General features: G+C 46.9%; 58 protein-coding genes (1 of these 58 running past the window's edge). 37 read left to right on the top strand and 21 right to left on the bottom strand.

Annotated elements, in window-relative coordinates; genetic code table 11:
• The 3 genes in view from recO to acpS are tightly spaced (each overlapping or abutting the next) and all read left to right on the top strand, a layout consistent with a single transcriptional unit that may run on beyond the window.
• A protein-coding gene (gene recO / locus CLC91_RS04130; protein WP_095498063.1) for a DNA repair protein RecO crosses the window boundary here: on the top strand, positions 1-408 show its 3' portion. Its footprint begins 294 nt before the window's first position; 408 of the gene's 702 nt are visible here — the last part of the coding sequence; its start codon lies beyond the left edge, outside the window; it ends in the stop codon at positions 406-408.
• On the top strand, positions 401-1,153 hold the full coding sequence (gene pdxJ, locus CLC91_RS04125; protein WP_095500049.1) for a pyridoxine 5'-phosphate synthase: 753 nt from the start codon (positions 401-403) through the stop codon (positions 1,151-1,153). The genes recO and pdxJ overlap by 8 nt, the downstream gene beginning before the upstream one ends.
• A complete protein-coding gene (acpS, locus tag CLC91_RS04120; RefSeq protein ID WP_095498065.1) occupies positions 1,153-1,533 on the top strand; it encodes a holo-ACP synthase in 381 nt (126 codons plus the stop codon). The genes pdxJ and acpS overlap by 1 nt, the downstream gene beginning before the upstream one ends.
• On the opposite strand, the gene CLC91_RS04115 is transcribed toward acpS, so the two are convergent.
• The 4 genes from CLC91_RS04115 to CLC91_RS04100 form a co-directional block, all read right to left on the bottom strand.
• Positions 1,500-2,378 carry a hypothetical protein gene (locus CLC91_RS04115; protein ID WP_095500048.1) on the bottom strand — a complete coding sequence of 293 codons (879 nt, stop codon included), beginning with the start codon at positions 2,376-2,378 and terminating at the stop codon, positions 1,500-1,502. The genes acpS and CLC91_RS04115 overlap by 34 nt on opposite strands.
• A gap of 3 nt (positions 2,379-2,381) precedes the next feature.
• On the bottom strand, positions 2,382-2,768 hold the full coding sequence (locus CLC91_RS04110) for a DUF2721 domain-containing protein (RefSeq protein WP_095498067.1): 387 nt from the start codon (positions 2,766-2,768) through the stop codon (positions 2,382-2,384).
• 11 nt (positions 2,769-2,779) lie between these two features.
• Positions 2,780-4,036, bottom strand: a complete 1,257-nt coding sequence (locus CLC91_RS04105; RefSeq protein ID WP_095498068.1) for an HlyC/CorC family transporter — start codon at positions 4,034-4,036, stop codon at positions 2,780-2,782.
• 91 nt (positions 4,037-4,127) lie between these two features.
• On the bottom strand, positions 4,128-4,916 hold the full coding sequence (locus tag CLC91_RS04100; protein ID WP_095498069.1) for a cytochrome C assembly family protein: 789 nt from the start codon (positions 4,914-4,916) through the stop codon (positions 4,128-4,130).
• 278 nt (positions 4,917-5,194) lie between these two features.
• On the opposite strand from CLC91_RS04100, the gene ffh reads away from it, so the two are divergent.
• The 9 genes from ffh (at position 5,195) to CLC91_RS04055 (ending at position 11,917) form a co-directional block, all read left to right on the top strand.
• Positions 5,195-6,568, top strand: a complete 1,374-nt coding sequence (gene ffh / locus CLC91_RS04095; protein WP_095500047.1) for a signal recognition particle protein — start codon at positions 5,195-5,197, stop codon at positions 6,566-6,568.
• A 160-nt stretch (positions 6,569-6,728) separates the two neighbouring features.
• A complete protein-coding gene (gene rpsP / locus CLC91_RS04090) occupies positions 6,729-6,977 on the top strand; it encodes a 30S ribosomal protein S16 (protein WP_095498071.1) in 249 nt (82 codons plus the stop codon).
• 21 nt (positions 6,978-6,998) lie between these two features.
• The gene (rimM, locus tag CLC91_RS04085; RefSeq protein WP_095498072.1) at positions 6,999-7,526 is read left to right on the top strand and encodes a ribosome maturation factor RimM; all 528 of its coding nucleotides are present in this window, start codon (positions 6,999-7,001) and stop codon (positions 7,524-7,526) included.
• Between the two features lie 15 nt (positions 7,527-7,541).
• Positions 7,542-8,300 (top strand): tRNA (guanosine(37)-N1)-methyltransferase TrmD, encoded by a 759-nt coding sequence (gene trmD / locus CLC91_RS04080; RefSeq protein WP_095500046.1) that lies wholly within the window; start codon positions 7,542-7,544, stop codon positions 8,298-8,300.
• An 18-nt stretch (positions 8,301-8,318) separates the two neighbouring features.
• Positions 8,319-8,666 carry a 50S ribosomal protein L19 gene (rplS, locus tag CLC91_RS04075; RefSeq protein WP_095498074.1) on the top strand — a complete coding sequence of 116 codons (348 nt, stop codon included), beginning with the start codon at positions 8,319-8,321 and terminating at the stop codon, positions 8,664-8,666.
• 264 nt (positions 8,667-8,930) lie between these two features.
• A complete protein-coding gene (locus CLC91_RS04070) occupies positions 8,931-10,004 on the top strand; it encodes a 3-deoxy-7-phosphoheptulonate synthase (RefSeq protein WP_095498075.1) in 1,074 nt (357 codons plus the stop codon).
• A 2-nt stretch (positions 10,005-10,006) separates the two neighbouring features.
• Positions 10,007-11,143 carry a bifunctional chorismate mutase/prephenate dehydrogenase gene (tyrA, locus tag CLC91_RS04065; RefSeq protein WP_095498076.1) on the top strand — a complete coding sequence of 379 codons (1,137 nt, stop codon included), beginning with the start codon at positions 10,007-10,009 and terminating at the stop codon, positions 11,141-11,143.
• A 69-nt stretch (positions 11,144-11,212) separates the two neighbouring features.
• On the top strand, positions 11,213-11,548 hold the full coding sequence (locus tag CLC91_RS04060; RefSeq protein WP_095498077.1) for a hypothetical protein: 336 nt from the start codon (positions 11,213-11,215) through the stop codon (positions 11,546-11,548).
• Between the two features lie 9 nt (positions 11,549-11,557).
• Entirely contained in the window at positions 11,558-11,917 is a 360-nt protein-coding gene (locus CLC91_RS04055; protein WP_095500045.1) for a VOC family protein, read from the top strand.
• A 50-nt stretch (positions 11,918-11,967) separates the two neighbouring features.
• Here the strand turns inward: CLC91_RS04055 and CLC91_RS04050 are convergent, their stop codons facing one another.
• The 3 genes from CLC91_RS04050 to hpf all read right to left on the bottom strand — a co-directional run bounded on the left by CLC91_RS04050 (position 11,968) and on the right by hpf (position 15,217).
• Positions 11,968-12,567, bottom strand: a complete 600-nt coding sequence (locus CLC91_RS04050) for a PhnA domain-containing protein (RefSeq protein ID WP_095498079.1) — start codon at positions 12,565-12,567, stop codon at positions 11,968-11,970.
• A gap of 83 nt (positions 12,568-12,650) precedes the next feature.
• Positions 12,651-14,594, bottom strand: a complete 1,944-nt coding sequence (gene pheA / locus CLC91_RS04045) for a prephenate dehydratase (RefSeq protein WP_095498080.1) — start codon at positions 14,592-14,594, stop codon at positions 12,651-12,653.
• A gap of 281 nt (positions 14,595-14,875) precedes the next feature.
• Positions 14,876-15,217, bottom strand: coding sequence for a ribosome hibernation-promoting factor, HPF/YfiA family (hpf, locus tag CLC91_RS04040; RefSeq protein ID WP_095498081.1), 342 nt, complete (start codon positions 15,215-15,217; stop codon positions 14,876-14,878).
• Positions 15,218-15,426: 209 nt separating this feature from the next.
• On the opposite strand from hpf, the gene CLC91_RS04035 reads away from it, so the two are divergent.
• Positions 15,427-16,131, top strand: a complete 705-nt coding sequence (locus CLC91_RS04035) for a cytochrome b/b6 domain-containing protein (RefSeq protein WP_095498082.1) — start codon at positions 15,427-15,429, stop codon at positions 16,129-16,131.
• Between the two features lie 52 nt (positions 16,132-16,183).
• Here the strand turns inward: CLC91_RS04035 and CLC91_RS04030 are convergent, their stop codons facing one another.
• The 3 genes from CLC91_RS04030 to aceK form a co-directional block, all read right to left on the bottom strand.
• Complete coding sequence (locus CLC91_RS04030; RefSeq protein ID WP_095498083.1) at positions 16,184-16,636, bottom strand: c-type cytochrome; 453 nt, start codon at positions 16,634-16,636, stop codon at positions 16,184-16,186.
• 185 nt (positions 16,637-16,821) lie between these two features.
• Positions 16,822-17,400, bottom strand: a complete 579-nt coding sequence (locus tag CLC91_RS04025) for an FKBP-type peptidyl-prolyl cis-trans isomerase (protein WP_095498147.1) — start codon at positions 17,398-17,400, stop codon at positions 16,822-16,824.
• A 70-nt stretch (positions 17,401-17,470) separates the two neighbouring features.
• Positions 17,471-19,168, bottom strand: coding sequence for a bifunctional isocitrate dehydrogenase kinase/phosphatase (gene aceK, locus CLC91_RS04020; protein ID WP_095498084.1), 1,698 nt, complete (start codon positions 19,166-19,168; stop codon positions 17,471-17,473).
• 345 nt (positions 19,169-19,513) lie between these two features.
• On the opposite strand from aceK, the gene thrA reads away from it, so the two are divergent.
• Genes thrA through thrC form a run of 3 tightly spaced genes read left to right on the top strand, consistent with a single transcriptional unit; the run spans position 19,514 to position 24,227 of the window.
• Positions 19,514-21,976 (top strand): bifunctional aspartate kinase/homoserine dehydrogenase I, encoded by a 2,463-nt coding sequence (thrA, locus tag CLC91_RS04015; RefSeq protein ID WP_095498085.1) that lies wholly within the window; start codon positions 19,514-19,516, stop codon positions 21,974-21,976.
• Positions 21,973-22,941 (top strand): homoserine kinase, encoded by a 969-nt coding sequence (thrB, locus tag CLC91_RS04010; protein ID WP_095498086.1) that lies wholly within the window; start codon positions 21,973-21,975, stop codon positions 22,939-22,941. Before thrA ends, thrB begins: the two co-directional genes overlap by 4 nt.
• The gene (thrC, locus tag CLC91_RS04005) at positions 22,941-24,227 is read left to right on the top strand and encodes a threonine synthase (RefSeq protein WP_095500044.1); all 1,287 of its coding nucleotides are present in this window, start codon (positions 22,941-22,943) and stop codon (positions 24,225-24,227) included. The genes thrB and thrC overlap by 1 nt, the downstream gene beginning before the upstream one ends.
• Here the strand turns inward: thrC and ung are convergent.
• Positions 24,224-24,955, bottom strand: a complete 732-nt coding sequence (gene ung / locus CLC91_RS04000) for a uracil-DNA glycosylase (protein WP_095498088.1) — start codon at positions 24,953-24,955, stop codon at positions 24,224-24,226. The two genes, thrC and ung, sit on opposite strands and share 4 nt — an antisense overlap.
• Positions 24,956-25,085: 130 nt before the next feature.
• Here ung and CLC91_RS03995 point away from each other — a divergent pair, with 130 nt between their 5' ends.
• Positions 25,086-25,649: a hemerythrin domain-containing protein gene (locus CLC91_RS03995; protein WP_095498089.1), complete on the top strand. Its 564-nt coding sequence runs from the start codon at positions 25,086-25,088 to the stop codon at positions 25,647-25,649.
• Positions 25,650-25,731: 82 nt separating this feature from the next.
• Here CLC91_RS03995 and CLC91_RS03990 read toward each other — a convergent pair whose 3' ends face one another.
• The 3 genes from CLC91_RS03990 to tal form a co-directional block, all read right to left on the bottom strand.
• Complete coding sequence (locus tag CLC91_RS03990) at positions 25,732-25,917, bottom strand: DUF3545 family protein (protein ID WP_095498090.1); 186 nt, start codon at positions 25,915-25,917, stop codon at positions 25,732-25,734.
• A 191-nt stretch (positions 25,918-26,108) separates the two neighbouring features.
• Positions 26,109-27,761 carry a glucose-6-phosphate isomerase gene (gene pgi / locus CLC91_RS03985; protein WP_095500043.1) on the bottom strand — a complete coding sequence of 551 codons (1,653 nt, stop codon included), beginning with the start codon at positions 27,759-27,761 and terminating at the stop codon, positions 26,109-26,111.
• A gap of 12 nt (positions 27,762-27,773) precedes the next feature.
• On the bottom strand, positions 27,774-28,727 hold the full coding sequence (tal, locus tag CLC91_RS03980) for a transaldolase (protein WP_095500042.1): 954 nt from the start codon (positions 28,725-28,727) through the stop codon (positions 27,774-27,776).
• Positions 28,728-29,137: 410 nt separating this feature from the next.
• Between tal and CLC91_RS03975 the strand changes: the two genes are divergently transcribed.
• Together CLC91_RS03975 and yaaA are read left to right on the top strand one after the other, a co-directional pair.
• A complete protein-coding gene (locus CLC91_RS03975) occupies positions 29,138-30,580 on the top strand; it encodes an alanine/glycine:cation symporter family protein (RefSeq protein WP_095498093.1) in 1,443 nt (480 codons plus the stop codon).
• A 102-nt stretch (positions 30,581-30,682) separates the two neighbouring features.
• Positions 30,683-31,453, top strand: a complete 771-nt coding sequence (gene yaaA, locus CLC91_RS03970) for a peroxide stress protein YaaA (RefSeq protein WP_095500041.1) — start codon at positions 30,683-30,685, stop codon at positions 31,451-31,453.
• Positions 31,454-31,512: 59 nt separating this feature from the next.
• Here yaaA and CLC91_RS03965 read toward each other — a convergent pair whose 3' ends face one another.
• On the bottom strand, positions 31,513-32,916 hold the full coding sequence (locus tag CLC91_RS03965) for a M28 family peptidase (protein WP_095500040.1): 1,404 nt from the start codon (positions 32,914-32,916) through the stop codon (positions 31,513-31,515).
• A gap of 133 nt (positions 32,917-33,049) precedes the next feature.
• Here CLC91_RS03965 and CLC91_RS03960 point away from each other — a divergent pair, with 133 nt between their 5' ends.
• A complete protein-coding gene (locus CLC91_RS03960) occupies positions 33,050-33,343 on the top strand; it encodes an ArsR/SmtB family transcription factor (RefSeq protein WP_095498096.1) in 294 nt (97 codons plus the stop codon).
• A gap of 120 nt (positions 33,344-33,463) precedes the next feature.
• Here the strand turns inward: CLC91_RS03960 and rpsT are convergent, their stop codons facing one another.
• On the bottom strand, positions 33,464-33,724 hold the full coding sequence (gene rpsT / locus CLC91_RS03955) for a 30S ribosomal protein S20 (protein ID WP_095498097.1): 261 nt from the start codon (positions 33,722-33,724) through the stop codon (positions 33,464-33,466).
• Between the two features lie 249 nt (positions 33,725-33,973).
• Between rpsT and murJ the strand changes: the two genes are divergently transcribed.
• The 12 genes from murJ (at position 33,974) to CLC91_RS03895 (ending at position 47,870) form a co-directional block, all read left to right on the top strand.
• Positions 33,974-35,524 (top strand): murein biosynthesis integral membrane protein MurJ, encoded by a 1,551-nt coding sequence (murJ, locus tag CLC91_RS03950; RefSeq protein WP_095498098.1) that lies wholly within the window; start codon positions 33,974-33,976, stop codon positions 35,522-35,524.
• Between the two features lie 86 nt (positions 35,525-35,610).
• Entirely contained in the window at positions 35,611-36,546 is a 936-nt protein-coding gene (gene ribF / locus CLC91_RS03945) for a bifunctional riboflavin kinase/FAD synthetase (protein ID WP_095498099.1), read from the top strand.
• Between the two features lie 30 nt (positions 36,547-36,576).
• Positions 36,577-39,405 carry an isoleucine--tRNA ligase gene (gene ileS, locus CLC91_RS03940; RefSeq protein WP_095498100.1) on the top strand — a complete coding sequence of 943 codons (2,829 nt, stop codon included), beginning with the start codon at positions 36,577-36,579 and terminating at the stop codon, positions 39,403-39,405.
• 9 nt (positions 39,406-39,414) lie between these two features.
• Positions 39,415-39,945: a signal peptidase II gene (lspA, locus tag CLC91_RS03935; RefSeq protein WP_095498101.1), complete on the top strand. Its 531-nt coding sequence runs from the start codon at positions 39,415-39,417 to the stop codon at positions 39,943-39,945.
• Positions 39,946-39,949: 4 nt separating this feature from the next.
• Positions 39,950-40,363, top strand: coding sequence for an FKBP-type peptidyl-prolyl cis-trans isomerase (gene fkpB, locus CLC91_RS03930; protein ID WP_095498102.1), 414 nt, complete (start codon positions 39,950-39,952; stop codon positions 40,361-40,363).
• Complete coding sequence (gene ispH, locus CLC91_RS03925; protein ID WP_095498103.1) at positions 40,363-41,307, top strand: 4-hydroxy-3-methylbut-2-enyl diphosphate reductase; 945 nt, start codon at positions 40,363-40,365, stop codon at positions 41,305-41,307. The genes fkpB and ispH overlap by 1 nt, the downstream gene beginning before the upstream one ends.
• Before the next feature lie 255 nt (positions 41,308-41,562).
• On the top strand, positions 41,563-42,123 hold the full coding sequence (gene pilV, locus CLC91_RS03920) for a type IV pilus modification protein PilV (RefSeq protein ID WP_095498104.1): 561 nt from the start codon (positions 41,563-41,565) through the stop codon (positions 42,121-42,123).
• Positions 42,124-42,132: 9 nt separating this feature from the next.
• Complete coding sequence (locus tag CLC91_RS03915) at positions 42,133-43,110, top strand: PilW family protein (protein WP_095500039.1); 978 nt, start codon at positions 42,133-42,135, stop codon at positions 43,108-43,110.
• 9 nt (positions 43,111-43,119) lie between these two features.
• Entirely contained in the window at positions 43,120-43,587 is a 468-nt protein-coding gene (locus CLC91_RS03910) for a pilus assembly PilX family protein (protein WP_125828480.1), read from the top strand.
• Complete coding sequence (locus CLC91_RS03905) at positions 43,587-47,150, top strand: pilus assembly protein (protein ID WP_095500038.1); 3,564 nt, start codon at positions 43,587-43,589, stop codon at positions 47,148-47,150. Before CLC91_RS03910 ends, CLC91_RS03905 begins: the two co-directional genes overlap by 1 nt.
• Before the next feature lie 4 nt (positions 47,151-47,154).
• Positions 47,155-47,538, top strand: coding sequence for a type IV pilin protein (locus CLC91_RS03900; RefSeq protein ID WP_095498107.1), 384 nt, complete (start codon positions 47,155-47,157; stop codon positions 47,536-47,538).
• A complete protein-coding gene (locus tag CLC91_RS03895) occupies positions 47,538-47,870 on the top strand; it encodes a TapY2 family type IVa secretion system protein (RefSeq protein ID WP_095498108.1) in 333 nt (110 codons plus the stop codon). Before CLC91_RS03900 ends, CLC91_RS03895 begins: the two co-directional genes overlap by 1 nt.
• Positions 47,871-47,889: 19 nt before the next feature.
• Here CLC91_RS03895 and CLC91_RS03890 read toward each other — a convergent pair whose 3' ends face one another.
• Positions 47,890-48,390, bottom strand: a complete 501-nt coding sequence (locus tag CLC91_RS03890; RefSeq protein WP_095498109.1) for a GspH/FimT family pseudopilin — start codon at positions 48,388-48,390, stop codon at positions 47,890-47,892.
• 108 nt (positions 48,391-48,498) lie between these two features.
• Entirely contained in the window at positions 48,499-48,987 is a 489-nt protein-coding gene (locus tag CLC91_RS03885) for a GspH/FimT family pseudopilin (protein ID WP_158220709.1), read from the bottom strand.
• 85 nt (positions 48,988-49,072) lie between these two features.
• On the opposite strand from CLC91_RS03885, the gene glnB reads away from it, so the two are divergent.
• On the top strand, positions 49,073-49,411 hold the full coding sequence (glnB, locus tag CLC91_RS03880; protein ID WP_095498111.1) for a nitrogen regulatory protein P-II: 339 nt from the start codon (positions 49,073-49,075) through the stop codon (positions 49,409-49,411).
• A 7-nt stretch (positions 49,412-49,418) separates the two neighbouring features.
• Here the strand turns inward: glnB and CLC91_RS03875 are convergent, their stop codons facing one another.
• Complete coding sequence (locus tag CLC91_RS03875) at positions 49,419-49,820, bottom strand: hypothetical protein (protein ID WP_095498112.1); 402 nt, start codon at positions 49,818-49,820, stop codon at positions 49,419-49,421.
• Between the two features lie 234 nt (positions 49,821-50,054).
• A complete protein-coding gene (locus CLC91_RS03870) occupies positions 50,055-50,801 on the bottom strand; it encodes an outer membrane protein assembly factor BamD (RefSeq protein ID WP_095498113.1) in 747 nt (248 codons plus the stop codon).
• 123 nt (positions 50,802-50,924) lie between these two features.
• Here CLC91_RS03870 and rluD point away from each other — a divergent pair, with 123 nt between their 5' ends.
• The 3 genes from rluD to clpB all read left to right on the top strand — a co-directional run bounded on the left by rluD (position 50,925) and on the right by clpB (position 55,307).
• Positions 50,925-51,896, top strand: a complete 972-nt coding sequence (rluD, locus tag CLC91_RS03865) for a 23S rRNA pseudouridine(1911/1915/1917) synthase RluD (protein WP_095498114.1) — start codon at positions 50,925-50,927, stop codon at positions 51,894-51,896.
• Positions 51,897-51,900: 4 nt separating this feature from the next.
• On the top strand, positions 51,901-52,632 hold the full coding sequence (pgeF, locus tag CLC91_RS03860; protein WP_095498115.1) for a peptidoglycan editing factor PgeF: 732 nt from the start codon (positions 51,901-51,903) through the stop codon (positions 52,630-52,632).
• A 104-nt stretch (positions 52,633-52,736) separates the two neighbouring features.
• Positions 52,737-55,307 carry an ATP-dependent chaperone ClpB gene (clpB, locus tag CLC91_RS03855; protein ID WP_095498116.1) on the top strand — a complete coding sequence of 857 codons (2,571 nt, stop codon included), beginning with the start codon at positions 52,737-52,739 and terminating at the stop codon, positions 55,305-55,307.
• Positions 55,308-55,365: 58 nt separating this feature from the next.
• Here clpB and CLC91_RS03850 read toward each other — a convergent pair whose 3' ends face one another.
• Positions 55,366-55,821: a DUF4124 domain-containing protein gene (locus CLC91_RS03850; RefSeq protein ID WP_095498117.1), complete on the bottom strand. Its 456-nt coding sequence runs from the start codon at positions 55,819-55,821 to the stop codon at positions 55,366-55,368.
• Positions 55,822-55,913: 92 nt separating this feature from the next.
• On the opposite strand from CLC91_RS03850, the gene pssA reads away from it, so the two are divergent.
• Positions 55,914-56,729 carry a CDP-diacylglycerol--serine O-phosphatidyltransferase gene (pssA, locus tag CLC91_RS03845; protein ID WP_095498118.1) on the top strand — a complete coding sequence of 272 codons (816 nt, stop codon included), beginning with the start codon at positions 55,914-55,916 and terminating at the stop codon, positions 56,727-56,729.
• Positions 56,730-57,071 lie beyond the last annotated feature (342 nt).

Below are 57,071 nucleotides of genomic sequence, written 5' to 3'. Positions count from 1 at the left end.
GCCGAACAGGATCCGAATCTGCATCTATTCGAACGTTATCATCAATCGTTACTGCAATTAGCGAAAGGTTTGCCTTTAGAGCCGGTGCTGCGATATTTTGAATGGACGTTGCTGGATAACCTTGGTGCTGCGCCGAGCTTAACTGACGATATTCACGGCGAGCCACTAACCGACAATTGTTGGTACCAATTGATACCACAACAAGGATTTTCGCCCTGTCAGGTGCATGAGCCGGGTGCTAATTATAATGGTGGAACACTGAAAGCCTTAGGTAATCAATATTTAGCGGATGAACATTGGCCGCAAGCAAAAATATTATTAAGACAATTGTTAACTCCCTTGTTAGGGGATAAGCCGCTGACCAGTCGACAACTGTTTCAGCAACGAAAAGGAGAACCCCATGACTGAACTATTGCTAGGCGTCAACATTGACCACATTGCCACCTTGCGCCAAGCAAGAGGCACCGATTATCCAGACCCAGTTCATGCCGCAGCCGTAGCCGAGCATGCGGGCGCTGATGGGATTACGGTTCACCTAAGGGAAGATCGACGCCACATTGTTGACCGCGATGTGTACATTTTGGCGCAAACCGTAAAGACCCGCATGAATCTAGAAATGGCGGTCACTGAAGAAATGATTAACATCGCCTTAGATGTGAAGCCGGCTTATGTGTGCTTGGTTCCAGAAAAGCGGGAAGAACTCACCACAGAAGGCGGTTTAGACGTAGTTGGGCAGCAGCAAAAAATTGCTGACGCGGTGGCGCGTTTATCACAAGCGGGCATTAAGGTTTCCCTGTTTATCGATGCTGATCAGGCCCAAATAGATGCCACGGTTGCCACCAAAGCACCGTATATTGAAATACACACAGGGCATTATGCCGATGCGACCGGAGAAGCCGATAAAGAAGCCGAACTTGGGCGCATTAAAGCCATGGCTAAGTATGCCGCTGCTCAAGGTTTGGTGGTCAATGCAGGACACGGTTTGCATTATCACAATATTCTACCCATTGCCGCTATTCCCGAATTTTATGAATTGAATATTGGCCACGCCATCATCGCGCGCGCTGCCATCGACGGCTTGGATAAAGCGGTTGCTGATATGAAAACGCTAATGCGCCAAGCGCGTCAGTGTACGACCGGCAGTTGTTGCTAATGGCAATTGTTGGCATCGGCACTGACATTGTCGATATTGAACGGTTTCAAGGAAAAACTGGCAACAGCCTAGAGCGCCTAATAGCGCGTGTCCTAACGCCTACCGAGATACAGATATTCCAGCAAAGCGCTCAGCCAGAGCGCTATTTAGCGAAACGCTTTGCCGCCAAAGAAGCAGTAGCAAAGGCGCTGGGAACCGGTATTGGTCGAGGTGTATCGTTTCAGCACATTGAGATAAGCAACAACCAAGTAGGGGCACCTTTGTGCCACTTAAGCGATGGTGCACTTGAGCGTTTGCACGCTATAGGTGGGCGTCAGATTCACCTGAGTATTAGCGATGAAAAACGTTACGCCAGCGCTTTTGCGGTGGCGGAATCTTGAGACCTAATCGACGGCGATAGCGACATTACAAGGGTCTTGGAAGGAGCCATTGTTCGCTCTAGATGAGTAAGCCAGCGTTGAAAGGCGAGCGTTTGCGGGTAATTGGTGTCAATGCTTAAAAGCGAATGCTGAGGCTCTGGGCTTAAGTGGACCGTTAGGTAGTGTGGGCCATTGAGCGCGTTTAAGCTAAAGCCGTGAGGTGTGAATAAGTGTTCATCCACAAGCCAATCCTTTAGAAAGTCATCGCTATACAGCAGCCGCTTGATTTCATTCACTTGCCGCGATGGCTCTCTTAAACGTTCACATAATGAGCTAGATAATTCCTTTAACTGCACTTCTCTATGCGGCGTTAGGCTAATAGAGGCCTGCTCAAAGGCATGCCACTGCCAACAACTGTGCTCAGCCGCGATGGTGGTTTGTTGCTGCCCTTTAGCCAACAGAGCTAATTGAGCATTCAATTGCGAGCAATCATGCTCAAACTTAGACGGGTTTGCATGGTTAACGGCGTCTTTGTGGCGTTGAAACCAGATGGCCTCAATGGGGGCTGTGGTCAGTGCGGCAATCAGATAGGTTGCTGCGTCGATAAGGCGAGTATCACCGCAGGTAATCAAAACCAGTTCAGAGTCGCTAATAACTAAGCTGGATTCTGAGAGCAGAAAAGCGGTTTGTTGCGCCCCTTTGGTCACAGATAAAATACTGGCTTTGCAATGACTTAAGGCAAGTTGCCAAAACGACAGTGGCAAATCTCGCAAGTTTTGCCTTTTCTGGTTTTGACTCTGAGTGCCAAAGCGTATCACCAGCTTCTTTGGCGCAGTGTTAAACACCACATTAGCTTTCGTTTTCACGACTTAGCCTTCGTCTTCACGATCCGCAAGCACAATATCTAAAGCTTTAGTGGATATCATGACTTCCCAAAGCGAAATTAACAAAGAAATCATTAAGCATAAAACGGAAGCGATAAAAATGCCGGCTCCTATGTCCGGGTGCTCAATGAAAATGAACATCATTGATACGGTACATAGAATAAAAGCAATAACTCCCATCGCTTGCATGTATTTTATTAAATTCAGTCGCTTACGTAGATTAGGTATTTGCTTGACCTGTAAGTCGGGGCGATTGCCACGGTCCGAGTGAATGTCGCGAATGAGCTTCGCTATGACGAAAAATCGGTTAGTAAAGGCGAGCATTATCAGTGCAATGGCACTGAATAATATTGCTGGAGTACCTAGTGTCATATGGGATCCCATTAGCTTGTTGCTTCAACCCGAACGGTTTTAATCATATTGTCTTTAACTTCAACAATTTCCATAGGATAGTCGCCAATTTTCAACCCGATTTTTTCACCGGGTATGTCCTCAAGGTATTCAATAATAAGGCCGTTTAGGGTTTTCGGACCATCGGTAGGCAATTGCCAATTCATTTCTTTATTGAGCTCTCGAACGTTAATCCCGCCTTCAATCAAAAAGCTACCATCTTGCTGAGGCTTGATTTCTTCGGAGGGCGTGGGGGCTACCGAGGTGGTAAAGTCACCTACGATTTCCTCTAGGATGTCTTCGAGGGTCACTAGGCCTTGAATATCTCCGTACTCATCAACCACTAATCCACAACGTTCTTTGTTTCTCTGAAACTTCAGCAGTTGCACGTTTAGCGGTGTGCCTTCTGGAATATAATAGGCTTCTTTAGAACTTCTCAGCAAAGTGGCTTTGCTAAACTGCTGTTTGGTAAGCAAGCGCATCACATCACGCACGTGTAAAAAACCTACTACATCGTCGATGTTGTCCCTATACAGCACTACCCGCGTATGAGGGCTGTGAGTGAGCATTTTAGTGATGGATTTAAGATCGTCATTGACGTTAATGGAGTACACCTCAGAGCGAGGTACCATGACGTCTTCAACAGTCACTTTTTCTAAATCGAGAATTGAAAGCAACATTTCGCGGTGGCGTCTGGGAATCATGGCCCCGGTTTCGTGAACCACAGTTCGAAGCTCTTCTTGGCTGAGTTCGTCTTTGTCTTGGTCTAAACGCAAGCCGAGCAAACGTAAAAAACCATTGGTTATCCAATTTACAATTTTGACTAATGGGCTGAGGATCCACAGCAATATGCGTAGCAGGTAACTGGAAGGAAAGGCGATTTTTTCAGGGTATAAGGCGGAAACTGTTTTTGGCGTCACTTCGGCAAATACCAATACCAGCATGGTTAATACACCGGTGGCAATGGCGATCCCGGCATCACCGTATAAGCGCAAGCCGATGATGGTTGCGATGGCCGAAGCGAGAATATTAACCAGGTTATTGCCGATCAGTATCAGTCCAATAAGTCTATCTGGACGCTCCAGCAGTTTGCTGGCCCGCTGTGCGCCTTTATGGCCTTCTTTGCTGAGATGGCGTAATCGGTAGCGGTTCAGTGCCATCATGGCGGTTTCTGAACCGGAGAAGTAAGCTGATATGATCAGTAACGCGATCAAAATGATGACCAGCGTTGAGGTGGCTATTTCTTCCAAAAAACGTGCGCGCTCCCTGTACGGCGATAAATAACCCCACGCTCACCTCGATAGGCCGGTGGGGTGATAACTTGTTCAATAGATGAACAGATTAACTCAGAATGAACTCTTTTACGATACGCGCGCCAAAATAGGCAACACTGAGTAGCAACGCGCCGGTCCAAGTATACAGAACGGCGGTTCGGATGCGGACGCCTTGGCGGTAGTGTTGTATTAGAAGATGGGCGTAAACCAACCAAGCCAGCATCGACAGGATGCTCTTATGGCCTTTACCTTCTGCAAACATATCTTCTAGGAAGATAAAGCCGGTAGCTAGGCTCAAGCTGAGCAAGATGATGCCCGCCATGACCAAGTGATACAGTTGCTTTTCAACGGTCAGTAGTGGTGGCAAACCAGGACTCAGCGCAAGCTTACGCGATTTAAGGCGGTTTTGGATGGCATTGAGCTGAACCGCATACAGGGCTGCAATCATTAACACGCTGTAGGCGAGTAAGCTCAGTACAATGTGAGAAGTTAATTCAGGCTCATTATCAAAGTGAGTGGTATAGGTATCTGGAATAAACATCATTGCAGCGATGCTTAAAATCGACAGTGCAAAGACCACAGGTACCATTACGATGACTTTCACACGAGACATCACCACAACAAAACTGAGCGAAATAATTAGGCTGACCAGTGATATCACGTTAATGATGCTGAAATTTTGCCCTTCTACGGCAAACATCATGTTATTGATTAAATAGGCGTGCGCAGCAACCGCAACGGCAGCTATGGCCGCTACGGCTTTTCGGTTAGGGCCTTTTTCATGGGTTAAGCGGCTGCCTACCAAGACAAGGGCAATGGCGTAAAGTACGATAGCGGCAACGGAAACTGGAATCATTTAGTTAACCTATAAAACGTTTTCTTGGATGGCCACTGCTGCCATCGATGAGATAATTCTTGCTAGCATATCACGATCTTTGCTTTGTTAGTGAGTGACCTAAGTGGCAAAACGCAGCAATAACGACCACAATTATTTGTAGGGCCGTGCCGATTTGTGACACAGTGGCCGCTACTTATTATGGTGAGATTAACGCAACCAGCAATGGATACTAGCGAGCTTGCTTTGCTGTGCGTATAATGCCGGCTCTCCTTGGACATTAGGACCTTCGAAAAACAATGTTTGAAAATTTATCTGACCGCCTTTCTCGCACCCTGAAAAATGTCAGTGGTCGCGGCCGATTAACCGAAGATAACATTAAAGATACCCTGCGCGAAGTGCGCATGGCATTGCTTGAGGCTGACGTGGCGTTGCCAGTTGTCAGAGACTTTGTTAAGAAGGTTAAAGAACGCGCCCTGGGGCAAGAAGTCGCTAAAAGCCTAAGTCCAGGGCAAGCATTTATTAAGATCGTTCAAAGCGAACTTGAAGCGGCCATGGGTGAGCAGAACGAAGCCTTAGACTTAGCCGCTCAACCGCCAGCAGTTGTTATGATGGCTGGTTTGCAGGGTGCCGGTAAAACCACCAGTGTGGCGAAACTGGCTAAGCTGTTAAGCGAGCGTCATAAGAAGAAAGTCATGGTGGTGAGTGCCGACGTCTATCGCCCAGCGGCAATTAAGCAATTGCAGACTTTAGCAGACGATGTCGGTGCCATTTTCCATCCGTCCGATGTGTCTGAAAAGCCGGTTGATATTGTCAACGGCGCTATCGATGCGGCCAAAACTCAATTTGCCGATGTGCTGCTGGTGGATACTGCGGGTCGATTGGCTGTTGATGAAGCCATGATGGCTGAAATTAAAGCGCTGCATGCGGCGGTTAATCCGGTTGAAACCTTATTCGTAGTGGATGCAATGACGGGGCAAGATGCGGCGAACACCGCGAAAGCTTTCAACGAAGCATTACTATTAACGGGTGTGGTGTTAACCAAGATTGACGGTGATGCTCGCGGCGGTGCTGCGCTGTCAATTCGTCACATTACCGGTAAACCGATTAAGTTTTTAGGGGTCGGTGAGAAGACTGATGCCCTAGAGCCATTCCACCCAGACCGAGTGGCGTCGCGCATCTTAGGTATGGGCGATGTGCTATCGCTTATTGAAGAAGTTGAGCGCAAGGTAGACAAAGACAAAGCCATGAAAATGGCTAAGAAAGTTCAGAAAGGCAAAGGCTTTGACCTTGAAGACTTTCGCGATCAATTGGCGCAAATGCGCGATATGGGCGGCATGATGAGCATGATCGAAAAACTGCCCGGAGTCGGACAATTGCCGCCGGATGCGTTGCAACAAGTTCAAGATGGCAAAATGACCAACCAAATGGAAGCCATTATCAATTCCATGACGCCGGCGGAACGAGCTCGCCCCGATATCATTAAAGGGTCACGTAAGCGTCGTATTGCGGCAGGCTCTGGCACGCAATTGCAAGACGTTAACCGCTTACTCAAGCAGTTTAATCAGATGCAAAAGATGATGAAGAAGATGTCTGGTAAAGGTGGCATGCAGAAAATGATGCGCGGCATGAAAGGAATGATGCCTCCAGGTATGCGCTTTCCTGGACGTTAGAAACGACTCAAAAATTTGACACCGTAAGCAGTTTGCTGCGGTTAATAGTTGCAATTATGGCCAATTCAGGTAAAATTTTGCGGCTTTCTTTCTGGGACCTTAGCGAACACGGGTCCCAGTTTTATTTTGCTTTTAGCAAACCATTAGAGGAAATAAACGTATGGTAACCATTCGTTTAGCACGTGGCGGTTCTAAGAAACGTCCATTTTATCATGTAGTTGTGGCTGATAGCCGCAATGCTCGTAACGGTCGTTTTATTGAGCGCGTGGGTTTCTTTAACCCTGTTGCTCGTGGTCAAGAAGAAGCTTTACGCCTTGATCTCGATCGTATCGCGCACTGGGTAGAAACTGGCGCTGGTACGTCAGATCGCGTTGCCCAACTGATCAAGCAAGCTCAAAAAGCTGCTTAATCGATAAGGTAGGGTTATTTTATGGCAGACCAAGAAATGGTCGTTCTAGGCAAACTTGGCTCCGTTTACGGGGTAAAAGGCTGGCTTAGAGTCAATAGCTTTACCGACGTAGCCGAAGGCATCTTTGATTACGACCCGTGGTACTTAAAAGTTCGTGGGAAGTGGCAGCAAATTGAAATCGCTCAATGGCGATCTCATGCGAAAGGTCCGGTAGCGCTGTTAAGCACTGTGGACGATCGCGAAGCTGCTCAACAACTGGTGAATTGCGAAATTGGCGTAAAAGCCGAACAGCTCGAAGAGCTGCCAGAAGACGAGTTCTACTGGCGCGATATCATAGGTTGTGAAGTAATCAACACCAAGGGTTATCACATGGGAGCGGTGGATGACATCCTGGAAACGGGGTCAAACGACGTTCTTAAAGTGAAAGCCAATAAAAAAGATGCCTTTGGCCAAAAAGAAAGATTAATACCATTTGTCACTGACCAGTTCATCATTAATGTGAACTTAGAAAGTCGACAAATAACCGTGGATTGGGAACCGGACTTTTAGTCTGAGGGGTTTACTATGTGGTTAGGGGTTATCACCCTGTTTCCAGATATGTTTAAAGCCATATCAGACTTTGGAGTAACCGGTCGAGCCATAAAAAGCGGGATACTAGAGTTGCATACGTGGAATCCTCGTGATTTCGCCCATGATAAGCACAGCACTGTGGACGATAGGCCTTATGGCGGCGGACCGGGAATGCTTATGATGGTGCAACCCTTAACGGATGCCATCAACGCAGCTAAAGCCGCTGCAGGTGAAGGTGCGAAGGTAATTTATTTGTCACCACAGGGACGCCAGCTCACTCAAACTGGTGTGTCTGAATTGGCAGAGAACGACAAGCTGATACTGGTCTGTGGTCGCTACGAGGGTATCGACGAACGGGTTATCCAGACACTTGTGGATGAAGAGTGGTCTATAGGCGATTACGTACTATCTGGCGGTGAGTTGCCAGCGATGACTCTTATTGACGCGGTTTCGCGTTTAATTCCAGGCGTGTTAGGTAAGCAGGCATCAGCCGAACAAGATTCGTTTAGCGACGGCTTGCTCGATTGTCCACATTACACTCGACCAGAGCTTTTAGAAGGCAGACAAGTACCCGAAGTGCTTTTAAGTGGCAACCACGAACATATACGTCGCTGGCGGTTAAAGCAGTCCTTAGGTAGGACATGGTTAAGACGGCCAGAACTGTTTAACAACCTAGCTCTGACTGACGAGCAAACGACGCTGTTTGCCGAATTCGTAGCAGAAGCGAACGAACTGGACAAATCGGACAGTTAACCTAGATTGGAGTTTATAATGAGCAATATCATCAAACAGCTCGAACAAGAGCAAATGAAGCAGGACCTACCAAAATTTGGTCCTGGTGATACCGTTGTAGTTCAAGTACGTGTTACTGAAGGTAACAAAACTCGTCTACAGGCTTTCGAAGGCGTTGTAATCGCGGTTAAGAACCGTGGTTTACACTCTGCATTCACTGTACGTAAGATTTCTAATGGCGAAGGTGTTGAGCGCTGCTTCCAGACTCACAGCCCACTTGTTGAAAAAATCGACGTTAAACGTCGTGGTCGTGTACGTCGTGCCAAACTTTACTACTTGCGTAGTCGTTCTGGTAAGTCTGCACGTATCCGTGAGAAGCTTAACTAAGCAACGCTCACCGATCAAAACAAGCATGTGTTCGCAGCAAAACCCGCCCTTTGGCGGGTTTTTGCTTTTTGGCTTCCCGCATAGGGGACGTACCCCTATTTTTTGTTTGCTCTCTTTTCAATGAGTTGCGGGGGTAGGGTACGTCCCCTATGATTTTTGAATTTAATTCACGGTTTTGTAAAACCTTCTTGAATCCTTTTTGTAGCCTAGGCATGCTGTGCTGACGTCTATTTTGGGCGCAGCTGAAAATAAGTGGTGATTACAATGCAGCAAGACAAAATTAATAATGTCCATATTTCTTCTGAGCAGGTCTTAGTTACGCCAACTGAGCTGGCTCAAAAACTGCCATTGTCGGACAACGCTTATCGATATATACGCTCTGCTCGAAAAACGGTGTCAGACATAGTGCATAAGCGCGACAACCGAGTGTTAGCCGTTGTCGGCCCTTGTTCTATTCATGATATTGAATCGGCTAAAGAATATGCGCTCAAGCTCAAAAAATTGCACGACGAACTCAACGACCAACTGTTCATTTTAATGCGCGTCTATTTTGAAAAGCCCCGCACAACGGTTGGTTGGAAAGGGCTAATAAACGATCCGCACATGGATAACTCTTTTGATGTTGAGCAAGGCTTACATACCGCCCGGGAGCTGCTAATTTGGTTGGCCGAGCTTGAACTGCCGGTGGCAACCGAAGCGTTAGACCCCATCAGCCCGCAATATTTATCGGAGTTAATTTCCTGGTCGGCCATTGGTGCTCGTACCACAGAGTCTCAAACCCACCGAGAAATGGCATCCGGGTTATCCATGCCGGTTGGTTTTAAAAACGGAACCGACGGTAAGCTTGGGGTTGCAATTAATGCCCTTAAGTCCGCTGCGAGCCAGCACCGCTTTATGGGAATCAATCCTTCAGGACAGGTCGCATTGCTGCAAACACAAGGCAATCCCGATGGGCATGTGATTTTACGCGGTGGCAGCCAACCTAATTACGATTCAGTGAACATTGCTCAGGCAGAACGTTTGCTTCATGACGCCGGCCTCACTGCTCGCCTAGTCGTGGATTGCAGTCATGGTAACTCCAATAAAGATCATCGTTTACAGCCGTTAGTGACAAAGAATGTGATGGCCCAAATTGTCGAAGGAAATCGCTCGATTATAGGCATCATGCTCGAAAGTCATTTGAAAGAAGGCAATCAATCAACAAACCTTGCTAAGCACGAGCTAGAATATGGGGTGTCTGTGACCGACGCTTGCATTGATTGGGACACCACAGAAACGCTCTTAAGAGAGTCAGCCGAAACGGTCGCTCCTGTGCTTGCAACGCGTTTTGAGGATTGATTATGCAAGAAAAAAGTACCCAAGATCTGGAACGCTTACGAGATCAAATTGACGACGTTGATCAGTCACTCATTAGTTTGCTGCGAAGACGTATGGACCTCGTCGCTCAAGTCGGCGCGGTTAAGCATAAGGCGGGTGTGCCGATATACGCGCCACAAAGAGAAGCGAGCATGCTGGCTAAACGTCGTAACGAAGCTCAAGAAGTTGGCATATCGCCGCAGCTTGTTGAAGATATATTGCGCCGCCTGATGCGCGAATCTTATTTGAACGAAAAAGACGTGGGCTTTAAGCAAATCAAGACAGACCTGCGCCCCATCGTTATTGTCGGAGGGCACGGTCAGCTTGGTGGTTTGTTCCATCAGATGCTGACGTTATCTGGCTATGAGGTTCGGATTTTAGATAAACACGATTGGGATCAGGCTGAAGCCATTTGCGACAATGCCAGCATGGTTATCGTGAGTGTGCCAATCAGTGTTACCGAGTCGGTTATTAGCCGCTTACCAACGTTAGCTGACGATTGCATTCTCGCGGATCTTACGTCAGTTAAAAGTAAGCCCGTAGCGGCGATGTTGGCTGCTCATAAAGGCCCGGTTGTTGGGTTGCATCCTATGTTTGGTCCTGATGTGGGCTCGTTAGCAAAGCAGTTAGTTGTGGTTTGCCACGGTCGCGATTCTGACGCTTATCAATGGCTGTTGGAGCAAATAAAAATCTGGGGTGCACGATTAGCCGAGGCCGATGCTCATCAGCACGATGAAGCCATGCAGCTGGTACAGGCCATGCGTCACTTTTCGTCGTTTGTTTACGGCTATAACCTGTATAAAGAAAATGCAGATTTGGACGTGCTACTGCAGTTCTCGTCGCCCATCTACCGGCTTGAACTGGCGATGGTCGGGCGCCTGTTTGCTCAGGATGCCGAACTGTATACTGACATTATTTTTGCTCAAGAGCATAGCCACGATGCCATTGCGGATTATTTGAAGCGCTATCAAGAAGCCTTAAAAATACTGCAAGCTGGTGATCGCGACCAGTTTATTGCGACGTTTAATGAGGTGGGGAAATGGTTTGGTGATTTTGCCGGTCAATTCCAAAGAGAGAGTCGAAATATGCTCAAATCGGCCAACGATTCACGGCAAATTTAACCCAGTGTTTAACGATTCTCATTTTCAAGCTATGCTTATGACTAACTGCATGGGCGAGAGAGGTGATTTTTGAATACCACGAATATCCGAAGTTCTACAACGGAAGATGGTACCTTGGCGCATTTACTGTACGCCTTGTTTCTCGCGTTCCCGCTCTACGGTTTACCGGCTGCATTAGGGTTTGTCATCAACCTAACCCAATCCACGACCCAAGACGGTTCTTTGGTGGCCAATCACGTTCGTTGGCAACGTCAGTCGGCCTGCATAGCCCTTCTAGGTTATGGGGTAAGCATCGCTGTGGCACCGGCTTGGCTTAGCATGTCAATTGTGTGTATTACCGCCAGCTGGTTTGCCTATCGTATTGTCAAAGGTTGGTTACGCCTGACCGATGGCTGCATGGTTTAATGAGTCATTATGAAAGCACCCATTAATTATATTGAATTGCCCGCCAACGACCTTGTTAAAATCAAGCGTTTCTTCAGTGACGTATTTGAATGGCAATTTAGCGATTATGGGGAGCAATACACAGCGTTTTCCAGCGCCAGTGCAGGACTTGATGGCGGCTTTTATTTGGCCCCCCTGTCATCGTCTACTGAAGCCGGTGCCGCATTAGTGGTGTTGTTTAGCGATGCGCTTGAAGCTTGCCTTGAGCAGGTGGTGGAGCACGGTGGCCGTGTTGTCAAACCCATTTTTGAATTTCCGGGCGGTAGGCGTTTTCACTTTTGCGACCCTTGCGGTAACGAATGGGCGGTATGGAGTTTGCCTGAAGCATAAAAAAAGCATCCGACAGGATGCTTTTATAGTTTGCAGCAATTGAGTCGCTATTATTGTCGCTCGGCCAAGGTAGAGCGCTTAACGTAATCGGAGATGATTACAATGCGAGTTCCATTAACTCGGCCTTCGATGTGCAATGGGTTACTGGTTAACGAGATATTGCGCACTGGCGTGCCTCGTTTGGCCGTGAAGTTGGCCCCTTTAACCACTAAATCTTTCATAAGGTGGACCGTATCGCCCTCAGACAGGCGAGCACCATTACAGTCTAACGTTGGCTCGGTATCGTCGTCTTCCGGCTCTTCATAACCCGCTTCAGCCCACGCTTGAGTATCTGGCTCGAGATAGAGCATATCCAGTAAATCTTGCGCCCAGGTTTCGCCTTTTTCAGTGAGCACCTTAAGTTGACGCCAAGCCACCACTTGCACCGCAGCGGTTTGACTCCACATGGAGTCATTGAGACAGCGCCAATGATTTGCGTCGACAAGATCTGGAGAGGTTAATTGCGCCTGACAAGTATCGCACGCGAGTACGCTATGCTCGGCATCGTCAGCAGCCGATGCAGGTACAGGGTAAACCGATAGAATTTTATCGGCACCGCATAGCTCACATTTACTGTCGGCACGTTGCATTAAAGTCACTTCAACGGACATGGCTGATTCCTAGTTGCAAAACCCTTATTTTATCGTATTTAACTTAGTACATCCTAATCTAAAAGCGAGGCCTACTCCGCAATTTAGTTATGAAGTTGTCGTTGCAATGTTTCGAATTGGTGCAAAGACAATTGATGCGCTTGAGCGTTTGGATGAACATTCAATAACACGCCGTCTGCGCCGATGGCTTTTGCGGCAATGGTTAACGCAGCTATCGCCTGCGAGTTTGATTCAACCGCACCTGGTTCAACTATCACAGGTAAATGGGATTCCTGTTTAAGTTGCTGAACCAAAGTTAAATCCAGCGTCAGTCGCTTACCCGTTTCCAATGTTTGCACGCCAGACTCGCATAAAATGACTTGTTGATTCCCCTGCGCCATGATGAGTTGAGCCGCCTGCAACCAATCTGAGATGGAGGCGGTATGAGCACGACGAAGGATAACCGGTTTGTGGCTCCGTCCTAAAGCGGTTAACAGCGCATGTTGCTGCATTTGGTTGGCTTCGAGCAAAAACACATCGGCAACCAGGCTAAGTGGCTGCACCTGCTGTGGCAATTGCACGTGACTGACATAAGCAAGCTCCATGCTACGAGCTACCGAAGCGACTTGATTAGCCTGTTGCTCGGTGATGTCGCTATTACCCGCAACCAAGGCACAAGCGCCAAATTCCCGCAGTGTTTTGGCACTGTCATCTAACTGAATGGAACTGTTCCACTCAGACGGCCCTGCAATAGTGGCAAACTGCTCGCTACCAAGCGTATGAACGCCCAGCTGAACTTGGGTAGTGTCGTATTTGTGAGCTCGAGAGCTCAGCGGTCTATCATTACTGTTAAGCGCTCCTTGCTCAGGTAGTGTTAATTGCGAAGCGGTTAAATGCACCGGGCTCACTTCGTCGCGAGCGTAACAACCTAAGACCTTAATAAAGCGGGTTAATCGAGTGAGCTGAGCCAACGCATCTTTTAACGATTGACTGGCTAAATTGGCCTCGACGTCAACGTAGAACATCTCTTCACCCAGATTACCTTGTATCGGGCGAGATTCCAGTTTGCACATATTAATGCCGTGGGTCTTCAACACGATAAGTGCATCCACCAAAGCACCAGGTTTTTGCCCAGTGGCCATAATAAACGTCGTTTTAGCGGGTACTTGCTGAGGTACTTCTACCGGTTTTGGGGCCACCACGATAAAGCGGCTACTATTTTGTTGCTGGTTGGCAATGCCTTTTTCTACGGCGCATAGCTCAAACGCTTTTCCGCCTTCTTCAGAGCCCACTGCCGCCACGTTGTCGTCAGTTGATTCCGACACCGCTAGCATGGCATCGGCGGTTGAAGCACAATACACCGGTGTGATGTGCCCTTGAGACTTTAAAAAACGGCTGCACTGACTAATGGCTTGAGGGTGACCGTAGACTTTGCGCACTTGCTCCAAAGGTTGACTGGTTTTAGCCAGTATGCAGTGGTTAACTTCGATGCGAGTTTCGGCTGTAATGGCTAAGTTAGTGTGTTGCAGCAAGTCATAAACTTCATTGATACTGCCGCTGGAGGTATTCTCGATAGGCAATAAACCATAGTCCGCTTGACCGGATTCAACCGCATGAATAACTTCGTCGAACGTGCCACAGCCAAGTTGTTGGAAATCAGCACCTTGGCGAGCACAAAAACGGCTAGAGGCCAAATAGCTGTAGGCACCTTTAGCGCCTAAAAACGCCACCCGGTAGGCCGGTTTGGAGGTGTCTGGATTGGCTCTTTGCGCTAAAAAGGCTTGTTGGTTTAGCACTGAATCTTCAATGATTGTCTGAAACAGACGTGTCACGTAGTGAGCGTCTAATCCCTGAGTTCGGCCTTCGGTTATTAACCGCGTTAACAGCTGTTGTTCTCGCTCCACATCGCGGATGGGCTTGAGGGTGCTTTCTTTGCTCAAGGCGACATTTAAGCTGAGCGCTCGACGTTTGGCCAACAGGTCGATGAGGTCTCGATCCAACTGAGTGATTGCTTGGCGAGTATCAGTTAGTGGCGGCGCTTTAGCCATTATTGTGTCCTCTTTCAAAATAAAAAAGCCTCCAAATTAAGGAGGCTTTGCAATTGGGGGTTTAACATGCAGCAACGCCTCTACTAACTTTGGTCAGTAAAGATAAAAAATCGTGTGAATAGCACGATGTCGTCTATTGGTTGTCTGCGTTGAGTCATGGCTTTAAAACTACTGAATGCTGTCAGGGCTGTCAATTGAAAAATGGTTAGCTTCAAAAGCAGCAAGCCGCAATGGATGCGGCTTGCGTTAACAAAGCGGTCGTTCGAAAACCGTTAACAGGATTAAGCGGCGGCTTCGTCGGTAATTTCTTCTGGCTCTTCAAATACCGGTCGTTGTCTGCGAGAAGACTCGGCTTTGTGAGTTTGCTTATTTAGCTGGCGCTCAAGCTTTTGCCCTAGCGCGGTAATGGCGACGTAAAGATCCTCTGCTTTGGCTTGAGCAAACAGCTTGCCATTGGCGATATTAACGGTGGCTTCAATCTTAAATTGCTGTCGCTCTTGGGTAATAATGACGTGAGGTGTGTTAAGAGGAACTTCGTGCTTAGCCAATTTTTCGAAACGAGAATTTAGACGTTCGCGGATAGAGTCGGTTACGTTGAACTGCTTACTGGTGATATTGATCATAGGCTACCTCTTCTCTTTAGTTAATTTCAGATTATCACTATTTTTCAGAAAAAATGTGAGTTTGATCAATAAAATTGGCTGTTTTGGCGTGTTTGCATAGGAATTAAACACTTGCTCAAATTTCTGCTGTTTTCTCTGATCTAGGGCTTGTTTTTAGCCTGAATTGGCTCCAATATGGGCGAGATAATAAACCCCTTAGGAGCCTGTTGATGACTCCATCTGCTAACAATTCTTCAACCCCTTCGTCGCAAAAAGTTCCGGTTTGGGACCTACCGATTCGACTCTTTCATTGGTTAAGCATCGCTTGCTTTATCGGTTTATGGTGGAGTGCGGACTCAGCAGAAATGAGTCTGCACATGATTTTTGGTTACTGCTTTGCCACGCTCCTGCTCATGCGATTGGTTTGGGGTGTTATGGGCAGTGATACCGCTCGTTTTAGTCAATTTGTGGTGGCCCCTAAAAAAGCCTTGGCATACTTAACATTATTGCTTCAAGGAAAACTGCCGCCAACGGCAGGGCATAACCCATTGGGGGGCTATATGGTGGTCTTAATGCTCGCCGTTATGCTGGTTCAACTGGTGACTGGCCTCTTTAGTAGTGATGAGATATTTACCGAAGGCCCGTTGGCGCAATACGCATCCGCTGAGTGGGTGTCCTGGTTAACCTGGCTACACAAGAACAATTTTGACCTTTTGCTCATTTGCGCGGCCATTCATATTGCAGCGGTTGCGATTCATTCTATCAAGGGGGAAAAGCTCATAGCTGCTATGATCCATGGCCGCAAGCCAGCGGCCCAAATTCAACCCGGGACGTCACTTAGGTTTGTGGCGTTTTGGAAAGCAGCGCTGTTAATGACAATCACAGGCGTGCCAATCTATTGGTTTATGATTCGGCCGATCCTCAATTTTTGGTAGCAAAGTAAACATAAAAAAACCGGCATTAGCCGGTTTTTTTAATCAGCTGAGATTAATCTTTTTTGTAAGTATCGTGACAGCCTTTACAGTTCATGGCCACCTGCTTGAATGCTTGGCCAAGCGCTTTTTTGTCGGCTTTAGCTGCAGCTACTTCAGCCAATTTGGCGCTGTCATTCTGTAGGTCAAGTAAGCGTTTGTTGAAGTCATCCATGTTGTCCCAAACTTTAGGAAGCGCTTCGGTATCACCTTTGTCAGTGCCGTCTTCAAAGCCTTCCGCCGGAATATGAGCTAAGGCGGCTACGTTGGCGGCGCGTTGTGCAAACTCATCGGCGTTGAAGGCTTTTTTACCTTTAAGCATATCGCCCATGTTACCGAAGTTGTGGGCCATCAGTGAAAATGCCTTTTGACGATATTCGATAGCCGCTTCTGGTGAACGAAACTCACTGGCAACTACCGCACCGCATACCGCTAATCCAATTAATGCAGCACTGGCTTTCTTAAACATTGTTAATCCTCACAGTTATTGTTGTTTTTGCGACGCTTATCTTACCCTTGGAGCTAACAAACATCTATGGAAAGCCGGTTAAATCTCGTAAAATTTTGGCGATTGGGCAATCAATAGTGCCGTATAAAGGCTACAAAAAAGCCTGCATAAGAGCAGGCTTTTAGATGGGGTAGCTTGATTGGCCGTTAGTGGTGATGACCGCCACAACCGCCACTGCCGTTGCAATCGCCGTTACCACCGCCGCCACAGCAACCGCCTTCTGCTTTAGCTTCGCTGTCGCCACCGCAACAACCGCCGCTGCCTTCGTGCACATGGCCGTGGGCTATTTCTTCGGCGCTGGCATCGCGAATATCTACGATTTCAACGTCAAAACTTAAGGCCACTCCAGCGAGCGGGTGGTTACCATCAACGACAATGGTTTCGTCTTTTACTTCAACAACTTGCACAGGTCGTTGGCCAGCATCGGTTTCCGCAATAAAACGCATGCCAGGAACGATTTCTTCAATGTCGCCGAACGCTTCTACCGGTACTTCTTGGCGTAAAGCTTCTTGGAATTCACCGTAGGCGTCAGCGGCAGCAACATCGGCTGTGAGTTTGTCACCAACCTGTTTACCGGTTAATTGGGATTCTAAGCCCGGAATCATGTTGTCAGCGCCGTGAATGTAAACCATTGGCTCACCGTCAAACGAGCTTTCAATTAACTGGCCTTGAGCGTCGCTCAGGCGGTAGTGCAAAGTCACAACTTTGTGATCAGAAATAGTCATGGGGCCTCCAAAATAGTTGTCGGCATCATACTGCATCCACCGAACACAAAGAAGTGACCTAGGTTCCAATTTAACGGATTTTGCAAGAATTGGGGTAGGGGTAGACGTCCGCTTGGATCCCTTGCGCGACTTTCTGTTGTTGTTTCTTCCAGTAACGTGCACTTAGCAAGTCTTGGTGATGCTTTAAAAAAATGCGTCGAACTCGAGGGTCTGTTAACAGAAAACGGGCGAACTCTTCTGGGAACACGTCGTTGGGAGCAACCGAATACCAGGGCTCTGCGGCCATTTCGTCTTCTGGGTAGCGAGCTGGGGGAATGTCTCGAAAATTGCATTCATGCAGATAACATACTTCGTCGTAATCGTAGAAAATGACTCTGCCGTGGCGACTGACGCCAAAGTTCTTAAACAACATGTCGCCAGGAAAAATGTTAGCGGCAATCATGTCTTTGAGTGCCTGACCGTATTCTTGAATCACCAATTCCAGCGCTTGATTAGAGGCGCTTTCAATGAAGAGGTTTAACGGTGTTAAGCGCCGCTCAACGTAACAATGCTCTATCACTACCTTATTGTCACTAATCACTAACTCTGATGGGGCGTGCTCAGACAGTTCATCCAACAATGCTTGGCTGAAGCGATTTCTTGGTAAGCTTAAGCGGCTAAACCTATGGGTGTCAGCCATTCGCCCAACTCGGTCGTGACGTTTAACTAGGGCGTATTTATCAACAACGAGGGCTTTATTAGCGTCTTTAGGCGGTGCAAATTTATCTTTTATCACTTTGAATACAACCGGGTAGCTGGGGAGGGTGAACACTGTCATCACCATTCCTTTAATCCCATCGGCACACACCAATTGCTCATCACTGTTGTCGAGATGATTAATAAAGTCTCGGTATAGCTCTGTTTTACCGTGTTTTTGAAATCCAATCGAGGCGTATAACTCCGCCAAACTTTTGTTGGGCATCAACTTTTGTAAGGCAGCCACTAAGGCGCCGGGGTTCTCGGTTTCCACCATGAAGTAAGATCGTGCAAAGCTAAACACCAAACTGAGGTTATCTTGGCCAACGACCAGTGCATCGAGCACTATGGCGCCCTCTTTATGGGCGAAAGCCAACGCTATGGGCAAAACAAAGCCGTCATCGTTGCGCAGAGCACCAATAATATAAGCGCCTTTATTGCGATAAAAACAGGTGTTGATGAGTTTTAAAGTATGGCACTCATGCTCTAACCCAAGTTGCAGCAACTCATCGGCCGCCATATTCAACCCGTGCTGCCAGTTTTGGGCACTATACCAAGGCATATGATTTAGGTGGCGCAATAAGGTTTGTTTGAGCTGACGGCCAACGTCAAACTTAATAAACTGCGACTGCAAATCAAAGCTGCTTTTCGGTGGCGTATCGCTGACGTATAGGTAGGTATTATCGAGCTGTTTATGGCGAAACAATCGGGCAAAAACTGAATTAAAGAAAGTTTGCGCTAACTCTGCCTGAGGGTGCTGTTGCAATAACCTTGAATAAGCACATTTAGTCAATTGCCACAGCTCAGTAGAAATAACCGGCTTTTCTAACCATTGAATGAGTTCACCACTGGTTTGACTGACGATCAAGCTGTATTGGTTGATTCGGGCACGCTGCGCCGTTTGTGCTTGTTGCCATTGTGCTTGCGAAAAACGCTCTGAAGCGCCACGGGTATTGCGCATAAACAATCGAAAATGTTTCTCGAATCCAAGTAGGATCCGATAGGCGAGTTTGTCAGGTAATACTTGCGACATGATGGCAAATCCATTTTCTTTTCACTGTATCTAAGCCTCTGGCTATACTCAAGTGCTCGCGTCTTTGAATGCCATTATGAAAAAAATTGATTCGCCCAGTGCAAGGCTTGACTTTAAATGAGGCGCTACGTCATTCTAGAAACCAACAAGATGTATTTTACAAACAAAATTAAACAAGAGAATCATGATTAGCACTTGTCGCACGATTACAACCATTACCACAACCACGACAATTGGAATTGTTGTGACGGGCTAATCGTAGCGAGAACTTAATCAAATATACGAGCCCGTTTCCCAACCGAAGCGGGCTTTTTTTTATGACTAAACAGTCTCTAGGAGCATCATATGAAAGTTGTTAAGTTTGGCGGCACCTCTCTTGGCGATTGGACTCGTTTTGCCAACGTAGCCGATATACTACGCCGCCAATCAGACCATGCGGTGCTGGCGGTTGTGCTTTCGGCTCCTGCAACGGTGACCAATAACCTCATTAACGCACTCAAATTAGCAACGACTGGCGAAAACGCCTCAACCTCCTTAGAGGCTGTTGAAACCGTCTATCGTGCCTTGGCGAATGGGGCAAAAGATCGGCTTAACGAGCAAGCGCAAGCCCGCTTTAATGAGCAACTGCAAGCGCAATTATCTTTATGGCAAAGCCAGCTTAAAGGTGTAGAGCTTCTAAGGCAGTGTCCTGACAGTGTGTATGCCCGCTTTGTTTGCGCCGGTGAAAAGCTTTCCGTGGGCTTGATGAATTTGTTACTTGAACAATCTGGGCTGTCGGTGAGTAAACTTGCACCGGAAAAGGTACTGTTTGCACAGGGAGATGTATTGGAAGCCGTGGTTGATATTCCGAAAAGCCAAGCCTTGATCGGTGACTTGCAATGGGATTCTCAGCAGGTTTGGCTACTGCCGGGTTTTAGTGCTGGCAACGCCGATGGTCAACAAGTATTGCTTGGACGCAATGGTTCCGACTACTCTGCAGCCGTGTTAGCGGCGATTGCTGGTGCCAGTCGCTGTGAGATCTGGACCGATGTCGACGGGGTCTACAATTGCGACCCGCGTATTGTTGCTAACGCTAAAATGATGAAGCGATTAAGCTATCAAGAAGCCATGGAATTGTCGTATTTTGGTGCCAAAGTACTGCATCCGAAAACCATTGCTCCCATTGCCCAATACCACATTCCGTGCGTTATTAAGAACACCATGAACCCTGAAGGAGAAGGTTCATTAGTGTCTACTACCACAGACAGCAGCGAGCGGGTAAAGGCCATTTCCAATCTTGATGATATCACCATGGTTGAGGTGTGCGGTCCAGGTATGAAAGGAATGGTGGGTATGGCATCCCGAGTTTTTGGAGCCATATCCCGCACCGGTGTTTCGGTTAGCCTAATCACCCAAAGTTCCTCCGAGTACAGCGTGAGTTTTTGCGTAGCGGAGGAAGATGCTATGACCGCGCAAACCACCCTAGAGCAAGAGTTCGAGCTAGAGTTAGCGTCAGAATTATTAGAGCCCATCAAATTGATGCCCAAGTTGGCGATTGTCTCTTTGATCGGTGATGGTATGCGCACTTATAAAGGAGTTGCTGCTAAATTCATCAGTGCCATCAGCCAAGCCGGTGCAAACATTGTAGCCTTGGCGCAGGGCAGTAGTGAGCGCTCCATTTCAGTGGTGATTGGTGAACATCGCGTGCGAGCGGCTGTAGCCGCCAGTCATCAAGCGTTTTTTGATAGTCGTTGGTATGTCGATTTGATTCTGGTTGGCAATGGCCATGTCGGCTCAGAATTGCTTAAGCAACTGCACCTGCAAGCCGGCAGCTTAAATCAGCAAAACATAGCCATTCGACTGGTGGGGGTAAGCAACTCGCGCAAAATGTTGTTGGATGAGCAGGGTATTGATCTTGACAATTGTAATGCGCTTCTCGAGAAAAGTGCTCGAACGGCTAAGATAAACGACTTAGTTGATTGGGTTAAAGCCCAAGAATTCCATAATCCGGTGCTGGTGGACTGCACAAGTAACGATACCGTAGCCAGAGCTTATCCCGAGTTTTTAGCGGCCGGTATGCACGTAGTTACCCCCAATAAGAAGGCCAACACCGCCCAGCAGTCGTTTTATAACGAGCTTAGGCAGGTGGCTTTAGCGCATCGACGTCTGTTTCTATACGAAACCACAGTCGGCGCTGGCTTACCTGTGATTGATAACCTAAAGAAGTTATTGGCAGCAGGGGACAAGCTGCATCGATTTGAAGGCGTACTGTCTGGGTCGTTGTCCTATATTTTCGGCGAGTTACAAAATGGCATGAGCTTGTCTCAAGCTACGAAAATTGCGCGGGAGAAGTGCTTTACCGAACCGGATCCACGGGATGATCTCAGTGGCATGGATGTTGCCCGAAAAGTGTTAATCCTCGCTCGTGAAGCAGGTTTAACCATGGAGCTGTCCGACATCGAAGTAGAGGGCGTGCTTCCCTCATGGTTTGATGCCAGTGGTGATACCGAAGACTTTATGGCAAGGCTTGGTGAACTTGACGAGTGGATGGCAACGCGCATTGAAAAGGCTGCACAACAGCATAAAGTGCTACGCTACCTAGGTATTATTGAACAAGGAAAATGTCAGGTCAAAGTAGTGGAAGTGGCCGCCGATGAGCCATTATATACTGTGGTAGATGGTGAGAACGCTTTGGCGTTCTACAGTCGCTATTATCAGCCGCTGCCCTTCGTGTTGAGAGGCTACGGCGCTGGAACTTCGGTAACTGCTGCCGGTGTTTTTGCTGACATTCTACGCACCCTAAACTGGCGCAGAGAGGTAAGTTTATGAGCCGAAAAGTAAGCGCCTATGCACCGGCATCCATGGGTAACCTAGGGGTTGGCTTCGATTTGCTTGGGGCTGCGTTGGCGCCTGTGACGGGCGAGCCTTTAGGCGATGTGGTAACGGTTGAGCGCAGCGCTGTTGAGCATGGCCTTGAATTGTCTGTTGATGGGGAATGGAGCGACGCGTTACCGCTAGACCCCCAGCAAAACATCGTGTTGAAATGCGCCCAAGCTTATTACCAGAAAGCGGCAGATCTGGGGTTGGAGATAACAGCAGCACCGATTAAGCTTAGTTTGACTAAAAACCTGCCGGTTGGCAGTGGTTTAGGGTCGAGTGCCAGTTCAGTGGTAGCGGCGCTCGCCGCACTTAATGGCTACTATAACAATGCAATGGATAAGGCGACACTATTGCAATTAATGGGGGAGTTAGAAGGCCAAATTAGTGGCTCAATTCATTTTGATAATGTCGCGCCTAGCTATTTAGGGGGCATTCAATTAATGGTAGGCCATGGTGATGAGCCGAGCGTAACCGTGCCTAGCTTCGATGACTGGTACTGGCTAATCGCTTACCCTGGCATTAGCCTATCCACCGCTACCATGCGCTCGTTGCTTCCTGAGCAAGTTACGCTACCCACCACCATAAGCTATGGGCAGAATTTGGCCGCATTTATTCATGCAAGCCATAGCAAAAATTCACCATTGGCGCTGGCCAATATTCAAGACGTGTTAGCGGAGCCTTACCGAGCTGAGCATATTCCAGGCTTCGTAGCAGCACGCGCGGCACTGCTTGAGCTGGGTATGTCATGTTGCAGTATTTCTGGCAGTGGACCTACCTTGTTTTCGGTCTGTAGAGATTTATCGCTTGCCGAGCAAGGGCTTAGCTATCTTAAACAACACTACCTGCAAAGCTCGCAAGGCTTTGCCTATATCTGTCGCCTCGATCCAAACGGTTGCCAATTGGAGTACAGCTAATGGAATTATTTAATTTAAAACACCCTCAACAAAAGGTGAATTTTCAACAAGCACTGACTCAAGGTTTAGGTAAAGATAGAGGACTGTTTTTTCCAACAAAAGTACCGACACTGAGCGATATAGAAGAATTGCTGACATTGCCGTTTGTAGAGCGTAGTCAACAGATTTTAGGCGCGTGGTTAGCGGAAGAAATTGGCCAAACTCGAGTCGATAGCATCGTTGAAAACGCGTTTAACTTTGAATTGCCATTACAGGCGGTGACCGAACAAACCTTTTGTCTAGAATTGTTTCATGGGCCAACCTTAGCGTTCAAAGATTTCGGGGCGCGATTCATGGCTCAATGCCTGTCGCAACTTAATCCTAATCGGAAGATTACCATTCTAACAGCGACCAGTGGCGACACTGGGGCGGCGGTTGCGGATGCTTTTTATGGGTTAGATAACGTACAGGTGGTGATCTTATACCCTAAAGGGCGCATAAGTGAGCTGCAGGAGAAGATGTTTTGTACTTTGGGGGGTAACATTGCAACGGTGGCCATTGATGGTGACTTTGACCAATGTCAGGCCTTGGTGAAACTGGCTTTTGAAGATCAGGAGCTAAAGCAGGCGTTATCGCTCAACTCGGCCAATTCGATCAATATCAGTCGATTGTTGGCGCAAATTTGCTACTACTTTGAGGGCGTGGCTTTGCTTAATCAAGGGCTTGAGCGCGAGATCGTTATCTCAGTGCCTTCCGGTAATTTTGGCAATATTACTGCAGGCTTGTTGGGTAAAGCTATGGGGTTACCCGTTGAGCGATTTGTGGCTGCCACCAATATTAACGATACTGTGCCAAGATATTGGAACAATGGTCATTGGCAGGTTAATGCCACCCAAGCCACAGCTTCTAATGCCATGGACGTATCGGATCCAAGCAACTGGCCACGGGCGCAGTATCTTATGGAGCATTACTTATCTCGTCAGTGCCTACAAGCCATTTCTGTTGACGAAGCAGCGACGTTAAATCGTCTTAAGACCATGCATCAACAGGGCTATGTCAGTGAGCCTCATGCCGCTGTTGCTGCGCAAGCTCTCGAGCAAGGGTTAGCGCCGCATCAGCTTGGCATCTTTTTAGGAACGGCGCATCCGAGTAAGTTTAAACAAAGTGTCGAGCAGAGCTTAGCCATCGAGCTAGCCCTGCCCAAAGAACTCGCCGCGGTAGTGAATAAGCCATTGTTGTCGCACAACTTAGCCGCTGACTATCAAGAGTTAAGGCACTACTTATTCGACAGCTTGTTATCAGATTAAAGAAGCTTTTGAACACTGTGCTGAGGCTGCCAGTCAATGGCCGACAAGCCCCGTTGAGCTAATAACTGATTGGCGAGACTAAAGCAGCGACTGCCTATAAAAGCGGGTGCCGATGCAGATGAGCGTCGAGCCCCCAGAGGACTTGGATGACTGGTTTTAATCAACGAATGGTTAGTGGTGTCCAGTTGCCGACATAATTTATGGGCAAATGCTCCCCAACTGAGAAAAACAGCCCCAGGATGGTATCGATTAATGTATTCAATAACGCGCTGGGTAAACGTTTGCCAACCAAGCTTGAGATGACTGCCAGGCTGACCTTGGGTAACAGTAAGGCTTGCATTCAGTAAAAATACGCCTTGTTCAGCCCAATGAGTTAAGTCGCCATTGTCGCTCATTTCTATAGCTAAATCGGACTGCAATTCTTTGTAGATGTTTCTTAACGAAGGGGGCAGCTTTGTGCCATTTGGAACACTGAATGACAGGCCCATGGCTTGACCGGGATTAAAGTAGGGGTCTTGACCAATAATAACCACTTTAATGGCACGAAACGCTGTTAGGCGAAAAGCATTAAAGCAGTGTTGAAAGTCAGGGAAAATGGTTTCTTGGCTACGGCGTTGCTCAAGAGAGGTGAGCAAGCTTTGCATGTATTCTTGTTCAATTTCAGTGCGAATGAAATCAGCCCAATCGGAGTGTGCGACTTGCTGCAATAACGTCTGTTTTAATGGCATTGATACGGTTCGCAAGTTAGCGAGAAAAACCTAAGTTTATATGATCCTTATCAAACTTAAATCACTTTTCTGGTCAGAGTAGTGCCGATTTATTCTATAGTGCACAGAGAGCTATAGAAAGGAACAGACTATGTTGACACGTTTATATGAAGACCACCGCAACATAACGGTATTGCTGGATGTTCTGCAAGCCATCGCTGAAAAATTAAAGCGCAGCCAAAAAGTGAATATGAGCCTAGTAAGTGATGTGATTAATTACATGCAAAACTACGGCGATCGCTGTCATCATCCTGTAGAAGACATCATTTATAATTATTATTGTCAGCATTATCCTGCTCAGGGCAGTGACACCTTGTCTCAGTTAACGGTAGAGCATGAACGCCTGCAACAAGCCAACGAAATGTTAAGCCATAGCGTAAACATGGTACTTAACGATGTAATGGTACCGATGGAGCAATTAGTTGCCGAGATTGAACATTACATTGATATGCAGCGTCAGCACTTAGGTTTTGAGGAACAGGACATATTTCCTCAGCTTGAAGTGAATATGAGTACAAACGACTGGCAAGAGATTTCAACTGAGTTGCAACCTTTGTTTCAACGAGACCCATTATTTGGAAACGAAGGAAAAGCTGAATTTCAAGCATTGAAGCAATACATAAACGACGATACTTATGTCGATAGTGCGCCTTAACGTTGGGCACGCCGCCGCGAACTGCAATCTTTAGAAACAAAAAAAGCGCCCTTATTGAGGCGCTTTTTGGTGTCACTAAGTCTTACAAGCCCAGACTATCGAGATCGTAATCCAGTCCTGGCTCCAATTCTTGGAGTTCTTTCATGAGGCGATGCTTTTCTTTCAAAGCTTCAATTTCGCGGAACTTACGTTTTTTGTTTGAGCTACGAGAACGGGTTGGTTTCTCGATTACTTCCCCAATTGCGTTGCCAAAGTCTAAGCGATCCATGAGCTAACTCCCTTGTTATTTTTGGTGTTATGACTGACTTAATAACACAGTCTAAAAACAGCATGCAACAACTTTGTTACATGGGTGTTACTTAATTGTTGGGAGTTTTTTGCTGCAAAAGTGTTCTAATTGCTTGTTATTAAAGCGAAGCCGACTAAAAAGTCGGCTTATTTTGTACAAGTTTTAACTGGCTAATTTTTATTCAGTTTGGCTTGATTAAACTTAGATATTAGACTACGAGTTGAACCATCCAAGTGAACGCCTTGCTCTTCTTTGGCGATGGCATCCAGTACTTGATTGCCTAATTGTTTTCCCAGCTCAACCCCCCATTGATCGAAAGAATTAAGCTCCCACACGACGCCTTGTACAAACGTTCTGTGTTCATACAATGCAATGATCGCCCCTAACGAGTAGGGGGTGCTTTGTTCAATAAGTAAGGTATTAGATGGTTTGTTGCCCGGCATCACTTTGTGATGAGCAACGAGCTCAGCTTGTTGCTCCGACAGCGGGCTACTGGCTAATTCCAACTTGGCTTCGTCAAGTGTCTTACCTTGCATGAGCGCTTGGGATTGGCCAAAGCAGTTAGACGCGAGCATGTCGTGATGGGTACCAACAGGATTGTGACTGCGAAGCGGCAAAATAAAGTCTGCTGGGATTACCCGAGTGCCTTGGTGTAATAACTGATGGTAGGCATGCTGCCCGTTAGTGCCTTCCCCCCCCCAGATTACCGGGCCGGTTGCATAATCGACGGAAACACCTGCACGGGTCACGTTTTTACCATTACTTTCCATGTCCAATTGCTGCAAGTATCCGGGTAGAGCTCTTAGGTAATGGTCATAGGTAAGAATGACATGAGAGTGTGCGTCAAAAAAGTTGGTGTACCAAATGCCCAATAGGCCCATGATAACCGGCATATTTTGTTCAAATGGCGCTGTACGAAAGTGTTCATCCATATCTTGAGCACCGGCAAGGATGGACTTGAAATGTTTAAAACCAATCTGAAGCGCAATGGGAAGACCAATGGCAGACCAAAGCGAATAACGGCCGCCGACCCAATCCCACATTGGAAAAATATTATCCGGTGAAATGCCAAATTCGGTGGCGGCTTCGATATTTGAACTGACCGCTACGAAGTGTTTTGCAACGTCAGGTAAGCTGGCGCCGTGACTTAAAAACCAACTTCTAGCAGACAGTGTGTTGGCTAACGTTTCTTGGGTACCGAAGCTTTTTGAGGCGGTAATAAATAAGGTGGTTTGTGGATCAAGCTGTGCCAGCTTATCAGCTATAGCCGTGCCGTCGACGTTGGCTACATAATGTACGGTCAAAGCATCAGACCAATAGGGCTTAAGCGCTTCGGATGCCACTTTGGGACCTAGAAATGAGCCGCCAATACCAATACTGACCACGTCGGTTATGGCTTTGCCTGTGTAGCCTAACCAACGTTGCTGGATTATGGCATCTACAAATAGCTCCATTTTATCCAAGCTTGCTTGGACTTGAGACAAACAGTCGCTTTGCTGTTGCCATTGGGGTGAGTGTCTGTCGGCTCTTAGGGCTGTGTGCAATACCGCACGTTGCTCGGTGGTGTTAATTTCCTCCCCGGCAAACATGCGCTTTATCGCTTGCTCAAGTTGCTGTTGCTCCGCCAAACCAAACAGCAGGGCTAACGTGTCGTCATTGACTCTATTCTTTGAATAATCCAATAAAATGCCTGCAGCGCTGAGCGAGTATCGTTCAGCGCGATCAGGTTGTTGCTCAAACCAAGTTCGCATATGCTGCGATTCGATGCTTTGTTTGTGCTGTGCAAGTGCTTTCCATGCGGAAGACTGAGTCAATTGAGACATGTGCCTTGATCCTTAATTAATGATGTCGCTCAGTAGCGTCTCTAGTTTGCCCTGATCGATGGCAAAATTGCGAATGCCTTCCGCCAGTTTTTCCACCGCCATAGGATCCTGATTGTGTTCCCAAAGAAATTGAGACTCAGTGATGGGTTGCGGCGCCGCGGTAGTACTTGCGGGTGGCGTTAACTTACGCTGCACTGGCCAATCTGCTTCAACCAGCTGTTGTAATAAACCCGGCCCAATGGTTAATCGATCGCAGCCCGCGAGCTCTATGATCTCACCGCAGTTTCTAAAACTCGCCCCCATGACCACGGTTTGGTAACCATATTGCTTGTAGTAATTGTAGATTTCAGTAACCGAGACTACCCCAGGATCATCAGTTGCTTGGTAATCAAGACCCGTATCGTTTTTATACCAATCCAGAATGCGACCAACAAAGGGAGAAATTAGATAAACACCGGCTTCTGCGCACGCTTTTGCTTGAGCAAAACTGAACAATAGCGTGAGGTTACATTGGATACCTTGCTGCTCAAGTTGCTCGGCGGCTTTGATTCCCTGCCAAGTTGAAGCTAACTTAATTAAAACGCGATCACTGCTAATGCCTGCTTGCTGATAAAGCTCAATTAGGCGTTTAGCTTTGTTAACTGAAGCTTGGGTATCGTAGGACAAGCGAGCATCCACTTCGGTGGAGATGCGTCCGGGAATGAGCTTCAGTATCTCGACACCAATAGCGACACTGAGTTTGTCCATAGCGTTCTCGAGCAAGGAACTGGCGTCACTGCTGTTTTGCTTAGCCCATTGCACCGCTTCTTCGACCAGTGGACGATACTGTGGTAGCTGAGCCGCTTTCAAAATTAACGACGGGTTGGTTGTGGCATCTTGAGGGCGGTATTCTCGAATGGCATCAATATCGCCCGTGTCGGCTACTATGGTGGTAAATTGCTTAAGTTGCTCTAAGCTGTTGCTCATGGCTACATCTCTATTTGTTTATTGTTGAACAGTTGCGACCTAGGATTACAGACTATTTCATCCCATTTGCCAATCTAAATATGTACTTTTATTACAGAAAAAGCTAAATGTGTTAATAATTTTTAGTTATTTTCAAACAAATTTGAAAATTTACTATTGATTAACAGTCACCCTCACTGATACACACAATCATAGCAAACCTCACTGGTCCGGTTACCTTTAGGTAGCTTGGTCGTTGAGTTTATGTGTTATTGGCAAAGATTTGCCTGAGTAACTTCGCAATTTCAATAATTTGTCTAAATTTGGCGCATTAGCGACAGAGCGTTTATGCTAAATTACGCGACTTTCGGCCCGCGATTACTCAATGATAGTGCGCCTTGGTCTTCACGTTAACGAGATGAGAGAAATCTATGCTAGCAACTGCTATCGACTTTTTAAACGGTTTATTGTGGGGAAAAGTGCTCATTTACTTGCTGGTGGGTGCCGGCTTGTTTTTTACTTTTCGTTTAGGGTTTATCCAGCTGCGTTACTTTAAGCACGGCTTTAAAGTGCTCACTCAAAGTAAAAGCGACAAAGACGGTTTGTCGAGCTTTGAAGTTTTCTGCACCTCAATGGCGGCGCGCGTAGGCACCGGAAATATGGCCGGCGTGGCGGTGGCCATTGTTGCCGGTGGTCCAGGTGCTGTTTTTTGGATGTGGTTAATCGCCTTGTTAGGCATGGCCACCTCTATGATTGAGTCAACCTTGGCACAGGTTTATAAAGTTAAAGACAGCGACGGTAAGTATCGTGGTGGTCCTGCCTATTATATGGAGCGAGGCTTAGGTCAACGGTGGATGGGAATTGCCTTTTCTATTGCTTTGATCATCGCTTTCGGACTTGTGTTTAATGCGGTGCAAGCCAACACCATTAGCGACGCGTTACATGTTGCCTTTGATTGGGATAAAACCCTAGTGGGTCTTGGTGTGGTCGCAGTAAGTGCTTTGGTTATCTCAGGCGGTTTAGCCAGTGTTGCAAAAGTTACCGTTAAAATTGTTCCTGCCATGGCCATCGGTTATATCCTGCTGGCTTTGGTGGTTGTTGCAATGAACATCAGCGAACTTCCAGCAGTATTTAGCTTAATCATTAAAAGTGCTTTTGGTTTGCATGAAGTGGTTGCCGGTGGTGTTGCTTACACCATTGCCCAAGCCATGCAAAGCGGTATCGCACGTGGCTTGTTTTCGAACGAAGCTGGTATGGGTAGTGCGGCTAACGTTGCCGCTAGTGCTTCCGCTAATCCAAACCATCCCGCTGCCCAAGGTTTTGTTCAAATGATCGGGGTATTTTTCGATACCATTGTTATTTGTAGTGCAACCGCAGCTATTATCTTAATTACCGGTGCTCATGAAACCGGTGGTGAGTTGAATGGTATTGCACTCACTCAAATGGCCATTTCCGGTGAAGTGGGATCCATTGGCGTAATTTTTGTCGCGGCGGCTATCATATTATTTTGCTTTACTTCGATTATCGCGAACTACTCGTACGCTGAAACCAATGTGCTGTTTCTTGCTAAAAACAAAACCGCCGTGCTTTGGCCATTTAGGTTTGTAGTGTTAGCAATGGTGATGTTTGGCTCAGTGGCTAAACTGCAAACGGTTTGGGATTTAGCGGATGTGTCTATGGGCGCAATGGCTGTGATCAACATTATTGCCATCTTGTTGCTTTCTAAGTTAGCGATTCGTGTTATCAATGACTACAAGCGGCAGCTCGCAGCAGGCGAAGAGCCGACGTTCGATCGCAATAAGTTCCCAGAACTTGAAGGGCAAATCGCCCAAGGCGTTTGGGCCAAAGCGGAACCGGTTGAAAGTACTAAATAACCTAAAGTGATTAGAACGATAGAAAAAACCACGCGGTCAAAGCGTGGTTTTTTTTATTGCCAGCGGTATGATAGAGCAAAATAAGTAAGAGACCGATTACCCATGTTAGCTTTAATCTCGCCAGCCAAGACGTTGGACTACGAAACCCCGTCTACCACTACAACCTTCAGCCAGCCACAGCTGCTTGAACAGGCGCAGCAGTTGATTCCTGTTTGCCAAGCATTAACGCCAGCTGATTTGGCCAGTTTGATGAAAATTAGCGACAAGCTGGCCGGTTTGAATGCGGCCCGTTTTAGTGAGTGGCAAGTGCCTTTTTCAAGCGACAACGCTAAGCAGGCTTTGTTAGCTTTTAAAGGCGATGTATACACAGGGCTTGATGCCGAATCTTTATCTGAGGAGCAACTCCAGTTTGCACAACAGCATTTACGCATATTATCTGGGCTTTATGGGTTATTAAGACCGTTGGATCTGATGCAAGCCTATCGCTTAGAAATGGGGACTAAACTTGCCAACCCTCAAGGTAAAGATTTGTATGCGTTTTGGGGCAATAGCATCACGGATGCCATCAATCAACACTTAGAAAAGCATCAACAACACGTGGTCATTAACTTGGCGTCCAATGAATACTATAAAGCGGTTAAGCCTAAATTGTTAAAGGCAACCATTATTACGCCGGTATTTAAAGACCTAAGTAAAGGTCAGTATAAAATCATCAGCTTCTACGCTAAGAAAGCTCGGGGTATGATGGTTCGTTATCTGATTGATAAACAGGTGACGTCACCAGAACAACTGTGTGACTTTGATTATGAAGGCTATCGCTACAGTGAAGAGCTCTCCACCGAATCATCGCCGGTTTTCTTAAGAGATCATTAATCTTAAAGGCGATACCTAGCTAAAGTGATGACGGCCAAGGCCGTCATCATTCGTTTACGTTATTTGCGCTCTGGAATAGGGCGAAGCTGAGCATCAACTTCCGCGGCCATTACTGCAAATGTCACCCAGGCTGTAGTATTTTGAGCTATTTTTGCCGGATCTATTTTGTCCAGGGTGTCGTTTGGGGTGTGGTGGTAATCAAAGTAATCACTGCCATCTTGCTGGAGATTGATTACCGGAACCCCATAACCAGGAAGCATGGAGATATCAGGCCCACCGCCGGCATTATTGTGACCCATTTCAATACCTAGGGGTTCAAGCATGCGGGCAATGTTTTTCATGTCTTCTAGCGCCGCTGGATTCACTCGAGTATCCAAGCGCCAAATAAGCCCGGCGCCAAAATCAGACTCTAACGCAAAGCGGTGTTTATCCAACTCTTTCTCATGGGCTTTAGCGTAAGCTTTACCGCCAATGAGGCCAATTTCCTCGGCGGCATACAACACAACCCTTATGGTGCGCTTCGGTTGTACGCTGTGCTTTTTAATAAGCGCTCCAGTGGCCATAACAATGCCGACGCCGGCGCCGTCATCTAAAGCTCCTGTGCCTTCGTCCCACGAGTCGTGATGCGCACCGAGAAGGATAATTTCATCGGGATAAGTGCTACCGGTAATTTCGCCGATAACGTTGTAGCTGGATGCCACCCCTTTGCTAGCAGGAGACAAATTCATTTTTATGCGAACAGGTTGGCCTCTATCGAGCATGGCGTTGACTTGATTGGCGTCTGGGACTGACATGGCTGCTGCTGGGATTTTTATCGTGTCATCGGAGTAACGCATCATACCTGTGTGTGCAAAGCGATCACTGTCGGTACCGATTGAGCGAATGACCACCGCTAGAGCGCCTTTCTTTGCCGATTCTACTGCACCTTTAGAGCGAGCGCCTACCACTTTGCCGTAACCTTTGCCGGTGCGATGGCGTTCAGTAATGGGGTCAATAAATACGATCTTACCTTCCACGAGTTTTGAGTCGGCTTGTTGCAGTTGTTCTATGTTATCAAAGCGCACGATTTCGGCTTCTATGCCTTCATCCGGTGTTGCGACACTGCCTCCTAAAGCGGTAATCACGATAGGCTGAGGGAAGGGGGCAGTAATTTCTGCAGAGGCTGCGCCTCGGGTCCAAACTGGAATCTCAACCGGCTCTTTATAGATTTTATCGTAATTCAAGGCTTTAAATTTAGCTTCCGCCCAAGCAACGGTTTTGAGATCCGCAGGGCTACCAGGAAGTCTAGGACCTACCTCAACTGTTAACGATTCTACAATTTCATAACTTAATGAACTTTCCAGTGACATCTGTTGCAAAGACTTTATTTTAGCATTGTCTATTTTAGCGAAAACCCCTATAGACGTGGTGCTACAGAGAATAGTTAAGCAGAATATAAACCACTTTTTTACGTGCTTAGGCATGGAATTTCCTTGTTGTTACTTCGTATTTTCCGAAGGTTTTATCGCTAAATTTCGACTATCTCGAAATTGGTAGCATGTTTTTATTTTTAAAATTATATTTGCCACAGGATTTTCTGTAGGAGTAAAACGCACAATGACTATCCAACTACAAGAGCAGCAACAAAATAATGCTGTCGTACTATTAAAAGCCATGGCCAATGAGCGTCGCCTAGAGATTCTATATCATTTGTTAGAAAAAGATGAAATGTGTGTTGGCGAAATGAATCAAAAACTTGGTTTGAGCCAGTCCGCACTTTCTCAACATTTAGCTTGGTTGCGAAAAGATCAGTTGGTAACCACACGCAAAGAAGCGCAAACGGTTTACTACTCGCTAAAAAGCAGCAAAGTAAGAAAGATGATAGGCCTATTGGACGATTTGTACCAATAGAACCTGCCTTCAAGGAAACGAAAAAGCCGGCTAGTAGCCGGCTTTTTTGGTTTTGTCTAAAAGTGACCCAATAAAAAACCGGCCTAAGCCGGTTTTGTTTTCTTGAACAAACAAAGACTATTAAAGTGCTTTGATCTTAGCGTTCAAGCGAGACTTATGACGAGCAGCTTTATTCTTGTGAATAAGGCCTTTGGTCGCCATGCGGTCCAAAATTGGTTGAGCTTTAGCAAAAGCTTCAGTAGCTTGTGCTTTGTCGCCAGCTTCAATAGCAGCGATAACTTTCTTTAGATAAGTGCGCAGCATAGACTTGCGAGAAGCGTTATGCTGACGGCGCTTTTCGGCTTGAAGAGCGCGTTTTTTTGCAGACTTGATGTTAGCCAAGGTGCAACTCCTAAAAACTTATGAGATACATTAAAGGCCGGGGATTTTGCCGAATTTATACCTTGATGTCAAGGCAAATGGATAAATTCCCGTCAGGTCATCAACAACCAGAGACACTGTTTAGCGTTTTCAAGCCAAACTGGTTTAAGATGTGTCGGGGATTCTAACAGTAAAAGTTGTGCGGTGACAGTCACCGCGTTAGATTTTTGAAGTGAGTGCCGTTTTAGTGAATAACGTACGAGAGCAATTGTGACCAAGAAATTAGTGCGATCCGGATTGATCGTTAGCGCCATGACCTTTGTATCGAGAATTCTAGGCTTGGTGAGAGATGTGGTCATAGCCAACTTAATGGGGGCGGGCAACGGTGCTGATGTTTTCTTTCTAGCGAACAAAATTCCCAACTTTTTACGGCGACTGTTCGCCGAAGGCGCCTTTGCACAAGCTTTTGTGCCGGTATTAACCGAGTACCAACAACAAAAACCAACCCAAGTTAAAGGATTGCTGGCAGCAGTGGGTGGCAGTTTAGGCCTCTTGGTAACCATAGTGACCATAATTGGGGTAGTGGGCTCTCCTTTGGTGATAGCGTTATTCGCCAGTGGCTGGTTTATCGATTGGTTGAATGACGGTGCAAACGGTGAAAAATATGAGCTTGCTAGCTTGTTGCTCAAACTCACTTTTCCTTACCTGTGGTTTATATCTTTTACCGCTCTGGCCGGGTCAATACTAAACACCTTGGGACGGTTTGCTGTTTCTGCGTTTACGCCGGTGTTTTTAAACATTGCGATCATTGTTGCAGCCTTATTGGTTTCTCCAAATTTAGAGAACCCTGAAATTGGGTTAGCCATTGGTGTTTTTGCCGGTGGATTGATTCAGTTCTTGTTTCAAATTCCGTTCTTGTATCAACAAAAGATGCTGGTTAAACCTACCATCAATTTTTCTCATCCTGGGGTTGTGAAAATAAAAACGCTCATGATTCCAGCGTTGTTTGGGGTATCGGTGTCTCAAATTAACCTGCTGTTCGACACCATTATCGCCAGCTTCTTAATGAGCGGCTCCATAAGTTGGTTGTATTACTCCGATCGATTATTGGAGTTTCCCTTAGGCTTATTTGGCATTGCAATTGCTACCGTGATTTTACCAGCGTTAAGCCGCGAGCACTCCAGTAACGATCCCGCTACCTTTGCTCGTACCATGAATTGGGGCGTCAAGATGGTTTGCTTGTTAGGAATGCCTGCCATGGCGGGGCTGGTGGTACTGGCGCAACCTATGCTTATGGTTCTGTTTATGCGAGGGGAATTCAGTTTAAACGACAGTGCCATGGCATCGTCCAGCCTAATGGCTTATGGCAGCGGCTTACTCAGCTTTATGCTGGTTAAGGTGCTGGCACCTGGCTATTACGCTCGCCAAGATACTAAAACGCCGGTTCGATATGGCATTATGGCCATGCTGTCGAACATGGTGTTTAACATCGTGTTCGCTATCCCTTATGGCTACGTCGGACTGGCCATCGCCACTTCCTTGTCAGCCTTATTGAATGCCTCTTTGCTTTACATAGGGCTGCATAAACAGGGTGTATTTACCTTACAGAAGAAAACCCTTATGTTTATCGGCAAGTTAATCGTAGCGGTTGGCTTGATGTTGGCTGTTATTAGCTACCTGTCTCCAAGCATTGAGCAGTGGGCGAACATGAACTTTGCAACCCGTTTAACGGAATTAATGCTGTTAATTGGCGCCGGGGCCGGTAGCTATTTGATTGGCATCTTGTTACTTGGGGTGCGACGAGTCGATTTTAAAGCGTAAATTCTGCAGATAATCGCGCATTTGTATGCTGATTATCTGCGAAAGCTGGGGTATAATTCGCCGTTTATTCAAGCTCGTAAAGCATCATGGACTTAATCCGCGGTATTCATAACATTCAACGCCGACATCACGGCTGCGTTCTCACCATAGGCAACTTTGATGGTGTGCATCGTGGTCATGCGCAAGTGATTGCACAAGTCGTTGAAAAAGCAAAGGCTTTGAAGGTACCGGCAACCGTGATGACGTTTGAGCCACAACCTCAAGAGTATTTCCGCTCAGAATCAGCGCCGGCCCGCATCAGCTTGTTGCGAGATAAAGTCCGCTTATTGGATGAGCTGAACATTGAACGATTATTGTGCGTAGAGTTTAATCAAAGATTTTCGCAAATGAGCGCTCAAGCCTTTATCGAAGAGTTATTGGTCAAGCAGCTTGGCGTGCGTTACTTAGTGGTTGGCGATGATTTTCGTTTTGGCAAAGGCCGGGTTGGCAACTTTGAAATGCTGCGTCAAGCTGGCGAAAAACATGGCTTTGCAGTGGTCAATACCCACTCTTTTACGGTAGCCGATAAACGAGTGAGCTCAACCCTAGTTCGAGAAGCGTTAGCTCAAGGCAACTTAGAGCAAGTTCGGCGTTTGCTTGGGCATCCGTTTGTTATTTCTGGCAGAGTGGCCCATGGTGATGAAATTGGCCGTACGCTCGGTTTTCCCACCGCCAACATTGCGCTAAAGCGCAAAGTTTCGCCGGTGAAAGGGGTTTTTGCCGTAAGAGTTCGCTGGCAAGGCTCTGACAGCTACGATGGCGTAGCAAATATTGGATTTCGCCCAACAGTGAATGGGCAACGTTGTCAGCTAGAAGTGCATTTATTTGACTTCTCTGGAGATTTATACGGTAAATCTCTCGATATTGAGCTGGTAATAAAGATAAGAGATGAACAGCCATTCAGTTCATTGGATGGCTTACGTAAGCAAATTATTGAAGATGCAAATAAAGCGCAGGCACTGTTAAGTGCAGATGCTGGATAACCTAATTTTTAACCTTTGGTATTAAAAGTGATGACTGACTACAAAGCGACCTTAAATCTACCTGAGACGGATTTCCCAATGCGTGGAAACTTGGCTCAGCGTGAACCCAAAATGCTGCAACGTTGGAATGAGCAAGATTTATATGGGCAAATTAGAGCCAGCAGGCAAGGTCGAGATTTATTTATTCTTCATGATGGTCCTCCTTATGCCAATGGCAATATTCATATTGGCCATTCGGTTAATAAAATCCTAAAAGACATTATTGTTAAGTCGAAAACTTTGTCTGGTTTCGACGCCCCTTACATTCCGGGCTGGGATTGCCACGGTTTGCCGATCGAACTAAAAGTAGAGCAAAAAGTAGGCAAGCCAGGCCATAAAATTTCTGCCGCTGAATTTCGTGAAAAATGTCGGGCGTATGCAGCTAAGCAAGTAGACGGCCAACGTGAAGACTTTATCCGCCTAGGAGTTTTGGGGGATTGGCACAATCCATACCTAACCATGAATTTCGATACAGAAGCCAATATCGTGCGGGCTTTGGCGAAAATCATTGATAACGGCCATTTGCATAAAGGTGTAAAACCTGTGCATTGGTGCACCGATTGTGGTTCTGCCTTAGCGGAAGCGGAAGTTGAGTACGAAGACAAAACATCCCCTGCAATCGATGTGCGTTTTAAGGCCGTCGATAACAACGACATTGCCGGTCTTTTTGACTGCGCCGATGGCCACCAAGGCCAAGGCGACGTATCAGCGGTAATCTGGACCACGACGCCGTGGACTCTACCTGCAAACCGTGCCTTGTCGGTGCATCCTAAATTAAACTATGTCTTGGTTCAGGTGGAAGGCGATAACCCAGAACGTTTGATTTTAGTTGAAGATTTGATGAACGATTGTATCGACCGCTTCGGCATTGAGCGTTATCACGTACTTGGAACGGCAAGCGGCGAACAATTAGAGCTGAAACGTTTTAACCACCCGTTCTATGGATTTGATGTACCGGTTATTTTAGGTGACCACGTAACCACTGAGTCCGGTACTGGTATCGTGCATACCGCACCTGGACACGGTCAAGATGACTATGTGGTTGGACTGAAGTATCAATTGGAAGTCGCCAATCCGGTCAATGATAACGGTGTTTATAAAGCAGATACTGAGCTATTCGCGGGCCAGCATGTATTTAAAGCCAATGATGCCGTTATCGACGCATTAAAAGAGCATGGTGCGTTATTGCACCACCACGCCTATCGTCATTCGTATCCGCATTGCTGGCGTCATAAGACCCCGATTATATTCCGTGCCACTCCGCAATGGTTTGTTTCAATGGATAAAGCGGGTTTGCGCCAACAATCTTTGAAAGAGATTGGCAACACTCAGTGGATCCCCGAGTGGGGTGAGAGCCGCATCGAGAAAATGGTAGAGAACCGCCCTGACTGGTGTATTTCTCGTCAACGCACCTGGGGTGTGCCCATCACCTTATTTGTTGATAAAGAATCTGGGGAACTTCATCCAAACAGTGTTGAACTTATGGAGCAAGTGGCTCAGCGAATCGAGAAAGCCGGCATTCAAGCTTGGTGGGATCTCGACACGGCTGAATTACTGGGTGAAGAAGCTCAGCAATACCGCAAGGTTACCGACACCCTAGACGTTTGGTTTGATTCTGGCTCGACGTGTTCATCCGTGGTTGCAACGCGTCCCGAGTTCCAAGGTAAGCGAGCTGATTTGTATTTAGAAGGTTCGGATCAGCACCGTGGTTGGTTTAACTCGTCCTTGATGATTTCGACTGCAGTAACCGGTCAAGCTCCTTATGCCCAAGTGTTGACCCACGGCTTCACGGTCGACGGACAAGGGCGCAAAATGTCCAAGTCGCTTGGCAACGTGGTTTCACCGCAAGAGGTGAACAACAAGTTAGGGGCCGACATCTTACGTTTGTGGGTTGCCGCTACCGACTACTCCGGTGAAATGACGGTATCAGACGAAATTTTGAAGCGTAGTGCCGATAGTTATCGACGCATACGAAATACCGCACGCTTCTTATTGGCTAACCTAAGTGGTTTTGAACCAAGTCAGCATATGGTTGAAGCGAAAGATATGGTGGCGCTTGATCGCTGGGTAATCCGTCGTGCAGAAGCCATTCAACAAGAAATTTTAGCGGCTTACCAAGAGTACAATTTCCACTTGGTTACTCAAAAACTGATGCAGTTCTGCTCGGTGGAATTAGGTAGCTTCTATCTCGACATCATTAAAGATCGTCAGTACACAGCTAAAGCTGATAGCTTGGCTCGTCGCAGTTGTCAGTCAGCGTTGTATCAAATCTGTGAAGCTTTGGTGCGTTGGATTGCACCAATCACAAGCTTTACTGCTGATGAAATTTGGCAGCAAATGCCCGGTGAACGCGCTCAGTACGTATTCACTCAAGAGTGGTATCAGCAGTTAGATGCCGTGCGCACTGAAGACGATATCAGCGACGAAAATTGGCAGCAATTGATCGACATTCGAAACGAAGTTAACAAAGCCATTGAACAAGCTCGTCGTGAGCAAAACATGAAAGGCAGCTTGCAAGCCTACGTTACCTTGTATGCCGATGCTAATGTTCAGCAACAACTCAGTGCCGTTCAAGATGAACTGAGATTTGTGATGTTGACTTCTAAAACCCAGGTAGCCCAACTTGCTGAGGCGCCCGCTCAAGCGCAAACAACGGATTTGCAAGGCCTGAAGTTGTTAGTTTCTGCCGCTACTGCCGAGAAGTGCGAACGTTGCTGGCATCATCGTGAAGATGTTGGCCAAGATGAGCAACACCCAACCTTGTGCAGCCGCTGTGTCACTAACGTAGAAGGCGAAGGTGAACTTCGTCAGTTTGCTTAAGGAATAGCAATGGATTACCTAAAGCCTCAAAAATGGCAGCAAAGTGGAATTGTTTGGTTGTGGGTAGCGCTGTTAGTGATTGCCTTAGATCAGGTTACAAAAGACTGGGTTTTAGAAACCTATCAGCTTTATCAGGTTGAAGCGGTTTGGCCGATTTTTAATTTAACCTATGTGCGCAATTATGGTGCCGCGTTTAGCTTCTTGCACGATGCGGGCGGTTGGCAGCGCTGGCTGTTCACCAGTTTAGCCGTGGGCGTAAGCTTATTGCTAAGCTACTGGCTTCGAAATCAACCCAGAGCGTTATGGCGAGTTAACCTGTGTTATGTGCTCATTATTGGAGGCGCCATTGGTAACTTGGTGGACCGCTTGCAACACGGCTTCGTTGTGGACTTTTTAGACTTCTATTGGGGGAGCTATCATTTTCCAGCGTTTAACGTAGCTGATATCGCCATCAGTTGCGGGGCTGCGTTATTGATTTTAGAAGCTTTTTATCCACAAAAGCTTTCAGGTTACCCCACTAAAGATGACGCTGAAGGATAATTAAATGCGCAGCATACTGTGTCATATGAACATCGTGCTTGAAGACGGCTCTACCGCGGACAGCACTAAAGCCAGCGGTAAACCGGCAAAATTGACGATAGGTGATAATAGCTTAAGCCCAGCTTTCGAAGCACAATTAGAAGGGTTAGCAAGCGGCGATCAGCATAGCTTTACGCTGCAAGCGAAGGACGCCTTTGGCGAATCCAACCCGGATAATATTCATTATCTTGATCGGACTCGATTCGACGCTAATGCGGACCTAAGTGTTGGCGTTATTATGGGGTTCTCTGGACCTGGAGGTACAGACGTACCGGGAATTATCCGAGAAGTAAACGGTGATTCTGTAACGGTGGACTTTAATCACCCTCTGGCCGGACATGCGATAACGTTTGAACTGGAAGTCATTGGAGATAGCTAATGAGCAAAGACAGCAACTTAATTTTATTGGCTAATCCACGAGGTTTTTGTGCGGGCGTAGACAGAGCCATCAGTATTGTCGAGCGCGCTTTAGAGCTGTTTGAGCCACCGATTTACGTGCGCCATGAAGTTGTTCATAACCGCTACGTTGTTGAGAACTTAAAAGAGCGTGGCGCCATATTCGTTGAAGAGTTACACCAAGTTCCTGATGACTCTATTGTAATCTTCAGTGCTCATGGCGTATCCCAAGCGGTTAGAGCCGAAGCAAAAACTCGGGGCTTAAAAGTATTCGATGCCACCTGCCCATTGGTGACAAAAGTCCATTTGCAAGTCACTCGCGCCAGTCGCAAAGGACATGAATGCGTTTTGATTGGACATGCGGGTCATCCGGAAGTTGAGGGCACCATGGGGCAATATTCAAATCCAGACGGTGCCATCTACTTGGTTGAATCCCCGCAAGATGTGGCGCAATTGGTGGTTAAGGATCCTGATAATCTGGTATTTGTGACTCAAACGACCTTGTCAGTGGATGATACCATTGAAATAATTGAAGCCCTCAAGCGTAAGTTTCCAGACATCGTAGGGCCAAGAAAAGACGATATTTGCTACGCAACACAAAATCGTCAGGATGCGGTTCGCAATATGGCGCAAGATGTCGATTTGCTGATTGTGGTGGGGTCAAAGAACTCCTCGAACTCCAATCGATTAAAGGAGTTAGCAGCCAAATTTGGAACTCAATCCTATTTGGTAGACAACGCTGAGCAAATTCAACTGGAGTGGTTTAAAGACAGTTGTAAAGTGGGCGTGACTGCTGGCGCATCAGCTCCAGAAGTATTAGTTCAACAAGTTATTAACGCTATTGGAACAATAAGTGACAGTGAAGTTATTGAAGTAGAAGGCAGAGAAGAGAATACCGTTTTTGCGGTACCTGCTGAACTGCAATAGCACCAACGATTACACCATGAAAAAGCGATTTCTTAGAGCAATTATCTAAGAGGTCGCTTTTTTTTACTTATTTGTCGATATTTCGTCGATAGTCAAAATAAAAACTATTAACTCACTTACAATTTCAGCGTAAACTCGTAAGTTGGTACGAGTGAAATTTTGCTTAAAACCATTATTCTAAAAATACAGTTGATCACAAAAGAATCAACACCAATCACAATTATTTGAGCGCTGGAAGCGTGTTAGGGGTAGCCCGTGAAAAGGACACAACCAAAATCCAACGGATTTAGTTTGGTTGAAGTACTGGTAACTCTCATCATCTTGGTGGTGGGACTCATTGGTGTGTTCACGCTTCACTCCGTTGCTAAGCGTTCAAATTTCGAAGCCTACCAATACACTCAAGCAACGTACGTTGCTAATGATCTGATCAACCGAATTCGCTTAAACCCCATTCAGGCTGAAAACTACAGCGGCACCTACACCGGCGCATTGACCCAACCGAACGTGGTCTGCGAATCAACCTCTGCCATGGTTAACTGCAGCCGACCTCAAATGCGACGTTGGGATCTGTACACTTGGGAACGGCAAATGTTGGGGGCTGGAGTCACCAAAGGTAAAACTGATGTCGGAGGGCTTACCTCTCCCACGGTTTGTGTGAGAGCGTTGGCGACCGGTGATGTAACGGTTGTTGTTACTTGGCAAGGCATGTCAGAAAGTAACGATGCAGCAGCGAGCTCTGCAGATTCTTTGGTATCAGGATGCGGTGCGGCCGGCAAGATGCGACGCCACATTGTGCTTTCGACTGTGGTGATATAAGGACAAGACATGAATACTCAAAAAGGATTGACCTTAGTTGAATTAATGGTGGCCATGCTTATGGCGCTGTTCTTGAGTGCCGGTCTATTCACCATGTTCGCTATGTCGGCCAAGAATGTAACCTCCACCGGGCAATTCGCTGAGCTTCAAGAAAATGCCAGAATGGCCCTGGCCATTATGTCTAAGGATGTTAGCCAAACCGGATTTATGGCGGATTTAAATGGCGTTAGTTTGGTCCTTGGCAGTAACGTAGCCTTAAGTGATACGGCTATTTCGCCAGATTGCACCGGCGGTGGTTATAACAATAGCAGTTTTCCCAATGCCCAGCCGGCTCATTTTCGACTTATTTGGGGTTACACTGCTGGCGCAGGAGCAGGCTCAATGGATTGCAGTTCCAGTGCTAAAAGCGGTACCGATGTGTTGCAGATAAAGCGTTTGGTTGGACCGGACGTTGACGCTTCTTCCTTAATGGCAAATCAATTTTATATGGTGAGCAACTTCAACCGTGGCTTGTTCTTCAAAGGTGGCGAAAGCCCAACACCGAGTGTAACCGACGGTCGCTATTGGCAGTATCAACATCACGTTTACTACATCGAAAACGAAAATCGCTCTGGCAACGTGGTCCCCATTTTAAAGCGTCGCCGCTTAACCTCTGCAGGCATGGTTGAAGAGTCTTTTGTGGATGGTGTTGAAGACATGCAGGTCTTGTATGGCGTCGATAATAGCGGTGACGGTGCCGCCGATGGCTATGTTTCCGCTGCGAATGTTAACAATAGCTTATGGGATAGACAAGACTCTCGTCGCATTGTGTCTGTAAGTATTAACTTACTTTTGCGGTCCATTGAAGAAGACCCAGAATTTAGCTCACAGGAATTTAGTTATCAGGTGGGCTTGAGAACCGCACAAGATTTTAACGACGGTTATCGTCGCCAAGTTATTAGTAGCACGATTATTTTAGAAAACCCCGCTTTGCTCAATCAAAGTTAAGGACGCATTTTGAGAAAACAACCGAGTTTCAGGTCACTGAACAATCAGCAAGGAATTGTGCTGTTTTTTGCATTGGTGGTTCTGCTTATTCTTACCGTTATTGGTACTAGCCTAGCCGTCAGTTCAGGGTTTTCGGCTCGAATGGCGACCACTAGTGCGGAGCGAGTGGAATCTTTACATACCATCAATGGTAGTCAATTACGGCTCATCGATGAGGAAGCGGCTAAGCAAGGCGAAAGCTTGTTCGTAAAAGGCGTGGGTACCACCAGTGTCACCGATGCTAATACCGGCGTTGCCAGCGATATTAAATTTTTGGTGGAAACCGGCTGCAGACGCTCAAGCTCGGCCTCAAGTGCCTCTACTTTTAGTTGCCGTCAATCAGAAGTGGCCAGTCAAGTGTCATTTGGAAAAAATAACCGCGGCAATATCGGCATTGTGTCGGCGGTTGAACAACCCGTATTTAACGTAGGAGGTTAATGGTGCGCATTCTAATAACGATTCTAACATTAACGTTTGTCATTCTTAGCCAAGTCAAAGCGGACGACACTGAGTTGTATGTGTTTGATGCGTCTCAGCGCAAAGGTGTGCGTCCTAAAGTTCTTATTATTTTCGATAACTCAGGCAGTATGAATGCGGTGAGCTCCGAAAAGCCCGGCTACGACCCAACCATAGACTATGACCCAGTATTATCCGGTTTTTTTGGTGATAAAGGCCTTTATTGGACCGCTAATGGCATTGATAATGCTTCGATGCCGGTGCCTTCAAGCCCAAGCGATGCCAGACGTTTTTTAGAAGCCATTAATGGCTGTGATACCGCGAGACAGGCGCTTGATAAACACGGCATTTATACTGGGTTTATCCGTGAGTATTCAAAGAAAGGTAATACCGGATCGTGGGAAGAAATTCGCGAAAACAACGGTTTTAACGCCAACGACTTGATCGATTGTTTAGCAGACATTAACGAAGGAAACCCTAAGAATGCTCCGGGACAAGCGGACGCGTTTCCCATAGATGGAGGGAAGCCTAAAGGTAATGACCACTTTGACGCCGCTTACGACACTAATATAGCCGACTACGTTAATAACACCAATTTTGGCTCCGGTTCACCGATCACCTTATACACAGATAATTACTTGTTTTGGTTTCATGCAGATGAAGACGACTTAGGTACTGTATCAAGTACTTTGTTAGAGCAAGCTCAAAAAGTGATTACTTCCGTGATTGAAACCACTCCGGGTATTGACTTAGGCTTGTCGTTGTTTAACTTAAACTACCCTTCGGGTACGCGACATGGCGGTCGAATTGTAGCGGGCATACAAGAGATGAATGCTGCAGGGCGGGCTGATCTAGCCAGCAAAGTGTCGCGAATTACAGCTGATACCAACACTCCGTTAACTGAAACCTTGTACGAAGCCTATCGTTATTTATCGGGTAAATCGCCGTATTACGGTTTTGCCGATTCCAGTTATAAAGGGGGCTCGGTAGACTACGACACTAAAAGTAAGAGCTATTTGCCCACTGATCCTAATTGTTTGAACTCAGACGGTAACTACATCTCACCATTTGGGAATTGCCAAGGTTCTACTTACATCATTCTTATTACCGACGGATTGCCGACGGAAGATGAAAATGCAGACTCAAAAATCAAAAGTTTGCCACAAGGTGTTGGCAAACCATATGTCGAAGGCAAAATGACCAGTTACCTGCCAGCGTTAGCGGAATGGATGTATAAGCACGATGTGGTGTCGCCCGCAAGCAATTACGACGATGTGGATATGAAGCGTAATACCATTTTGTACACCATTGGCTTTAGTGACCAAGCGGATGATGCAGAAGGTTTGCTGTTGGATGCAGCCAAACGCGGTGGCGGCAAGTACTTCTCGGCCTATAACTCCCAAGAGTTGCAAAAATCCCTGACCGACATCTTTATTGAAATCTCCAAAGAAACGGCAAGTTTTACGTCGCCTTCGATAGCCAGTAATAACTTCGATCGCACCCAAACATTGGATGCGGTGTATTACGGCATGTTTTATCCGAACTCTGGGCCTCGCTGGATGGGGAATTTGAAAAAACTCAGAATTAAAGGCGACGGTACCATTGTCGATAGCCGTGGTTTAGCGGCCATTGGTTTAGATGGCAATATTCGCAGCCGCTCATGCAGCATTTGGACGCCAACCTCTACCTGTTCTGCACTCGCCGATGGTGGTGATGGTAACGAGGTACACGATGGTGGCGTGGTGCATATGCTCAGACAAGGTTCTAAGCGAAGTATCTACTCGGACACCGGAGTAAACGGTTCATTGCAAACACTGTCAGCCTCTAATTTAGCTGCTAAGGCTGGTGACATGCGTGCCGCCGTGGATTATCTGAACCTGAGCTCCTCCGATAGCCAAAGCGATAGCCAAATAGTAGCGGAGCAAATCGCTTGGATTGAAGGTAAAGACGTTGATAACGATTTAGGCATAGGCAATTCAAATGCCATTCGCCAAGACGTTCTTGGAGACCCGCTGCACTCAAAACCCCTCGCCATCACTTTTGGTAAGAGCGATGGCAGTCAGGATGTCCGAATTCTAATGGGCACTAACCATGGCCTATTGCATATGTTTAAAGATGCCGGTGATACCGTCTCAGAAGCCTGGGCCTTTGCACCCTATGACTTGCTGCCGAACAGCGTGACCTTAAGGGATAACCCGCCGAGCGGGATTCACTCAGAATACGGTGTCGATAGCTCACCGGTAGCCTATGTGCGCGACGTAAATGCTAATGGCATGATAGAGCCGTCAGATGGCGACAAAGTATGGGTATACTTTGGTTTGCGTCGCGGAGGCAATGCCTACTATGCAATGGATATAACTAACCCTGACTCACCAAAGTTACTGTGGAAAGTCGACGCCGATACTACCGGGCTATCGGAGCTAGGCCAGTCTTGGTCAGAGCCTATTGTTACCTACATTAATGGTTATCCGGGCACCTCTAAAGATACCGCCAAACCTGTAGTAGTCATCGGTGGTGGATATGATTCGCTTAAAGATAAAGCAGGCCCAACTTACAAAGATAGTGCAGGTCGGGCCGTCTATATACTGGATGCGGAAACTGGAACGCCTATCCATAGTTTTGGAGCAACCGGCAGCGGTGCAAGCACAATTATTACGGATATGGTTGACAGTATCCCAAATAAGATTGCGGCTCTGGACAGCAATGGTGATGGTTTGTCAGATCGACTATACGCAACGGATACCGGCGCTAATGTGTGGCGATTCGATTTGGTTGGAACTGATTTTAGTAAATGGACTGCTTATAAGTTTGCTGAGTTAGGCGGCAGCTCAGACGTCGATAACCGTCGCTTTTTCTCAGAGCCGGCGGTTGCGCAAACAGCTATGACGCAAGTGACCAGCATTAACGGTGATATGATGTATCAAGAACAAGCCTATGATGCCATTACCGTAGGCAGTGGTAATCGTCCGGGGCCGCTCGGGCTGGATCGTGAAGACTACTTCTTCACTCTGCGCGATCGCAATGTCTACAGTGCGTTGGTTGATTTAGCCAATCCAGCGCCTGCCCCCATTCGCATGAGCGATATGTACGATGTGATGAAGTCAGGTTACGGCAGTGCATCGGATCAGGCTGGTCAAGATGCCCTTGATGAGACCTATTCCGCCAAAAAAGGCTGGTTTATGCACTTCTCTGATGAGGGGGAGAAAGCCTTATCGGCAGCCACGATACTAGGGGGTAAAGTTTATTACACCTCCTTCGTTCCGCAAACCGAGCTTGCTGAAAACCAATGTATGCTAGAAGGCGGCGGTCGCTTGTATGTTAGAGATTTACACCGAGGCATTAACAGCCTAAGTGAACCGTATTACGACTTAGGGGTGCGGGTGCCAGACACGCCACAGATTGTGGTGCCACCGGGCGAGCCTTCCGACATTTATCTTGTAGGTGTGGGTAAGGGCGAACTTAATCCAGATGGCGAGTATTCGGGCTCTGTAGGTACTGATATGCAGATGCGAGCCAAACGTATTTATTACCATATCGACGAGTAATAACATGATGAAAAACAAACAAGGCTTTACCTTAGTTGAACTGCTCATCACAGTGGTTATTGTGGGCATTTTGGCAGCGGTGGTTTTTCCGAGCTATACCGACTATGTCGCGCGCTCGGCAAGAGCGGAAGCCGTTTCTATGCTTTCCGGTGCAGCTGCTAAGCAAGAGCAATACTATATGGACCATAGAAGCTACGCTGATAGCTTGTCGAAACTCGGAGTGGCAAACACTGCAAATTCAAAACTGTACAAGTTTGATATTGCCGTGGCCAGTGGCAGTTTCACCATTAAAGCGACCGCACTTGCACAGCAAGCCAGTCGCGACAAAGATTGCACACCATTAAGCATAGACTCGGCTGGCAATCGTAAACCAGAGGGGTGTTGGTAATGAAAAATTGGGGTGTCCTATTGCTCGCGACGACTGCTCTGTGTGCCTCACACTCAGCGGTCTCGGCAGAGAAGCAAAATTATAAATGCGCGGTTAGCACAGGGCTTGGCGACCAGCTCGTGTTTTATCGCTGGCACCAAGCTCAATCGTCGGCGAAGCAAGCTAAGTTAGTGGGCTCTCAAGTAGCGCTTTCGGAGCATTTAAAGAAAAGAAAGACTTATAAAATTAAGCAAAATAAAGTCTATGTAGAACGGGTTTATGAATGCACCCTAGTAAACCAAGACTTTAAATCAGCGAAAGCCAAAAGCTTGGATGAGCAAACGCCTCGATAACGTCTTCGATACTTGATAGTTATTGGCAAGGTCGGTCACTTTTGTGGCCGATTTTTGTTCGTCCCGTGTTCGATACAATCAACTGCTTGGAAAACGCCTTTTGACCCTTCGGGCAATAGTTTAAGGTGCCGTTACTGCCAAAGCTTTGACCGAACTCATCGAAGCGTAGCCAACGTCTGTTATACATGGCCTTGTCAGAGGGGTGACTAAAAGCGACTCGGGTGAGTAATTCATCATTGCTATCAAGTGCGCCGACCCTGTCAGCATCTATAAAAATACTGAAGCCCTGATTCCAATCGTCATGACACAATCCTTGCTTAAGCGGGCAAACAGTAACCGGTGTTGCGTATAAACGAGCCGAATGGCGACCAAAGGCAACTGACCTCTGGACCTTAGTTAGCATCGACTGAGCGGTCATTTTTAATTGTAGGGTGGACAGCGCAGGCAGCGCGTAACTTGTAAGCATGATTGCTAAACTAATGCATACCAACATTTCCACCAGAGTGAAGCCACTTCGCATAATTTTCGCTCCTTGAACATACTAGCTATAGCTAATACGACAGGAATGCAAAGCGCCAGAATGGTGGGCTGATTTAAAACAAATTCAGCCATTGGGACGACCTAACAATTATTTGCAAGTAAATGTGCCGGTTTTAATCTCGGTTCTACCCATGGTGCTCACGTTTAGGCGGCGGGCATTGGTGGATTCGTTAGAAGGGCAGTAGGTGAAACTGCCTGCGGTGACGTTGGCGCTGCCGTTCGCATCAAAAGTTAATGCGTTGTGGTTAAAATAGATTTTATCTTTGTTATTGAAGCCTTCCACTTTACGCAGCTGTTCTACAAGGTTTCCAGAAGTATCGCTAATGAATATGGTGAATCCGGAAGACCAATTGCCGCTACACTTTCCGCTGGAGCGCGGGCATACGGTCACACGAGTGCCGTAGCTTTGAGCTTGGTTGCGTGCGAGCAATACAGAACTTTGAATGCGATTAATAGCAGCGCTTGCTCGTTGCTTTTCATACAGGTCTGCTAGTTGAGGTACTCCGACACCGATGAGCACAACTGCAACAATAATGGTTACCATCAGCTCGATGAGCGTAAATCCTTTTACTTTCATAATAATGTCCAGTTTGCACAAACCTGTTAGTCGATATGTTAATATCACCACAAAATCACGATTTTTGATAGTAAAAGGATGAGCAATGAAGAAAATTGAGGCTATCATCAAGCCATTTAAGCTCGATGATGTGCGGGAAAGCTTGGCTGACGTCGGTATTACAGGTATGACCGTATCTGAAGTCAAAGGGTTTGGTCGTCAGAAAGGACACACAGAGCTATACCGCGGCGCAGAGTATATGGTGGACTTCCTACCTAAAGTTAAAATTGAGATGGTGATTCAGGATGACTTGGTGGAACAAGCGATAGAAGCCATTGTTGAAACCAGCCGCACCGGTAAAATCGGCGATGGTAAGATATTCGTCAGTCCCGTGGAGCGGGTTATCCGTATCCGCACCGGAGAAGAAGACGAAGAAGCTGTTTAAGCGCTCGTTAGAAATCCAGCTTTGCATCCAAGAATTGGTAAAGCTGGTTTTTTGTTTGTAACTTATTTTTTTGCCAATCTTCGATAATCACCTGCGACTCTATCTCTTCGCCTTGATTAACCACCATTAAATCCATTTGTAAGTGTTGGTTAGCCCCATAGGTATAGGCGATGGCCGATACCCATTCGTAAACGGCGTCAAAGTCGTCGGATTCCTGCTCAATTTTAGCAAGCAGTTTCTTCATTAGCTTATTCAGCTTGGTTTTGTTCTCAGTGTTGGCATAGCTAAGAAAACGAATTGGTACTTGATTGAGGCTAACGCTGGATTGCGTTTGATTGAGGCTTAAGGAATGCAGTTGGTTGGCAGCCGAGTCCGCCTGAAGGGTTGGATTTAGCAAAACACCAGACATCGCAGCACCACAACTCAATGCAATAGCGAGCGTCCATATTTTTCTTTTTTGTTTAGTTAGACTTCTTAGCATTCTTACCTCAAGCAAATAACTCTATGTGTCATTCTTCATAGCGGTAGCTGAGCGGCAATTGTTTTGAGTTCGAATGGGAGTTGGATCAAGTTGCGTTAAAAGCTGAGGGGATAAGCGCTCATTGCGAGCGCTAAACTGTGATATTTGTTATTAAAGTGCTGTTTAATTGTTGCCAAAGTTGGCGTTGTATACGGTCTGCGCATTTTGCTGGAGTACCGTTTGGCCGAGCTCACCATAACCTTCTATCATGATTTCTAAAGCGCGCTCGGCAGAGTCTGTTCCCGGATATTTCTCGAGTACCATCTGCGCGCGATTAACGGCGGCAGAGAACGCGTCCATCTTCATGTAATATTCTGCCACCTGAATTGAGTAGCGTGCAAGGCGGTTTTTAAGCTCCACCATGCGCTGCCGAGCGTCATTAGCGTAGCGGCTGTCTGGGTGAGCTTTGATTAATTTCTCGAAGTCTCTGAATGCATTAATGGCATTTTGAGGATCGCGATCAGTACGGTCGATGTTCAACATGTCGTGGAACATATAGCTGTCTTGTTGCATGTTAACCAAACCGCGCATGTATTGAACGTAGTCAATGCTTGGGTGGGTCGGGTTTAAGCGCATGAATCGGTCAATATTAGCAATGGCGTTGGCGCTGTCGTCTAGCTTGTAATAGGCGAAAATCATGTCTAATTGCACTTGCGTTTTGTGAGGGCCAAACGGATATCGGCTATCAAGTGCACTTAACAGCTGCACCGACTTGGTGAAGTTTCCAAGTTCCATAGAAGTGCGAGCTTGCTTATACAAAGCATTTGCGGATTGTTTTGCGATTTCTTCTTCAGCGGAATCTGTGCTGCTGCAACCACTAAATAGCATAACCATCAGGCTAATTGCGGTTACTTTCAAAAGTTTAGTCATGACTGCTCTATCAATATTTTAGTTTTGTATTAAGATTTTGCGCCAATTAGCGCTACACTATGGCAACCGATTGTATCACTTGATACAAGTATTACGACCTTAATCTGGGAAAACCGTTCCATAATGTCGCAAAACATTCAATTACAAGGTGAAGTTGAAGTTCACCAAATGGGCCAACGTTTAGATTTAACTCTGGCCGAACTCTTTAGTGATTATTCGCGCTCGCGAATTAAAGAGTGGATCTTAACCGGCCAAGTTACCGTTGACGGCGAAGTGGTGGATAAGCCACGGGTTAAGGTAGTCGCTGGACAACGGCTATCGATTGACGCGGTTATCGAAGAAGAAGTGCGTTCTGCGGCCGAAAATATCGAGCTCGATATTGTCTATGAAGACGAACACATTCTCGTGATTAACAAGCCTGCTGGACTGGTGGTACACCCTGGTGCTGGCAATGCTGATGGTACGGTGCTCAATGCATTGTTACACCATGTACCAGATATCGACACCGTCCCACGTGCCGGCATCGTGCACCGCTTAGATAAGGAAACGACGGGATTAATGGTGGTGGCTAAAACCGTACCGGCGCAAACCCATCTAGTAACAGCGTTGCAAGCTCGTGAAATCACCCGAGAATACGAAGCCATTTGTAATGGCTTGATGACCGCCGGTGGCTTGGTCGATCAACCTATTGGGCGGCATCCTACTAAGCGCACTCACATGGCGGTTGTGGTGAATGGCAAACCGGCGGTTACTCATTATCGAGTGGCAGAAAAGTTTCGTGCCCATACCCGATTAAGATTGCGTTTGGAAAGTGGGCGAACCCACCAGATTCGTGTTCATATGGCGCATATTAAACACCCACTGGTTGGGGATCCTGTTTATGGAGGACGGCCACGCCCTCTGAAGAGAGCCGAAGAATCATTACGGGAGCAACTAAAAGGTTTTAAACGCCAAGCTTTGCATGCGGCGATGCTCGAGTTGGCCCACCCTATAACCGGTGAGGTCATGCAATGGCACGCGCCCATACCGCAGGATATGACTCAACTGACTGAAGCCTTGCGTGCAGACGCAAAGGCGAATCCGCTGGATTACTAAGCTCATGTTCATCACCCCAAACTGGAATGCACCGACACGGGTTAAGGCATACGCCACAACCCGTGTTGGAGGGGTTAGTGAAGGGCCTTATACCGGTTTAAACCTTGGTAATCATGTGGGTGATAGTAATGAACACGTAGCGACTAATCGGTGGCTACTTGCTCAACAACTATCGCTGCCACAACCAGTGCCATGGTTAGAACAAGTTCATGGCACTAAGGTCATACAAGTCCCAACCCAAACTCAATCCAGTGCCCTCACAGCAGATGGCAGTTACAGCCGCCAATCCGGCGCTGTTTGCTGTGTAATGACGGCCGATTGTTTGCCCGTCTTGCTGTGCAATGCAGCAGGTACTCAAGTCGCGGCCATTCATGCCGGTTGGCGCGGCCTTGCTAACGGTGTGTTGCGCAACGGCATTGATCGATTCGATGATCCCACTGAGGTAATTGCTTGGATTGGTCCTGCAATAAGCCAAGATTATTTTGAAGTAGGTGCTGAAGTTCGACAACGCTTTTTAGAAAGCATTGACGGCTCACAAGCGGCATTTGTTAATAGCGTTAACAGTGGTAAGTATATGGCGAATTTGCCACAGCTTGCGAACTTGCAATTACAAAGTTTGGGCGTACTTCAAATAAGCATGAGTAACCTGTGCACCTATGCCGAACCTATCCGGTTTTATTCCTATCGTCGTGACGGTCAAACTGGCCGCCAAGCTTGTTTAATTTGGCTCGATTAAAGTCCTTGCTCCTAACAACGCCCTTGAAACTGAGTTTTTTCACCCCATTTATTAATTAAGTCTCGTCTAATTGACGACAGTTATGATTTTTAAATGGAGGCGTTATGAGACTCGATAAAATGACGACTAAATTTCAACAGGCGCTCTCGCAAGCGCAATCGCTTGCCATTGGGAACGACCACCAGTTCATTGAAGCTGCACACGTAATGAGTGCTTTGTTATCACAACAAGGGGGCTCCCTTCGACCCATTCTCACCCTAGCTGGTGTAAATATAAACCTGTTAAGCGATGCCATTACCAAACAACTCGATGGTGCGCCTCAAGTACAAGGTATTCAAGGGGATGTGCAGGTTTCACAAGCGCTCATTAAATTGTTTAACGTATGCGATAAGTTGGCTCAAAAGCGCAACGATAATTACATTTCCTCAGAATTGTTTTTGTTGGCCCTACTACAATCTTCAGATCCACTCGCTAAGTCGTTAACTGCAGCGGGTGCCAGTGAACGTAAAATTGAAGCGGCCATAGCTCAGGTTCGAGGAGGACAAACGATGGATGATGCCAACGCCGAAGAAACACGACAATCGTTGCAGAAATACACCATAGATCTTACTGAGCGAGCGGAGTTAGGTAAGTTGGATCCAGTCATAGGTCGTGATGAAGAGATTCGTCGCACCGTTCAGGTATTGCAACGTCGCACCAAGAATAATCCTGTGCTGATTGGTGAGCCTGGCGTGGGTAAAACGGCCATCGTAGAGGGCTTAGCTCAACGAATTATTAATGGTGAAGTGCCTGAAGGATTAAAGAATAAGCGCGTATTAAGCCTAGATCTGGGTGCCTTGTTAGCAGGCGCTAAATATCGCGGAGAATTCGAAGAGCGTCTCAAAGCGGTTTTAAATGAATTGGCCCAACAGGAAGGGCAAGTGATTCTGTTCATCGATGAGCTTCATACTATGGTTGGCGCCGGTAAGTCAGACGGCGCGATGGACGCAGGGAATATGCTCAAACCAGCGTTGGCTCGTGGTGAATTGCATTGTGTTGGAGCCACCACCTTAGATGAGTATCGGCAGTACATTGAGAAAGATGCGGCGCTAGAACGACGCTTCCAAAAGGTACAAGTAGGCGAGCCTACGGTGCAGGATACCATAGCGATACTGCGCGGTTTAAAAGAACGTTATGAACTGCACCATCATGTAGAAATAACGGATCCTGCCATTGTTGCCGCCGCCAGTTTGTCTCACCGTTATATTTCGGATCGAAAACTGCCAGATAAAGCGATTGATCTGATCGATGAAGCGGCCTCCAGCATTCGTTTGCAAATCGACTCTAAACCCGAACCCTTGGATCGTCTCGAACGCCGCATAATCCAACTTAAATTGGAGCAGCAAGCGCTAAAAAAAGAAAGCGATGATGCCAGTATCAAGCGGTTGCAAATGCTAGAAGCTGATCTGCAAAAGCTGCAAGGCGAGTTTGATGAGCTTGAACAAGTATGGGTTCAAGAAAAGGCCGCATTGGCCGGTACTCAGCATTTGAAAGCGGATCTGGAAAAAGCGAAATTAGACATGGAAGTAGCCAGTCGTAATGGCGATTTGACTCGCATGTCCGAATTGCAATACGGCACAATTCCAGATTTAGAGAAGCAAATCGAGTCAGCAGCTAGCCTAGATATGAAAGAAATGACACTGCTTAAAAACAAGGTGACTGATAACGAAATTGCAGACGTAATGTCTCGATGGACCGGCATTCCGGTATCTCGAATGCTTGAAGGCGAGAGGGAAAAGCTCTTGCGAATGGAACAGCAACTGCACACTCAAGTGATCGGCCAAAATGAGGCGGTTGATGCCGTGGCCAATGCCATACGCCGTTCAAGAGCGGGCTTATCTGATCCGTCGCAGCCAATTGGTTCGTTTTTATTCCTCGGCCCTACCGGCGTGGGAAAAACGGAGCTGTGTAAAGCGTTGGCGCGGTTTATGTTTGATTCGGATCAGGCAATGGTTCGAATTGATATGTCCGAGTTTATGGAAAAGCACTCGGTGTCTCGTTTAGTTGGGGCTCCTCCGGGCTACGTTGGCTACGAAGAAGGGGGCTACTTAACGGAAGCGGTTCGTCGTAAGCCGTACTCGGTGATTTTGCTTGATGAAGTAGAAAAGGCGCATCCAGACGTTTTCAATATACTGTTGCAAGTATTGGATGATGGCCGTTTAACGGATGGCCAAGGCCGTACGGTAGATTTTCGTAATACCGTTATCATTATGACCTCTAATCTCGGTTCCGACGTCATTCAAGAGCATTTCGGTGACTTGAATTACGAAAAAATGAAGCAGACAGTTATGATGTCGGTAACAAACGCTTTTCGACCTGAGTTTCTAAATCGAATTGATGAGACGGTTGTGTTCCATCCATTGGCTCAAAAGCACATCAAAGCCATTGCCACGATTCAACTGCGCCAGTTGAGTCAGCGTTTGTTGGATAAAAACTATCAGTTACACGTCGAAGATGAAGCCTTGGCGCAAATCGCTGCTGCTGGGTTTGATCCGGTTTATGGCGCGCGACCGTTAAAGCGAGCGGTTCAAATGGAATTGGAAAACCCGCTTGCCAACGCCATACTATCGGGGCGGTTAGTTCCCGGCAAAGTCATTACTGTTGGCGCGGGTAGTCCGCTGACCTTTAACCAATAATCAGTAAGTAATAAAAAGGGCTAGCCACTGGCTAGCCCTTTTACTATTTCATTAGCGGTTATTGCTTTTGAGGGCAATACTTGTCAATACGAGCTTGAACTTTATTGATGCGCCGTTGTTTCTGCTCATCATCGAGTACCATCATTGAACCGTCTCTTTGTTTTTCCCGGACTAATTGGTAGCTTTGAAGCACGTCTAGATCGTATTGAGCGTTGGCACATTGCGATTGGGCTTGTTGTAAATCTAATTGAGCTAATGTTTCGGATTCATCGTTATCGCCTTTGGACGCCGATTCTGCACCTTGCTTTTTATAAAAGGTGACCCCGGGTCTGTCGATAATATCGGACTCGATACGTTCATACTCACCGCTAACAGGTGGATGCTCTTCAAAATGGACTTTGCCCTCTTCATCTACCCAACGATAAATCGTTTGTGCTTGAGCCGATTGACTTAAGATAGCGGAGCAAATCACTAAGCTTATTAAAATGGGTGCATTAAAAAGTTTTAGTATCATCACAGAGTCCGTTGTGCCGATAGAGGTGTATGTCAGTTTAGGTTTATACTACTCCAATATATCCAAAAACCAAATTCTTATAAAGGTTACCCATGGACTCGCAAACGCCATCCTCTCAAACCCTTAGTCGAGGCATTTATTTGCTCCCTAATTTGTTGACTACCGCAGGATTATTCGCCGGATTTTACAGCGTTATCGCGTCGATCAACGGTCAGTTTGAGGCGGCCGCGGTGGCACTGTTTATCGCAATGATTTGGGATGGGCTGGATGGACGCGTAGCGAGAATGACCAACACTCAAAGTGAATTTGGCGCTGAATACGATTCCATGGCCGATATGGTGTCCTTCGGGATAGCGCCGGCTTTACTGGCCTATAATTGGGCACTCCATGATTTGGGAAAAATTGGATGGTTGGCCGCGTTCATATATACCGCCGCTGCGGCATTGCGATTAGCCAGATTTAATACTCAGGTGGGGCGAGCTGATAAACGGTTTTTCCAAGGATTGGCCAGTCCAGCTGCCGCCGCTTTGATTGGTGGGAGTGTTTGGTTGGGGGCTCACTTTTCTGTGGATGGCGAAGACGTCTGCTATTTGGTGGCGTTAATAACCGCAGCGTCTGGTTTGTTAATGGTTAGCAACTTCCGTTATTACTCGTTTAAGGATGTTGACTGGAAAGGGAGAGTTAACTTCTTATCAATTTTAGCCTTGGTGGGATTATTCGTAGTGGTATCGCTGCAACCGGCTTTGGTCTTATTCCTCGTCTTTTTAGGCTACGCATGTTCTGGCCCCATACTAACCGTAAAAGGGGTGAGTAAGCTTAAAATGGAACATGTTGTTGGTGACGATGGTGATGCCTCGTTTGCTGCAGCTAATAAAGGCGATACTGGCAAGGGCGCAAAATTCGACTAGACTTGATCGAGATCGCGTTATTCTCAGAGTGGATCCTAAGCTTTGTATAAAAGATCGCCAAGCGATCTTTTTTATGTAAAAAACCCTTGCGCTAAATAATCAGCGCCCTATAATGCGCATCCACTGACACGGCACAGGGCCAAACAGCCACTGAATAAGCCCGAGTCAGTCGGCCCAATAAGCGCCTTGAAAAAAGTTTTCAAAAAGCACTTGACGGTCGAAGGGAAACGCGTAGAATACGCAGCCCTGACCCGAGACAGGGTCACGCTCTTTAACAATTTAATCAAGCAATCTGTGTGGGCACTCCGTACAAGGTTTTAAGTATCCAAAACGATATTTAAC

Source organism: Paraferrimonas haliotis (assembly GCF_002282895.1).
Classification (GTDB): Bacteria; Pseudomonadota; Gammaproteobacteria; order Enterobacterales; family Shewanellaceae; genus Paraferrimonas; species Paraferrimonas haliotis.
The sequence above is the reverse complement of the archived record's forward strand: the minus strand, read 5'-3'. Positions and strand labels throughout refer to the sequence as shown.

Coding starts and splice junctions, on each gene's coding strand:
- clpB (WP_095498116.1), top strand. CDS start 52,737: ATGAGACTCGATAAAATGACGACTAAATTTCAACAGGCGCTCTCGCAA.
- rluD (WP_095498114.1), top strand. CDS start 50,925: ATGTCGCAAAACATTCAATTACAAGGTGAAGTTGAAGTTCACCAAATG.
- tyrA (WP_095498076.1), top strand. CDS start 10,007: ATGCAAGAAAAAAGTACCCAAGATCTGGAACGCTTACGAGATCAAATT.
- pdxJ (WP_095500049.1), top strand. CDS start 401: ATGACTGAACTATTGCTAGGCGTCAACATTGACCACATTGCCACCTTG.
- acpS (WP_095498065.1), top strand. CDS start 1,153: ATGGCAATTGTTGGCATCGGCACTGACATTGTCGATATTGAACGGTTT.
- pheA (WP_095498080.1), bottom strand. CDS start 14,594: ATGGCTAAAGCGCCGCCACTAACTGATACTCGCCAAGCAATCACTCAG.
- CLC91_RS04070 (WP_095498075.1), top strand. CDS start 8,931: ATGCAGCAAGACAAAATTAATAATGTCCATATTTCTTCTGAGCAGGTC.
- rplS (WP_095498074.1), top strand. CDS start 8,319: ATGAGCAATATCATCAAACAGCTCGAACAAGAGCAAATGAAGCAGGAC.
- ileS (WP_095498100.1), top strand. CDS start 36,577: ATGACTGACTACAAAGCGACCTTAAATCTACCTGAGACGGATTTCCCA.
- CLC91_RS03875 (WP_095498112.1), bottom strand. CDS start 49,820: ATGTCTGGTGTTTTGCTAAATCCAACCCTTCAGGCGGACTCGGCTGCC.
- fkpB (WP_095498102.1), top strand. CDS start 39,950: ATGCGCAGCATACTGTGTCATATGAACATCGTGCTTGAAGACGGCTCT.
- thrC (WP_095500044.1), top strand. CDS start 22,941: ATGGAATTATTTAATTTAAAACACCCTCAACAAAAGGTGAATTTTCAA.
- hpf (WP_095498081.1), bottom strand. CDS start 15,217: ATGATCAATATCACCAGTAAGCAGTTCAACGTAACCGACTCTATCCGC.
- aceK (WP_095498084.1), bottom strand. CDS start 19,168: ATGTCGCAAGTATTACCTGACAAACTCGCCTATCGGATCCTACTTGGA.
- pgeF (WP_095498115.1), top strand. CDS start 51,901: ATGTTCATCACCCCAAACTGGAATGCACCGACACGGGTTAAGGCATAC.
- CLC91_RS04100 (WP_095498069.1), bottom strand. CDS start 4,916: ATGATTCCAGTTTCCGTTGCCGCTATCGTACTTTACGCCATTGCCCTT.
- rimM (WP_095498072.1), top strand. CDS start 6,999: ATGGCAGACCAAGAAATGGTCGTTCTAGGCAAACTTGGCTCCGTTTAC.
- CLC91_RS03905 (WP_095500038.1), top strand. CDS start 43,587: ATGGTGCGCATTCTAATAACGATTCTAACATTAACGTTTGTCATTCTT.
- CLC91_RS03885 (WP_158220709.1), bottom strand. CDS start 48,987: ATGAAAGTAAAAGGATTTACGCTCATCGAGCTGATGGTAACCATTATT.
- lspA (WP_095498101.1), top strand. CDS start 39,415: ATGGATTACCTAAAGCCTCAAAAATGGCAGCAAAGTGGAATTGTTTGG.
- CLC91_RS04035 (WP_095498082.1), top strand. CDS start 15,427: ATGACTCCATCTGCTAACAATTCTTCAACCCCTTCGTCGCAAAAAGTT.
- CLC91_RS03990 (WP_095498090.1), bottom strand. CDS start 25,917: ATGGATCGCTTAGACTTTGGCAACGCAATTGGGGAAGTAATCGAGAAA.
- pgi (WP_095500043.1), bottom strand. CDS start 27,761: ATGTCTCAATTGACTCAGTCTTCCGCATGGAAAGCACTTGCACAGCAC.
- CLC91_RS04030 (WP_095498083.1), bottom strand. CDS start 16,636: ATGTTTAAGAAAGCCAGTGCTGCATTAATTGGATTAGCGGTATGCGGT.
- CLC91_RS04055 (WP_095500045.1), top strand. CDS start 11,558: ATGAAAGCACCCATTAATTATATTGAATTGCCCGCCAACGACCTTGTT.
- trmD (WP_095500046.1), top strand. CDS start 7,542: ATGTGGTTAGGGGTTATCACCCTGTTTCCAGATATGTTTAAAGCCATA.
- CLC91_RS03960 (WP_095498096.1), top strand. CDS start 33,050: ATGACTATCCAACTACAAGAGCAGCAACAAAATAATGCTGTCGTACTA.
- CLC91_RS03870 (WP_095498113.1), bottom strand. CDS start 50,801: ATGACTAAACTTTTGAAAGTAACCGCAATTAGCCTGATGGTTATGCTA.
- rpsP (WP_095498071.1), top strand. CDS start 6,729: ATGGTAACCATTCGTTTAGCACGTGGCGGTTCTAAGAAACGTCCATTT.
- CLC91_RS04110 (WP_095498067.1), bottom strand. CDS start 2,768: ATGACACTAGGTACTCCAGCAATATTATTCAGTGCCATTGCACTGATA.
- CLC91_RS04025 (WP_095498147.1), bottom strand. CDS start 17,400: ATGACTATTTCTGATCACAAAGTTGTGACTTTGCACTACCGCCTGAGC.
- CLC91_RS03895 (WP_095498108.1), top strand. CDS start 47,538: ATGAAAAATTGGGGTGTCCTATTGCTCGCGACGACTGCTCTGTGTGCC.
- ribF (WP_095498099.1), top strand. CDS start 35,611: ATGGACTTAATCCGCGGTATTCATAACATTCAACGCCGACATCACGGC.
- thrA (WP_095498085.1), top strand. CDS start 19,514: ATGAAAGTTGTTAAGTTTGGCGGCACCTCTCTTGGCGATTGGACTCGT.
- CLC91_RS03890 (WP_095498109.1), bottom strand. CDS start 48,390: ATGCGAAGTGGCTTCACTCTGGTGGAAATGTTGGTATGCATTAGTTTA.
- ung (WP_095498088.1), bottom strand. CDS start 24,955: ATGCCATTAAAACAGACGTTATTGCAGCAAGTCGCACACTCCGATTGG.
- CLC91_RS03915 (WP_095500039.1), top strand. CDS start 42,133: ATGAATACTCAAAAAGGATTGACCTTAGTTGAATTAATGGTGGCCATG.
- CLC91_RS04050 (WP_095498079.1), bottom strand. CDS start 12,567: ATGTCCGTTGAAGTGACTTTAATGCAACGTGCCGACAGTAAATGTGAG.
- tal (WP_095500042.1), bottom strand. CDS start 28,727: ATGAGCAACAGCTTAGAGCAACTTAAGCAATTTACCACCATAGTAGCC.
- ffh (WP_095500047.1), top strand. CDS start 5,195: ATGTTTGAAAATTTATCTGACCGCCTTTCTCGCACCCTGAAAAATGTC.
- CLC91_RS03900 (WP_095498107.1), top strand. CDS start 47,155: ATGATGAAAAACAAACAAGGCTTTACCTTAGTTGAACTGCTCATCACA.
- thrB (WP_095498086.1), top strand. CDS start 21,973: ATGAGCCGAAAAGTAAGCGCCTATGCACCGGCATCCATGGGTAACCTA.
- CLC91_RS03995 (WP_095498089.1), top strand. CDS start 25,086: ATGTTGACACGTTTATATGAAGACCACCGCAACATAACGGTATTGCTG.
- ispH (WP_095498103.1), top strand. CDS start 40,363: ATGAGCAAAGACAGCAACTTAATTTTATTGGCTAATCCACGAGGTTTT.
- CLC91_RS03975 (WP_095498093.1), top strand. CDS start 29,138: ATGCTAGCAACTGCTATCGACTTTTTAAACGGTTTATTGTGGGGAAAA.
- CLC91_RS03965 (WP_095500040.1), bottom strand. CDS start 32,916: ATGCCTAAGCACGTAAAAAAGTGGTTTATATTCTGCTTAACTATTCTC.
- CLC91_RS03850 (WP_095498117.1), bottom strand. CDS start 55,821: ATGATACTAAAACTTTTTAATGCACCCATTTTAATAAGCTTAGTGATT.
- pssA (WP_095498118.1), top strand. CDS start 55,914: ATGGACTCGCAAACGCCATCCTCTCAAACCCTTAGTCGAGGCATTTAT.
- yaaA (WP_095500041.1), top strand. CDS start 30,683: ATGTTAGCTTTAATCTCGCCAGCCAAGACGTTGGACTACGAAACCCCG.
- glnB (WP_095498111.1), top strand. CDS start 49,073: ATGAAGAAAATTGAGGCTATCATCAAGCCATTTAAGCTCGATGATGTG.